Raw genomic sequence first — 53,790 nt, forward strand, 5'->3', positions numbered from 1 at the left:
CTGTTCGAGCGCATCGGATTCCTGGGGCTGATCCTGGGGATCGTCCTCGGGGCGGTGCTGCACTTTTTCGTGCTGGCGCTCACCCTGATCGGCCACATCATCCAGCCGCTGCGTCTGCACATGGTCGAGTTCCTCAACCCGACCGGCTTCAACGCGGAGACGAGCCCGGCCTACAACCCCCTTCGCCGCCTCAGCCCACCCAGCTCTTCCTTGGGCGGGCAGGCCAAATAACTTCAGTTTCGGGAGCCAAACCATGACCAAATACAACAAGATCGTCCTCGCGTCCCTCGTCCTCGCCCTCGCCACGAGCGGTTTCGCCCAGGAGACGGGCGGCGCCAGCGCGTCCACCGACGAGCTGTACCGTGGCCTGCGCGCCCTCGGCGCGGGTCTGGCGCTCGGCCTCGGCGCGCTCGGCACGGGTGTGGCGCAGGCGCGCATCGGCTCCAGCCTCGTGGGCGCGGTGGCTGAGGACGCCAGCAAGGCGGGCAGCCTGCTGCTGTACTTCCTGATTCCCGAAACGCTCGTGATCTTCGGCTTCCTCGCGCTGTTCATCCTCAACTGAGATGGCGCTCGACAAGCTCTTAGAGAACGAAGCGCAGTCGGAAATCGAGCGCGTCCGCGCCGAGGCCCGTGAGCGTTCCGCCCGCATCCTGGCGGACGCCCGGGAGCGCGCGCAGGGCCTGCTCGACAGCCGCACCCGCGCCCTGGAAACCCAGCGTCAGGCGGGCCTCGTGCGCGCCCGCTCCGCCGCCGACCTCGAACTCAGCGCCTCGCGCCTGAATGCGGGAGAGCAGGGCTTGGGCCAGGTGTACGGGATGGTCGAGCAGTATCTCCAGGGCATCACGCAGGCCCCCGAGTACCGCGAGATTCTGGGTCGCCTGATCACGGAAGCCCGCCAGGCCATCCCCGACGCGGAGGCCGTCGAGGTGAATCCCGCCGAGGCTGCGCTCGCGCGCGAACTCGTGACCGACCTGCCCGTGCGGGAGAACCCGGCCATCAACGGTGGCGTGCGGGTCGTGGCGCGCGGCGGCAAGAGCGGGATCACCAACACGCTGGGGGGCCGCCTCGACCGGGTGAAGGGCGACCTCGCCCCGCAGATCAGCCGCCTGCTCGCCGGGGAATAGGACACCTGATGCCCGACGACTACGCTTACATCAACACGCGCGTCCGCGTGATGCGGACCAAACTGCTCGACGGGCGCGCCCTTGACTCGGCGCTCGCCTCGGGCAGCTACCAGGAATTTCTGCGCGTGCTCACCGAGACCGACCTCGCGCCCCAGCTTCGCGAGACGACCGCCGAGGGCGCGGGGTTGCCCGAACTCGACCGGGCCCTCTCGCAAAACCTCTTCGCCACCTCCCGCAAGGTCCTGAATTTTGCCGACGGGCAGGCGCGGCGGGAGATCGAGGTCCTGCTGATGCGCTGGGACCTCGTGAACCTCAAGACCGTGGCGCGCGGCATCGTCAACGGGCGGGGCTCCGACGCGATTCTGGAGAGCCTGATCCCGGGCGGCACGATCAAGCCCGCCGCCCTCCAGACCGCCGCCCAGAGCACCGACCTGGCGAGTGCCGCGACCGCCATCGCCGTCAGCGGGCACCCGCTCGCCCGGTCGATGCGCGACGGGGCCGCCGCCTACGGGGCGAGCAACCGCCTGCTCGACCTCGAGGTCGCCCTCGACCAGGGGTACTACCGCCACGCCCTCGCGGTGTCGCGCAACACCAGCCTGCGCCGTTACCTGGGCCGGGAGATCGACGTGCGCAACGCCCTGATCGCCCGGGGCACGCGCGGCCAGGCGCTCGACCCCAACCTCTTCGTGCCGGGCGGGCATCTCGACGCGGGCGGGTACACCCGGCTCGCGGGCGGGGACGCGAGCGGGATTCCCGACGCGGCGGCCATCCTGGAGGCTTCCACCCTGGAGGACGCCGAGGTCGCGGCCCGCGCAGCGCTCGACACCGCCGCCCGCAACACGTCGATGAGCGACCCCGAGGGCGTGGGCGTCATCCTCGACTTCCTGCGCCGCAAGGAGATCGAGATCGCCAAGCTGCGCCTGATCGGGCGCGGCAAGTTCTACAACCTCGCCACCGACCAGATTCGCCGGGAGGTGCAGGCATGACCGCCAAAGCTGGAGCAGGCAGCCAGACCCAGCGGGTCGCCGTCCTCGCCGACGCCGAGACCGCCACGGGCTACCGCCTCGCGGGCGCGGAGGTCGTCGAGGCGACCCCCGAAAACGCCGTGCGCGAACTCGAACGGGTGATCGTGGAGGGGCGCTACGGCCTCGTCGCGGTCGATACCGGGCTGATCCCCGACCCGGCGACCGCCACCGCCCGGGTGATGCGCGGGCGTGACCTCCCCATCCTGCTGCCCATTCCCAGCCTGAAGGACGCCTTCTCAACCGAGACAGTGGACGCCAAGGCGTACATGGGCAAGCTCGTGCGGGAGACCATCGGATTTGACATCAAGCTCTGAAGTCGGGGGGTCAAGTCGTCGGGGGTCTAGGAAAAAGGCACAAACGCCGTCCTGATCACCTTCTAGACTGAGGACCCCTCGACCTCTCGACCTCTCTCAAGGAGACCAGATGACGCAGACGCAGAACAAGCAGGGCGTCGTGCAGAACATCGCCGGACCCGCCGTGATCGCCAACGGCATGTACGGCGCGAAGATGTACGACATCGTGCGCGTGGGCCAAGAGCGCCTCGTGGGCGAGATTATCCGCCTCGACGGCGACACCGCCTTCGTGCAGGTGTACGAGGACACCTCGGGCCTGACCGTGGGCGAGCCCGTGGTCACCACCAACCTCCCGCTGTCCGTGGAACTCGGGCCGGGGATGCTCAACGGCATCTACGACGGCATCCAGCGCCCCCTCGACAAGATCCGGGAGGCGTCGGGCGACTTCATCGCGCGCGGCATCGAGGTTTCTAGCCTCGACCGCACGAAGAAGTGGCAGTTCACCCCCTCCGTGCAGGTGGGCGACACGGTGAGCGGCTCCTCGATCCTGGGCACGGTGCCGGAGTTCTCCTTCACCCACAAGATTCTCACGCCCCCCGAGGTGCAGGGCCGTCTGCGGATGGTCGTGCCCGAGGGCGAGTACACCATCGACGACACCATCGCGGAGCTCGAAGACGGCACGCGGCTGCGGATGGCGCACTACTGGCCCGTCCGCGCGCCGCGCCCGGTCGCCCGCAAACTTGACCCCAGCCTGCCGTTCCTCACGGGGATGCGGATTCTCGACGTGCTGTTCCCCCTGGTGATGGGCGGCGCGGCGGCGATCCCGGGGCCGTTCGGCTCGGGCAAGACGGTGACCCAGCAGTCGGTCGCCAAGTACGGCAACGCCGACATCGTGGTGTACGTGGGCTGCGGCGAGCGCGGCAACGAGATGACGGACGTGCTGGTCGAGTTCCCGGAACTGGAAGACCCCAAGACCGGCAACCCGCTGATGCAGCGCACCATCCTGATCGCCAACACCTCCAACATGCCGGTGGCCGCGCGTGAGGCGTCGGTGTACACGGGCATCACCCTCGCCGAGTACTTCCGCGACCAGGGCTACTCGGTGTCGCTGATGGCCGACTCCACGAGCCGCTGGGCCGAGGCGCTGCGCGAGATTTCCTCCCGCTTGGAGGAGATGCCCGCGGAAGAGGGTTACCCGCCCTACCTGGGCGCGAAGCTGGCCGCCTTCTACGAGCGTTCCGGCGCGGTGAAGACCCTCGCGGGTGAGGACGGCGCGGTGTCCGTGATCGGCGCCGTGAGCCCGGCGGGCGGCGACATGTCCGAGCCCGTGACCCAGGCGACCCTGCGCATCACGGGTGCCTTCTGGCGTCTGGACGCGGGCCTGGCCCGTCGCCGTCACTTCCCGGCGATCAACTGGAACGGGTCGTACTCGCTGTTCACCCCCATCCTCGACTCGTGGTACCGCGAGAACGTGGGTCAGGACTTTCCCGAACTGCGCCAGCGCATCAGCAACATCCTCCAGCAGGAGGCCAGCCTTCAGGAGGTCGTGCAGCTCGTCGGCCCCGACGCGCTTCAGGACCAGGAGCGGCTGGTGATCGAGGCAGGCCGCATGCTGCGTCAGGACTTCCTCCAGCAGAACGGCTTCGACCCGGTGGACGCCAGCGCCTCCATGCCGAAGAACTACGGCCTGATGAAGATGATGCTGAAGTTCTACGACGAGGCGGAGGCCGCGCTGCGCGGTGGCGCCACCATCGACGAGATCATCCAGAACCCGGTGATCGAGAAGCTGTCGCGCGCCCGCTACGTGCCCGAGGCGGAGTTCATCAACTACGGCGAGGGCGTGATGGACGAACTCGACCGGACCTTCAAGCGCACCGCCCAAGGAGTGAGAGCGTGACCACCCTCCTGAAGAAGGAATACAACGACGTCGCGTACATCTCGGGCCCGCTGCTCTTCGTGAACGCGGCCTCCGACCTCGCCTACGGCGCCATCGTGGACATCAAGGACGGCACGGGCCGCACGCGCGGCGGGCAGGTCATCTCGGTGTCCGACGAAAACGCCGTCATCCAGGTGTTCGAGGAGACGCGCGGCCTCGACCTCGCCACCGCATCGGTGAGCCTGGTGGAGGACGTGGCCCGGCTGGGCGTGTCCAAGGAGATGATCGGTCGCCGCTTCGACGGCCTGGGCCGCCCCATCGACGGGCTGCCCGCCGTGGTGGCCGAGCAGCGCCTCTCGATCAACGGGCAGCCCATGAACCCGGCGGCCCGCGCCAAGCCCGAGGAGTTCATCCAGACGGGCATCTCCACCATCGACGTGAACACGTCGCTGATTCGCGGCCAGAAGCTCCCGATCTTCTCGGGCTCGGGTCTGCCGCACAACGAACTCGCGGCGCAGATCGCCCGCCAGGCGAAGGTGCCCGGCCACGAGGGCGACTTCGCGGTGGTGTTCGCGGCGATGGGCCTGACCCAGCGTGAGGTCTCGTTCTTCACCCAGGAGTTCGAGCGCACCGGGGCGCTGGCTAGAAGCGTCCTCTTCCTCAACCGCGCGGACGACCCCGCCGTCGAGCGTCTGCTGACCCCCCGCATGGCGCTGACGACCGCCGAGTACCTGGCGTTCGAGCACGGTTACCACGTCCTGGTGATTCTGACCGACCTGACGAACTACTGCGAGGCGCTGCGCGAGATCGGCGGCGCGCGCGAGGAGATTCCCGGTCGGCGCGGCTTCCCCGGCTACATGTACACCGACCTCGCCTCGCTGTACGAGCGCGCGGGCGTGGTGCAGGGCAAGCCCGGGTCGGTCACCCAGATTCCGATCCTCTCGATGCCCGACGACGACATCACCCACCCCATCCCCGACCTGACCGGGTACATCACGGAAGGGCAGATCGTGGTGGACCGTGGCCTGAACGCCAAGGGCGTGTTCCCGCCGATCAACCCCCTGCCCTCGCTCTCGCGCCTTCAGGGCAACGGCATCGGCAAGGGCAAGACGCGGGCGGACCACAAGAACGTCTCCGACCAGCTCTTCGCCGCCTACGCGAACGGCCTCGACCTGCGCAAGCTCGTGGCGATCACGGGTGAGGACGCGCTGACCGAGACCGACAAGCTGTACCTGCGCTTCGCCGACGACTTCGAGAACTACTTCATCGGCCAGGGCGACCAGGACCGCTCCATCGACGACTCCCTGACGGTGGCCTGGGCCATCCTCTCCAAGCTGCCCCAGAGCCAGCTCACCCGTCTCTCGCGCGACTCCATCGACAAGTTCTACGGAACGAGGCTGGACGAGATGTGGCGGGGGAACCGGATTTAACGGTCGGTGGTGAGTGGTAAGTTGTCAGTGGGAAGGGCCTTTTCCACTCACCACTTCCCACTCACCCCACCGACGAAGGAGGTGGACCTATGGCAGGACAGATCAGCCCCACCCGCTCCGCCCTGCTGGCGAGCAAGGCCAGCCTCAAGACCGCGACGGGCGGCGCCGACCTCCTCAAGCGCAAGCGGGACGCCCTGATCGGGGAGTTCTTCGCCTTGGTGAAGGACGCGCTCGCCGCACGGGAGCAGCTCGGCGGCGTGAGCAAGGGCGCCTACACTAGCCTGTTCGGCGCGAAGGCGTGGGACAGCCCGGAGGCGGTGGAGAGCCTGAGCCTCGCGGGCAGCGGGGACTACGCCGTGGACATGCAGATCGAGAGCATCTACGGCGTGAAGGTGCCCCGCATCAACGTGCCCGAGCGCGGGCGGCAGGTCAACTTCAGCCCGATCAACGTCGGCGCCCGGACGATCCAGGCCGCGACCGACTTCGGCGGGGTGATGGAGGCCATCGTCAAGGTCGCCGCGACCGAGACGAAGCTGCGACGCATCGGCGAGGAGATCAAGAAGACCTCGCGCCGCGTGAACGCGCTGGAGCAGGTCGTGATCCCAGGAATTCAGGGCGACATCCGCTTCATCCGCGGTGTGCTCGACCAGCGCGAGCGTGAGGAAAGTTTCCGCCTGAAGAAGATCAAGGCGAAGCTGGAGCGCGACAAGGAAGAGAAGAACGTCCAGGCCGGTCAGCACGGCACCGCCGCCGACTGAGCGCCGAGCAGACGCGAGAAGCCGCCCTCAAGTGGGGCGGTTTTTCTCTTGCAAGAGTTCGAGCGCGTGGGTGAGGTTCGTTCGCGCTTGAGCCTCCAGCCCGGCAAACTCGGGCGTGGAGAAGATGTGTTCGCGGTCGAGGAAGCTCTGGAGGACGCGTGCCCGCCCGGCCCGGTATGCCTCCTCGGTGACGAAGCTGTACTCCTGCCGGATGGCAGCGTCGTAGGCGGCAAAGATCTGGGGATCAGCACCCAAGATGCTGAGGTCGGCGTCCACCAGCAGCGCCCCTTCCCGAGTGGCCGGAGGTGTCGTGTGACGGGTGGCGAGGATCAGCGCGCGCACTTCCGCCTCCAACTCTGGGGAGATGCCCTGTCCCCGCAGCCACTCCCCGAACACTTCCGCACTCCGTTCCTCGTTGCCCTCAGCCCGTGGGTCGTACACGAGGTCGTGACCCCAGACCGCGAGCGTGAGCGTCGGGGTCAGAAGGCCGCGCGAGGCGAGGGTGTGCAGCACGGCCCGCACATGATCGGCGTTGTCATAGGCGCGGTGGGGCTCGGCGTAGAAGGGCAGGGCGACCGCCTCGGCGGCGGCCAGGAGATGTTCTCCTTCTTGCACGTCGGTTCCCGAATTACACCTCGGCGGAGGCGGTGAGGTCCGGCGTTTTGCGCTTGAGGGGCGTCTTGCGGGTGGGCATGGTGGCGGGCCGGTGCTCGGGGTCGAGGCCGCACAGGATGTTGTAGGTGCGGCGGATGTCGGCGGCGCGGGCCTCCACGTAGCCCTGCCCGACCTTCCCCTCGTAGGTGTTGGGCTCGGTCAGGTGGTAAGCGAGTTGCAGGGCCTTGGCTTCGAACGTCTTCATACTCACACTCTTATAACGGCCAAAGATCGGGTGAAGGTCAAAGTTGCCCAGCCCTCTCCCGCTACCCCTCCAGCTCTGGCTTGGCGTCCCGCTCCATCAGGTGCGCGAGCCCCCGGGCGGGCGTCCACTCCCCACCCGTGACCTGAGCCACCGCGCGGACGATAGGAAGGTCGTGGCCGTGCGCGGTGGCCCAGGCGTCGAGGAGGCCCGCCGTGCGCAGACCCTCGACCACCTTGCCGCCTTGGGCAGGGCTTTCGCCGCGCGCGATGGCCTCCCCGGCGGCGCGGTTGCGGCTGTGGCGGCTCGTCGCGGTCGCCACGAGGTCGCCCAGCCCGCTCAGGCCGTACACGGTGTCCTCGTGGGCGCCGAGGGCCTGGAGGTAACGTCCCATCTCGCGCAGACCGCGGGTGATCAGGGTGGCTTTCGCGTTGTCCCCGAGCCGCAGCCCGTCCCCCATCCCGGCGGCGAGGGCGATGACGTTTTTGAGCACGCCGCCGAGTTCCACCCCCAGCTCGTCCGTGCTCGTGTACACCCGCAGGGCGGGGGAGACGAGGGCCGCCTGCACCGCCTGAGCGAGGGCAGCGTCCGCGCTCGCCACGACCGTCGCGGCGGGCAGACCGCGCCCCACCTCCTCGGCGTGGTTGGGGCCGCTCAGGACGGCGACCCGGGTGAAGCCCAGCTCCCGCGCGAGGTCAGTCAGCCTTCCCCCGTCCGGCGCGAGGCCCTTGGCGCACAGGACCAACCCGAGGTCACGGGGCAGGCTGGTGAGCAATTCTGGAACGCCCACACTCGGCACGACGACCAGCGCGAAGTCGGCCCCGGCCACGGCAGCCTCCAGGTCGGAGGTGACCGTCACCCCGTCCGGCAGCGTGACGCCCGGCAGATACTCCCGGTTTTCCCGCACCTCGGCGAGGCGGGCGGCGAAGTCGGGGCGCCGGGCCCACAAGGCCGCCCCCCGCCCCGCCCGCGTCGCCGCGACCGCCAGGGCCGTTCCCCAGCCACCTGCCCCCAGCACCGGAACCGGACGGGTCATGCCTCCCCCGCCCAGGCGAAGACCCACACGCGAGGCGTCTCCGCGGACGGCGGTGCGTAATCCGGGTACTCCACGACCTCCCAGCGCGCGAATCCTGCGGCTCCCAGGAGGGGTTCGAGGTCGGCGGGGTCGTACCCGCGTTCGCGGTGCACCTCCAGGAATTCCTCCCAGGTGCCCTGCGCGTCCTGCACCCGGCAAAAGGCCTGGACCACGCCGAGGTCCGCCTCCGGGTCGTGGTGGTGCGACCAGTGGTAGTGGACCTCCCGCCCGTCCGGGGTGTGGGCCAGCCCTTCGACCGCTCCTCCCTCCCAGAGGTCCCGCACGCCCAGCCGGGTGTTCAGGTCGCAGGCGAGCAGACCGCCGGGGCACAGGTGGGCCCGCGCCCGCCCGAGGGCCGCCCCCAGCTCGGCGGGCGTGAGGAGGTTGTTCAGGCTGTCGAAGACGCAGGTCACGAGGTCGAAGGTCTCCCCGAGGTCGAAGGTCCGCAGGTCGCCGACCGAGAGCGTGACCCCCGCGCCCAGCCGTTCGCGCGCCACCCGCAGCATCTCGGCGCTGCCGTCCAGCCCGTGCACCACGAGTCCCGCCGCCGTGAGTTCGCGCGTCAAGCCCCCGGTGCCGCAGGCGAGGTCGAGGGCCGACCGTGGCTCCAGTCCCCCGTCCCGCGCGTAGGTCAGCACGAAGTCGGCCCAGTGGTCGTACTCCACGTCCGCCATGATCGCGTCATACACGGCGGCGAGTGCGGTGAAAGGAGGCTGACTCTGCATGGGGGGTACTCTACCGCCCCCCATCTGTTCAACGCCGCGTCAGGTACCCGGGGCGTTTTGCCGCCAGCATGAATGGGCCGTGAGCTCAGCGGGAAGGCTTCGCCTGTAGCCCTTCTCCCAATCGGGCCGCTACGGTAGGGGCGTTCGATTTCGACATCCCAGGAGGTTTTCCCATGAAGAACATGCTTGCCGTCGCCGTCCTCGGTACCGTCGCCCTCAGCTCCTGCACCCTGGCCGGGAACCCCGTTCGCAAGGACGTGACCGGGCAACTGCGCGGCTTCTCCGCCAACCAGAACCTCGGCCTCGCTCTCGTGGGCTTCAACAACGGCCAGTACACCGCCGACGGCACCCAATCGCAGGTGATCGACAAGTTCCTGACGGGCGGCTTCGCCCTCGACCTGCCCACTAACGTGCCCTACGGCACCTACCGCGTGATCGTCTTCCGCGACGCCAACGGCGACAACCGCTTCAACACCGGGGACACCGTGCTCAGCCGTGACAACGGCAAGCTCCTCGTGTACGCCCAGCGCGACAACCAGTTCTTCGGTGGCACCCGCCGCGGCTGGAACCTCTACACCAGCGCGAGCGGCAGCGTCCAAACCACGCTGCTCAACAACTACGATCTCGACGCCGTTACCGCGCAGTAAGACGGAAAGCGAGGAGGGGAGGGCTCACGGGCCTTCCTCTCCTCACCTGTGAATGACTTGCGCTCAGGGCTCAGCTCCAGACCCCCCGGTGAGCCGCCCCTCCAATATCGCCCGCTGCCTCCCCAACTCTGCCTCACCGAGCACGGGGGAGGCGGCCTGGTGTTGCACGTCGCCCAGCGGCACCCAGCTCACGCAGCCCAGCATCTCGGGGGTCTCGGGGAGGCGCAGCGGCGCGGCGAGCGGACGCACCCGCAGCAGCAGCGCGTGGACCCAGGGCCGGTTGCGGTAGAGAAAGCGTCGCTCAATGGCCCCCGCCGTCAGCGCCTGAAGGGGTTCCAGGGCGAGCGCCTGTTCCAGCGACTCCACCCGGTGGACGGCCACCACCTCGGCGAGGGCGGGCAGCACGATGGTGCCCGGCTCGGGGTCGTCTCGTAGCAGGCCCGTGAACTCGGGGCGCAACTCGGCGGGGTTCTGGTGCAGGAAGGTGGGATAGAGGAGGAAGGCGCGGTGCTCGACCTCGAAGCCCTCGTGCGTCTCCATGATGCCGCCCTTGCGGATCAGGAGGGCCGACCGACCGGAGGTGAGCGCCTGACACTGGGTGTCCCATTCCTTGAGGGCGAAGGTGGTCATGGGGAGAGTGTAGGGGTGGGGGGATGCCGAAATGGCGGAACCGGACTTTCCTTGAGAGCGGTCCCGAAGCAACACCTACGCCACGTCTGAATATCGGAATTCGACAGAGACGACACCAACAGGGGTTGAGCGTGGGCTGACGAGTGGTTACCTGGGTGGTCGCCGAGGCAACAGACTGCTCACGTCCGAAGACCAGATCGGCGACGGCTATAAGCGGCGAGTGCAACACCCATCATGAACCAGGCGATGGGCGCGAACCGGATGATCTCGGGCCAGGTCAGGAGATAGGCGGCGTAGGCGAGAAGACCGCCAGAGACGCCTGGCAGCAGGGTCCGGCTCGACCAGATGGCGGCAGCCAGCAGTGCAATGAACATGACGGCGGCAGGGAGGCCATAGGTCAGGGCATAGTCCAGGTACTCGTTGTGGACCTTGCCTATCGACAGGACCACCGACTCACGCTTACCGTCCGCATGGGTCACCACGAAGCGGGGGGCTTCTCTGGGCGTGGAGTTCAGGCGTCGGACCCCGGCCAGATCGTGCTTGCCGAAGTCTGCCAGCACTTCCTTCTCTGAGCGCTCGTTCATGGCCTGCCACAGCGCAGGCGTTCCCCAACCCAAGAGGGGCCGTTGCCGAATTCCGAAGAGGGCAGAACCCCACAGCACGGCTCGACCGCTGCTGTCCGCGATGGCTTGACCACCCCCGGTCGCGTCGTTGGACAGATTGAAGGCCCGTCCCTCCCCCCGCAGGGTGGTGGTGAAGACACACAGCGCGACTCCAAGGAGGACGGCAGACCAAGACCGAAGGGAAGGGCGGGGACGTGCCCAGATCACCAGCCACAGGAGTCCCACGGCGCCCGCCAGCCAAGCCCCACGTGTAAACGAACCCGCCCACGCCCAAGAAATTAGGATAACGGCCAACCAACCCCACCTGTTCCGTGAGGATGCCAAAGAGGCGAGAGCGACGGGCAGCAGCAGGGTGAGCGCGCCTCCCATATACCCGCGGTTGCCGAGCGTTCCGCCAAAGAGCGTGGCTGACACGCCTGTGATCGCGCCGTCGCCCGGCACGCCCATCAGTCCCACCTGTTGCAGCACATTGGTCAGGGCGAGCAGAGAGCCGCCGAACAGGACAGCCTGTTCCAATCGGTGTAGAGCCTCCGCCTCCGAGCGCACCCAGACGAAGCCCCCTAGCAGCAATGCGAGATAGATCAGGTGCATCAGCACGCCGTCGGCGCGTTCAGGAGCCCCCCACCATCCGGGCCAGCCCACGCCGTTGAGGAGCGTGGAAAGTATCAGCCAGCCGACCCAGACCGTCAGAAGGGCGAGCGGACCTCGGGCGTTTTGAAGCGCCTCCCGGTAGCGCCAGAGCACGAGCAGAGTGGAGGGAAGAACAATGGTGTAAATCCAGAGGACTTTCGGGGCGAGGTACACCTCGTCGAAGGACATGGCGAGGACGGGGTTGATCAGAAGGGGAAGCACCCAGAGAGCAAGAAGCAGCAATCCGGGCGCCGTGCTGGTCGAAGCTTTTGACCCCTGGGCGTGTGTCTGAGTCATCCTCGTGCACCTTAGTTTCCGGCAATCACTGTTCTTCCGTTGTGATAAAAAGTCTTCTCGGTCACGCTGTTGACTGTAACTGTATAATCGTCTTTGTCTGGGTTGATCTCGATTACGGTAGTGATGACAGAGCTGGGGCGCGAGAGACGTGCCTCACCTAACTGAGGATCTTCGCAACTGGTCACGTTGGGGAGTTTTTGGGTGACGGAATCACGTGCAGATTCTATGGATGTCACACAGTGGCGCAGGTAGGCGATCGCCGCGCCGTTGTTGGAATGACGGCGGGCAGACAGGAGATTGGGAACAAGGACGCTGGCGAGCAGGCTGAGAATGGCTATCGTGATCAGGAGTTCCACCAGGGTGAAGCCGCGATCTTTTTGGTGTGATCGTCTCAGATTCATAGTCTTGACACCCTATAGAAACAACCCCCACCCGATCAGGTGAGGGTTGGCGCTTCATGCTCAGCCTTAGCTGCCTTCGACGACTTCCTTGCCGTTGTAGCTGAAGATCTTGTTGGTCTTGCTGACAGCCCTGATGGTGTAGCTGTCGGTAGCAGGGGTGTAGGTGATGGCGCAGCTCGTCAAGCCAGCGGGAGCCGCAACGCCCTGGAGCGTGGCGCAGTTCGTCTCGGTCGGCAGCGCCTGAGTCACGGAGTTGCGGTTGGCCTCGACGGCGGTGACGGTGTTGCGGACGAAGCTCTGGACGGCGCTATCGTTGGCGCGGTTACGGGCGCTGAGCAGGTTGGGGATCAGCACCGCCGCCAGGATGCCGATGATGGCGATCACGATGAGCAGCTCGATGAGGGTAAAGCCCTGGGTACGCGTCTGGTTCTTCATTTTCTTCTCCTGGTTGACCGTCGGGATAAGGAATCGGGAGATGGTCCGTCGGGTCGGGGATGGCGTTGCAGGTGCGGGTGTCTCCCGTCCTTGCTGAGAAGAGGTTAGGAAAGGAGTCCTAACAGGCCTCTTACTGCTCCTTGCCTAAGGGCGGGGGCCCCGGCGGGGGGAGGCGGTGCGGCCCGGGCCGGGGTGGTATGATGCGCGGCAGTTCAGCCTGGTCGTGATCAGGCGAATGGGTCGAGCCTCGGCCCCACCAATTCCATTCCCGGCATGTGCCGCGCGTCGCCTTTCATGGGCGCCGTGCCCGGCGTGACGTGCCTGAAAGAGGTCCCCCCTTGGAACTCACGCCGCGCGTTCCCCCGCACAGCAACGACGCCGAGATCAGCGTGCTGGGGAGCATCCTGCTCGACAACGACACCCTCGCGCAACTGGGCGACACGGTGAGCCCCGAGATGTTTTACCGGGAGGGTCACCGCAAGATTTTCGCGGCGATGCGCACATTGCAGGAGCGGGGCGAGCCGGTCGATCTGGTCACCCTCAGCGAGGACCTGCGGGTGCGAGGGCAGCTCGACGAGGTGGGGGGCCTCACCTACCTGATCGGGCTGGCGGATCAGGTGCCGACCGCCGCCTACGCCGAGCACTACGCGCGGATCGTGCAGGAAAAGCACACGCTGCGGCAGCTCATCAGCGCGTCGGGCAAGGCGATGCAGCTCGCCTACGAGGCGCAGCTTCCCTTAGAAGACCTCCTCGACCGGGCCGAGAAACTGATCTTCGAGGTTGCCGAGCAGAAGAAGGCCGAGGGCTTTCAGGAGATGAGCGAGGTCGTCCACGACACCTTCGAGTACATCACCCTGCTGCACGCCAACAAGGGCATCCCCGACGGGGTGAGCAGCGGCTTTCGCGACCTCGACGAGCAGATCAGCGGGTTGCAGAAGGGCAGCCTGAACGTGCTGGCGGCGCGGCCCTCGATGGGCAAGTGCGTGACGGCGGACACTCCCATCGACGTGCCGGGCACCGGGGAGAGGATCACGGTCGCGGACTTCGTGCGGCGGGGGCTGCCCACGGTGCTGAGCGTGACGCCGGACGGCAGACTGCGCGAGTCGCGGGTGGGTGACTGGATCGACAGCGGCGTGAAGTCCGTGCGCCGGGTGACGACGCGTACGGGCCGGGTGGTCGAGACCACACCCCATCACCCCTTCCTGGGTGTGGACGGCTGGACTCCCCTGTACGACCTGCGGGTGGGCGACCGCATCGCCGTGCCGCGCGCCGTGCCCGTGTTCGGGAAGCGGGACGCTCTCAGCCCGGAGCGGGTGCGCCTCCTCGCCTACCTGCTGGCCGAAGGCGGCCTGACCCAGAGCCGCCCCCGTTTCACCAACGCCGACCCCGCACTCGCCCTGGACTTCCGCCGCTGCCTCGCCGCCGAGTTCCCCGGGGTGGAGATGCAGGTGGACTCACGTACGGGTATCGACTACCGGCTCAGCCGGAAGTGGCAGGCGGGGGAGCGCAAGGACCGCCCCAATCCTCTCACCGACTGGCTGCGGGAACTGGGCGTATGGGGTAGGCACGCCGAGGCCAAGCGGTTCCCGGCGGTCGTCTGGACCCTGACCCGAGACGCCCTCGCCTCCTTCTTGCGGGTTCTGATGAGCTGCGACGGCACGATCTACGCGCTGGCCGGGAAAGCCCGGATCGAGTTCACGGTGGCGAGCGAGGCGCTGGCCGAGGGCGTGCATCACGCGCTCGTGCGCTTTGGCATCGTGAGCAAGCTCTGGCGCAAGACGGAACGCTCCTGGCGGGTAGAGATCACCGAATCGCGCAGCGTGGCCGATTATCATACGAAGATCGGCTGGCTGGGCGAGAAGGCGGGGCGGGCCGTTCCGGTCAGTGCCGGAACGCGTTCCAACGTGGGGCACCCCCCCACCGGGGCCTGGGCGCACGTGCGCCGGGCGGCGACGGAGCGCGGTCTCAGCCTGTCTGCCCTCGCCCGCGCGGCGGGGGAGAAAACGCAATCCGGCTTCAACGCGCACACCGGGCGCAGCCTCCCCCAAACCCGCGCCGCCCGTTACGCCGCCGTCCTCGCCGACCCGCACCTCTCGCTGCTGGGGAGCGACGAGCTGTACTGGGACGACATCGCCTCCATCGAGGATGTGGGCGAGCGGCAGGTGTACGACCTGACGGTGCCGGGCGACGCCAACTTCATCGCCGCCGACCTCTGCCTGCACAACACGGCCTTCGCCCTCTCCATCGCCCAGAACGTCGCCCTGCGCGGCGAGAAGACGGTGGCGGTCTTCAGCCTGGAGATGCCCAGCGTGCAGCTCGCCCTGCGGATGCTGTGCAGCGAGGCGCGGGTGGACATGAACCGCATCCGCAGCGGGCAGCTCAACGAGCGCGACTTCGAGAGGTTGGCCCACGCGGCGGGCCGCCTCGCCGAGGCCCCGATGGTGATCGACGACGAGCCGGACCTCACGCTCAACGGTCTGCGCAGCAAGCTCCGCCGCATCGCCGCGCAGCACGGGCAACTCGGGCTCGTCGTGATCGATTACCTGCAACTCATGTCGGGCGGCAAGAACAACGGCGGGAGCGACAACAGGCAACAGGAGATCAGCACGATCTCACGTGGGTTGAAGGGACTGGCGCGTGAGCTGGAAGTGCCGATCATGGTTCTCAGTCAACTGAGCCGCGCGGTGGAGCAGAGACCGAATCACAGGCCGATGCTGTCTGACCTACGTGAGTCGGGCGCGATTGAACAGGACGCAGATATCGTCATGTTTATCTACAGAGACGAGTATTACAACAAAGAAACCGATCAACAGGGCATCGCGGAAATCATCATCGGCAAGCAGCGCAACGGGCCCGTCGGCACGGTGAAGTTGCAGTTTCACTCGGCCCACGTCCGGTTCAACGACCTCGCGCCGGAGGGCGTCTGATGACGGACGACGTGAAGGCCCTCCCGAATGGCGCCGGGGGGCAGCGGCGGCGCAGGCGCAGGCGCAACACGCGGCCAGGGGCGGTGCCGGGCCCCGGGCAGGTGTCCTCCGCCACGACCGTGCCCGTGCCCGCCGCGCCGCAAAAGCGCGGGCAGAAGCGGTCCCTCGCCGAGCCGCGCATCGGGGTGGGCTGCATCGTGCTGCGCGGCGAAGAGATTTTGCTCGTGCGCGAGCGCGGGCGCTGGTCGCTGCCCAAGGGCGGGCTGGAGGCGGGCGAACTCGTGCAGGAGGGGGCGCGGCGCGAGACCTACGAGGAGACCGGGCTCGTGGTCGAGCTGCGCGACCTCGCCTTCATCGTCGAGTTCCAGGCGCAGACGTGGGGCCACCACCTCCAGTTCTTCTACACCGGGCGGGAAGTCGGCGGCACCCTGGCTCCCCGCGACCCCGACCGCGACGTGCAGGAGGCCCGCTTCGTGCCCATCCGGCAGTTGCGCGAGTTCATCCGCTTCCGCCCCCGCCTCGTCGCGCTGGAGACGTGGCTGCGCGAGCGGCGGCCCCGGCACTTCGTCTTCAACCTCGACAAGGAGCCCGCCATGCTCCGCAAACGCCGCCGGGTCGGCGTGAGCCCCGCCCTGCCCGAGGTGCCCGACGACGGGAGCGAGGAACCCGACCTGTAGACCGGAAACGGGGGCGACTCACCCCCTGCCACCCCTCCCGAGACAACGCCGGCCCCCGAAATTGTCGGCCTGGAGGGGATCTCGCCGTTTCACAATTCCCCTTTCTGCTATGATCAGAATATGAAACGTCCGTTACGTCTCCAAGAGGATCTTCAGCCTGCCAGCGGACGCGGCTACATGCACGTCTGCCCGTTGTGCGGCCAGCCCCTTTCCCTTCACGACACCCGCGACGGGGACCAGGCGTACTGGTGTGTGCCCTGCGGCAAGGGGCACCGGGCGGGAGAGCTGCCGCTGGGTGCGCTGCGCCCCCTGCCGCACGCGGGCTGACCGATCTGCCCGGCGGGGTTGGGGCGCTATGCTGGGCGAGATGACTGCTCCCCCTCTTCCCCCTGGTGCCGGGCACGTGCTGGACGGACAGGTGATCGCCGTGACGAGTGCCGACCAGGGCTACGGGCGGGCGATCAGCGCGGCGCTGGCGCGGGCGGGGGCGAGCGTGGTGCTCGTCGGGGGCAACAGCGAGACGCTCGCTGCCGCCGCGAGCACCCTGGAACTCGCGGGCGGGACCGCCGTGCCCATCAAGGCGGACGTGGGCGTGCCCCTCGACTGGCTGAGCGCGCAGACCCGCATCCTGGAGATTTTCGGGGCGCTGCACGGCATCGTGCACCTCGCCGACAAGCGGGCGCACACCAACTTCACGCTGCTCAGCGAGGCCGAGTGGATGGAACTTTTCAACTGCAACGTGAAGAGCAGCGTCGGCATCGCGCAGATCGTCCGCCGCCGCCTCAGCGGCACGTGGCTGACCATCGTCGGCCCGCACCTCGACGAGCGCGGATTGCAGGTCTACCCCCAGCGCGGCGCGATCCGGGGCCTGGTCGAGCACGCCCACGACGAGGAATTGCGGATCAACCTCGTGCTGCCGGGGCGGGCGAGCACGGGGGAGGAGGCGCTCGACAGGCCGCTGGCCGACGCCGTGCTCGCCCTCGCCACCCCGGCCCTGCTGCACCTGCGCGGCACCGTTCTGGAGGTGCCTCTCCCTCCGGCGCCGAGGGTGCGCCCCCCCGACCCCGCCCTGCTGCTGTGAGGTGGGTGCAGTGAGGTGCCCCTACTGCTCGGCGCCCGACTCCAAGGTGGTCAACTCGCGCCCCAGCGACGACGGGGCGAGCATCCGCCGCCGCCGCGAGTGCCTGCGCTGCGCCCGGAGATTCACCACCTACGAGCGGGCCCAGCTCGAACCCCTGATGGTCGTCAAGCGCGGCGGCCAGCGCGAAGCCTTCAACCCCGACAAGCTGCTGCGCGGCCTGACCCTCGCCACCGAGAAGCGCCCGGTGCCCGCCGAGTTGCTGCGCGCCTTTGCCTACGGTTTCGAGGACGAGGTGCAGGTTCCCGAGATTGAGAGCGGCGAGATCGGCAAGCGCGCGATGAGCTTCCTGCGTCCCCTCGACGACGTGGCCTACATCCGCTTCGCCAGCGTGTACCGCGACTTCGACAGCCTGGAGCGGTTCATCGAGGAGATTCGCGGGCTCAAGGACGGGGACGGGAAGTAGGGGAGCTTTCAGCCACCAGCCCGCGCCAGAAGAGCAGCACGACGAGCACGATGCCCAGCCCCGTCACGATGCCCACCGGCAGGTTCGCCGTCGTCAGCACGTCGCGCAGGAACAGCACGAGACCCGCGCCGGTGCGTCACACTGCCGTGACCGTCCGGGAGGACTCGGGCCGCTCACACCCTCCCGACCCCCAGTTCCGTCACCAGGAAGCCGACTCGCAGGTCGTGCCCCTCGGCGGGCAGGTCGGGAACGATGAGGGCCTCCGGGATGACGCCGACCGTCAACCCGGCGAAACCTGGGAGCAGCCGGTCGTAAAAGCCGCCCCCGTAGCCCAGCCGCACGCCGGAGCGGTCGAATGCCAGGCCGGGGAGGAGGACCGCCTCCACCGCCGTGAGGGGCACGCGCGGCGCCCCTGCTGGGGGTTGAAGGGCGCCGAAGCGGCTCGGCTCGGTTGCCGTCTCCCAGGGGTGGAGCGTCAGGTGCGGCCCGGGCCGGAAGCGGGCGCGGGTGGTGAGCAACTCGAACTCCCGCGCGAGGGCGTCCACGTCCGGCTCACCCGGGAGGGCGCGGTAGGCCAGCACACATCGCACCTTCCGGGAGTGAAGGAAAGCGGCGAGGTGGGCCGTGATCTGGGCCGAATGGTCCGGCAACCCCGCCCGCACCCCGCGCGCCCAGATCCGCCACTCGGCCTTGGGAGCCTCCGGCGCGGGACGTGTGAGCATCAATTCTCCCCGCCTACCCGACCTCCTTCGGTCCCTTCAATCCGCTGCGCCCCTCCCGCCCCTGCAACACGGCGCCCACGTCGGCGGGACTCACCCCGACCTCCGCCATCACGAAGAGGGTGTGGAAGAGCAGGTCGGCGACCTCGGTGGCGAGTTCGGCCCGGTCCCCGTTCTTCGCCGCGAGCAGCACCTCGCCCGACTCCTCGGCGACCTTTTTCAGCACACGGTCAAGGCCCCCCGCGTGCAGCCGCGCGACGTAGCTGTTCTCGGGCAGGGTGGCGAGGCGCCCGGTGATCGTCGCGTAGACCCGCTCCAGGGTGCCGTCGAGCCCCGTCGTCGCCCCTTCCTCCCCCAGCAACGTCCGGTGGAAGCAGGAATACTCCCCGGTGTGGCAGGCGGGGCCGGTCTGCTCGACCCGGTAGAGCACGCTGTCCCCGTCGCAGTCGAGGGCGACCGAGACGACCCGCTGGGTGTGGCCGCTCGTCGCTCCCTTGACCCACTGCTCGCCGCGCGAACGGCTGTGGTAGGTCGCCTCGCGCGTCTGGAGCGTCCGCTCCACCGCCGCCCGGTCGGCGTACGCCTGCATCAGCACCGCGCCCGTCCGCGCGTCCTGGGTGACGACCGGGATCAGGCCGTCCGCGCCGAACCGCAGGTCGCCCAGACTCGGGGCCGTCACCGCTCCCTCCAGTCGGGGCGCACGGGCAGCCCCTCCCGCCCCAGGAAGGTCTTCACCTCGGGCACCGTCAGCTCCCCGAAGTGGAAGACGCTCGCCGCCAGCGCCGCGTCCGCGTGGCCGCCCGACTCGCCGCCGAGAAGCACGTCCCGGAAGTCCTCCAACTTCCCGGCGCCGCCCGAGGCGATCACGGGGAGGTCCACCGCCAGGGCGACCGCGCGGGTCGCCTCCAGGTCGAAGCCCGCCCGGGTGCCGTCGGCGTCCATCACGTTCAGGCAGATTTCGCCCGCGCCCAACGCCTGCCCCCGCTCGGCCCACTCCAGAAGGTCGAGGCCGGTGTCCACCCGCCCGCCGCCGACGTGGACCGTCCAGCCCTCCCCGCCCGGTCGCCGCTTGGCGTCGATGCTGAGCACGACGCACTGGGCGCCGAAGTGGTCCGAAGCCTCGCGGATCACCTCGGGGCGCCGCACCGCGCCGCTGTTCACGCTGATCTTGTCGGCCCCGGCGAGGAGGAGCTGGCGGAAGTCGGAGACGGCATTCACCCCGCCGCCCACCGTCAGCGGCATCATGACCTGCTCGGCGACGCGGGCGGCCACGTCCAGCATCAGGGAGCGGCCCTCATGGGTGGCGGTGATGTCGTAGAAGACCAGCTCGTCGGCCTGCTGCGCCTCGTAGGCCCGGGCGAGCGCGAGGGGGTCCCCGGCGTCGCGGTGGTTCTCGAAAAACCGGACGTTCTTGACCACCCGCCCGTTTTGCACGTCCAGGCAGGGGATGATGCGCTTCGTGAGCATAGGGGTCAGTCTACGCGCGCGGCCCGCACGGTTCCCGGCCTGGCCCTCAGCCGTGTAGACGAATGGGGCCTGGTCCGTCTTGTCTCCCCCGGTCACCTTGATAGAATCTTCATGCTTGGACCCTTTAAGCTGAGATCGCAAGGGGGAGTGACCCGTGGAACGCCGACGCATCCTGCTCGTAGACGACAACCCGCATGACGTGGAACTCGCCCTGAATGCCTTTCAGGAGGGCGGCGACGAGCATGAGGTTCATGTGGCGGGCAGTGGTCCGGAGGCGCTCGCCGCGCTGCGCTGCACGAAGCGGCTGCCCGATCTGATCCTGCTCGACCTGAAGATGCCCCAGATGGACGGCCTGGCGGTGCTCGACGCCATCCGCGGAGAGGCGGCGACCCGCGACATTCCCGTGGTCATGCTCACCACCAGCGGCGAGGACCGCGACATCCAGGCGAGCTACGCCCACGGCGCGAGTGCGTACGTGGTCAAGCCGCTCGACTTCGGGCAGTTTCAGGAAGCGGTGCAGACGATCACCGACTTCTGGGCGCGGCTCAACCGCCACCCCCGCTTCGGCTGAGCAGGCCCCGGCTGGGCTTGAGGGCCCGTTCATCCCCGCGCCCCTCGCGCCGCATTAGGCTGCCCCCATGCGCGTATGGATCGGCTGCGGCGGCTACAGCAACGACGAGTGGGCGGCTCCCGGCCTGATCTACGAGGGCGTCAAGAAAGACGCCTACCTGGAGACCTACGCCCGGCACTTCGACGCGGTGGAACTCAATTCCTCGTTCTACGCGATTCCCGGCCTCAAGGCCTTCGAGGGTATGGCCCGCAAGAGCGCCGGGCGCACCCGCTTCACCGTCAAGGTCAACAAGGTCTTCACCCACGACCGCGCCCCCACCGACGCCGACTTCGACCGGATGCTCCAGAGCCCTGAGCCGCTGCGGGAGGCCGGTTTGAAAGGCCCCTACCTCGCCCAGTTCCCGTACTCCTTCCACCGCACGGGCGACAACCGCAAATACCTTCTGGGCCTCGCCGAGCGCTTCGCCGGGCACGAACTCGCCGTCGAACTGAGGCACGCCAGTTGGGACAAACCCGAGGTGCGGGAGGGCATGGCCGAGTACGGCCTGATCTGGGTCAGCCCCGACTACCCGGTGGTGGGCGGGATGCCCGAGCCCCAGGTCCACGTCACGACCGACGTGGGGTATCTCCGGCTCCACGGGCGCAACAAGGGCAGTTGGTGGGAGGGCGGAAGCGCCGCCGAGCGGCACGACTACCTTTACAACCGCGCCGAGATGGACGAGTGGGCGGAGAAGATCGCGCTCGTGGCCGACGACCTCAGCGAGCTGTACATCTTCTTCCAGAACACGACGAAGGGCCACGCGCTGAAGAACATCCCCATGCTGCGGGACGCCCTGAACGCCCGCGGCGTTCCGGTGAAGACACCCGACCCGGCGGACGACGGTCGGCTGGTGTGAGGGGAGTTGTGCTTGGACCGTAAGGGCCAACGTCCATGCTCGTAAACCGACAGCACACCCTTGCTCGTCTCGCGCATCTGGTGGACGCGCCTCCCGATTCCGCGCAGGTAAAGCGGTTTTACAACGAGTGGAACGCCCTGTGGTCTGCTGTGCATCAGCTCGCAGAGTTGCAGGATGGTGACCTCCTGCCTCTCCTGCGGCGTGCCCTCCGGCACCCTGACCCGTTCATCCGTGAGGGTGCGTTGGAGCTGGCAGGATTTCACTACGACTTGACGGACGATGCCGAACTGCTCGGGCACCTTCGCCTCATGCTGCATTCGGATGCCAGCGAGGATGTCAGGCTGGCCGCCGCCAGCGTCCTTGGGGTGCAGGCCAATGCCTGGGATGAGGCTCTTGTTTGGGCGCTGACGAACGATCCCGACGAGGATGTTCGCCGGGCTGCCTTCGCGGGACTCCTGCGGCTGCTGAGGTTAGGACCCGGCCCGGAGGAGCGTTGGCTGAGGGAAGTCGAGGCCGGACGACTTGGGCTTACTCTTGACGCTCTCCGGGCCATAGCCGCTCGGTACGACCTCTGATCATCCTGCGCAGGCCCCGTCCAACCCCCGCCCCTCATGCTTCCGGTGGACGACGGGTGATTGATCTGACCGTCAACAGTCACTCCCGATGGTCAAGGCGGTAAAACGCGTGGGGAACGCCCCGCCACTCCCGCTCCTCCGTCGGCGTGAAGCCCACCTTCTCCAGCACCCGGCGGCTGGCCCCGTTCTCCACATGGGCGAAGGCGATCAGGTCGCGGCTCAGCGAAGGGTCGGGGTGGGCGAAGTGCCACTCCACCAGGGCGCGGGCGAGTTCGGTCGCCAGCCCCTGCCCCCAGCACTCCGGCGCGAGGAGGTACCCCAGTTCGCGGTGGGTGCCCCCATCGGCGAGGCCGAAGCCGCCGCGTCCGACCGTCTGGCCGTCGCGGCCTTGCACGCGCCACTTGGTCCAGCCCCGCTCGTCCTGCTCCCGCAGGAAGTCGCCCAGCCGCTCCCGTGCCTGCTCGCGCGTGTACGGCCCGCTGATGAAGTAGCGCATGGTGAGCGGGTCGGCGTGCAGGCGGTGGAACTCGTCGAGGTCGGCCTCTTCCCAGAGGGTGACGGTGAGGCGCGGGGTGGTCAGGATGGTGGAACGCACGGCCCCAGGGTAGAGGCTCGTTGCCCTGGCCCCATGTTAACCCCCGTCCAACCCCCGCGCCTCATTCTTCCGGCGGATGACGTGCCCTCCCACCCCGCCTACCCTGGGCCGTGAGATGTCTGCTCCCGCCCGCCTCCCTTCCACCGTGACCCGTGCTCCCGGCGGTCACATGAAAGGCCGGTAGAGTAGACCCTATGCGGTTTTTCACTGGCCTCGGCGTCCTGCTCCTGCTCGGAACGGCGGGCGCGGGCGGCCTGTGGTGGATGTGGGGGCGCGACCTCCCGAGCGTGGGCGACCTCGACGTGCTGGAGTTCAGCGGCCAGACCCGCGTGTACGACCGCACGGGTAAGCTCGTCGGGACGCTGACGCCGACGCTCGGCAGCGGCGAGAGCGTGAACCGCCACCTGCTGCAACTCGGCGAGATCAGCCCTCCGCTTCAGAAAGCCATCGTGACGAGCGAGGACCGCCGCTTCTTCGAGCACCACGGAGTCGATTACATCGGCATCGCGCGCGGGCTGCTCAAGGGCCTGCTCAAGAACGACCTGGAGGGCGGCTCCTCCATTACCCAGCAGGTCATCAAGAACACGCTGCTCGCCGACCTGAAGAGTGCGCGCACGCCCGAGCGCAAGTTCAAGGAAGCCGTCCTGGCCTACCAACTGGAGCGCAGCTTCACGAAGGGGCAGATTCTCAATGCGTACCTCAACGTCATCTACTGGGGCGACGGGGGCCGCAGCGACATCGTGGGGGCCGAGACCGCCGCGCGGGCGTATTTCCGGAAGAGTGCCGCCGAGCTCAACCTCGCCGAGAGTGTCTACCTCACGACCCTGGTGCCCGCGCCCAACAAGCGGTACAAGGACTTCAAGGCGTACCGGCCCCTGATGCGCGACCTCCTCGACCGGATGGTGGAGGACGGGCGGGTGACCCGGGGGCAGGCCAACGTCGCGTGGCGCACGCCGATCTACCCGGCGGGCTGGCGCATCGGCTGGAACAGCGACGGTACCGTGCGCTCCGCCGTGCTGGAGCGGCCCGGGAGGTTGCAGGAGAACATGCCCCGGCCCCCCGTGCAGTCGGCCTTCCACTACCTCCAGGCCGTCGAGCGCGAACTCATCCCCCTGATCGGGCGCAAGGCGCTGTACGGCGGCGGCAAGGTCTTCACCGGGATGGACCTCCAGGCCCAGCAAAGCGCCGAGCGGGCCAGCCTGAACGCGCGGCTGCCGGAAGGGGCGACCCTGGGCATCGCGCTCGTGAACCCTTTGAGCGGGGAGGCGCTGGCTCTCGTCGGGCAAAAGCTCACGGGCGGGCGCCCGGGCGACTGGAACAACGCCACCCAGGCGCGGCGGCAGGTCGGCTCCTCGATCAAGCCGCTGCTCTACACCCTCGCGCTGGAAAAGGGCTGGAAGCAGAGCGACGTGGTGCTCGATTCTCCCATCGCGGGCGACTACCAGCCGCAGAACTACGACGGGCGCTGGACGGGCCGCTACGTGACGATGCGCTACGCCCTCGACCACAGCCTCAACCTCCCCACCGTCCGCATCGCGCAGGAGATCGGGCTGAACACCTTCGAGGCCAAGTTGCGCGACCTGGGCCTCACTCCTCCCGCGAACGCCGGATTGCCCCTGAGCATCGGGACGCTGGAGGCGAGCCCCCTTCAGATGGCCGCCGCGTACGCCTCTTTTGCCAACGGGGGCCTGTACTACGCGCCCTCCCTGGTGCGGCGGGTGGAGGACGGGCGCGGCCAATTGCTCTACACCCGCCCTGCCCCCCAGGCCAAGCGGGTGTGGGACGCGCGGACGGCGTGGCTGGGGCTCGACATGATCCGCGGCGTGGTGAACGACCTCACCGAGGATCAGGGCGGGCTCGCCACCCGCGCGCAGATTCCCGGCTGGGACGTGGGCGGCAAGACGGGCACCACGAACGACGTGAAGGACCTGTGGTTCGCGGGGGTCACGCCCCTGGTCTCGGGTGCCGTCTGGGTCGGCAAGCAAGCGGGCGGGCCGCTCCCGAACTGGGCCTACAGCGGCGAGATTCCCACGCCCGTGTGGCAGCAGGCGGTCTCGGGCGCGCTCGCCGGGCGGTCCCGGCAGGCTTTCCGCGAGCCCGGCGGCGTCACCTCCCGGGTGGTGCGTCAGGTCGAGATGGCCTTCCGCGAGGAGGAGGCTGATGCCGAACAGGTCGCCCACGACGGCAGCCGTCAGGAGAGCGGGGGAGGCTTTTTCGGCAGGCGCAACCGTGCCCCCGCCCCGGTCCCTCAGCCCGAGCCCCAGCCCGAGATTGTGACCGAGCCGCCCGTGGTCGAGGCGCCCGTCGAACCCGTTCCACAGGAGGAGGTGCCTGTCAGCGAGCCTCCCGCCGACGAGAGCTTCACCGGGGACCCGGGCAGTTTCGACAGCGGTCCCCCGGCGGACGTGCCCTTCCCCGAGGAACCCGAGAACCCGCGCGTCGAGCAGAGGCTTCCCGAGTCTGATTTCACCGAGGCTCCCGAAGCCCTGCCCACCGAGCCCGAGCCCGAGCCGCTGCCTGAGGGCCTTCCCGGCGAGGAAGGCATCACCGAAGACTCCTCCCCGCCGCCCGACAGTTTCTTCCAGAACGGCGAGGACGGAAGCGGCGGCCAGGACGCCCCACCCGCGTACTGACCCCCGGCCCCCGGCTAGCCGAAGACCCGCGCCGGGTTGCCCACCGTCATCTGCTCGATCTGTGCCCGCGTGACGCCCCGGCGCTCCAGCTCGGGCAGGATGTCGTCGAAGAGGTGCAGCGGGTGCCAGTCCTTGATCGCGGGCAGTAGCGCTTCCGGCATGGGCAGGGGGCGGCCCAGCCACTGCCAGATGCTGTCGTGCGAGAGCAGAATCCGGTCGGCGTGCCCGTCGCCGAGCAGGGCTTCGAGTACCCTCAGCCGGTCGCTGTCGAGCGGCATCCCCACGATGCCCTGGAGGCCGATGCGGTCGAAGGCGATGCTGACCCCGTGCCGCAGCGTCTCGCGGTGGTAGCTGGGGTCGGTGTTGCCGTCCATGTGGCCGATCATGATGCGGCTGGGGTCGGCGCCCTCGCCCACGAGCAGTTCCGCCTGCTGCGGCCCCTGCGTGCCCTCCTGCGTGTGGGTGATGATGGGCACGCCCGTCTCGCGCTGCACGCGGGCCGCCGCCTGGAAGAAGACCCGCTCGTAGGGCGTGATCTCGTCCCGGCTGCTCGCCAGCTTGAGGACGCCCGCCCGGATGCCCGTGCCGCCGATGCCCTCGGTGACCTCCCGGAGCATCATGTCGTAGACCTCCTCCACCCCCGCGCCCAGCGAGAAGCGGAACTTGAAGTAGGTCGTGCCGCCCTCGCCCTCGTAGTAGTAGCCGCTGGAGCAGAGGATGTTCAGGCCGGACCTCTCGCTCACCTCGCGCAGGAACAGGGGGTCGCGCCCGCACTCGTTCGGGGTGGCGTCCACGACGGTTTTCACGCCCCGCGCCTTGACCGCCTCGGCCATCTGGAGGCACTGGGTCAGCACGGCCTCCCGGTCGAAGCCCCCGAGGGTCACGTCTCCCTGATAGCCGGGGTAGCCGAAGATCACGTGTTCGTGGGGCAGGGTCAGGCCGAGTTGATCGGCCTCGACGGGTCCGGTGACGGTCTGTGCGCTCATGGGGACTCCTGGGAGAAAGGGGAGAGGGCTGGACGGTCGTTCGCCGCCCGGGTCTGGCTTGTGGAGTGGGGCTCATCTTAACGGCTCGTCCGGGGTCGTCAAGCCGCACGGTTGAGCCGCTCCCAGGTGGGTGTTAGGCTGCCCGGGCTTTTCAAGGACGATCTGGCCGGGAACTTTCCTCGGCCTGGAGGTGACGCATGACCGTGACCGAGCACGAGACGATCTTCACCATCGAGGCCACCCCCGTGAAATTCGGGGCGGGCGCCGCGCACGACGCCGGGTGGGAACTCGCGCGCCTGGGCGTGCGCCGCGCCTTTGTGGTCGTGGACCCGGGGGTGCGGGAGGTGGCCGCACCCATCCTGGAGAGCCTGCGTGCGTCCGGTGCCGATCTCATCGAGTGGGACGACGTGGAGACCGAGCCGAGCCTGGACGCGTTGAATCGGGCGGTGACGGCAGCACGGGAGGCCAACCCGGACGGGTTCGTCGCCATCGGTGGGGGAAGCGCCATCGACACGGCGAAGGTCGCCAACCTCCTGACCACGCACGGCGGCGAGATCATGGATTACGTGAACCCGCCCGTGGGTGGGGGAAAGAAGCCGCCCTCGCCCCTGCGGCCCCTCCTCGCCATCCCGACGACCGCGGGCTCGGGGTCCGAGGCGACGACGGTGGCGATCCTCGACCTGCCGGAATTAGGAATCAAGACGGGCATCAGCCACCGCACCCTGCGCCCCACCCAGGCCATCGTGGACCCGGAGCTGACCCGCTCGGCGCCGGGGGCCGTGATCGCCTCGGCGGGGCTGGACGTGGTGTGCCACGCCGCCGAGAGCTTCCTGGGCCGCCCGTACACCAGCCGCCCCCGGCCCGCGACGCCCGACGACCGACCGCCCTACCAGGGGAGCAACCCGGTCGCCGACCTCTGGTCCGCGCAGGCGATCCGCTACGGGGGCGAGTATTTACGCCGTGCCGTCCACGACGGAGACGACGTGGAGGCGCGCGGCTTCATGATGCTCAGCGCGACGATGGCGGGGGTGGGCTTCGGCTCGGCGGGCGTCCACATCCCGCACGCCTGCGCCTATCCCCTGGCGGGCCTCAAACACGTCTACCGTCACCCCGGCTACCCCGGCGGGAAGGTCTTCGTGCCCCACGGCTTCTCCGTGATCGTGACCGCCCCCGCCGCCTTCCGCTTCACCTTCGACGCCGACCCGGAAAAGCATGTGCGGGCCGCGAGTCTCCTGACGGGCGAGGCGTACAGCCCGGACGACCGCGAGGCGTTGCCGGGCGCCCTGACTGCCCTGATGCGCGACGTGGGGGCGCCGAGCGGCGTGCGCGAACTCGGGTACGACGAGGCGGACATCCCCGCGCTCGTGGACGGGGCCCTCAAGCAACAACGCCTCCTCGCCGTCGCGCCGAAGCAGCCGACCGGGGACGATCTGGCGCAGATTTTCCGCGACTCGATGGCGAACTGGTAGACCCGGCTACGCGCCGTCCAGCGGGATCAGCGTGACCGTCCCCGTCCCCGCCGCGCCGTCGATGGTCAGCACCTCCAGGCGGCAGGGGAGGTCGTCGCGGCCATGCTCGCGGGTGAGGTAGGTCAGGGCGGCGCGGTGCATCAGGGCGAGCTTGCGCGGCGTGACACTCTCGGCGGCGCCCCCGAAGCGGGCGTTCTTCCGCTGCCGAACCTCGGTGAAGATGAGCGTCCCGCCCTCGCGGGTGATCAGGTCGATCTCGCCCCCCGGGAGGCGGTAGTTGCGCGCCACCACCTCACGCCCCAGGGCTTGCAGGTGGGCGGCGGCCCGGTCCTCGGCCTCCGCCCCCTTCAAGCCAGCCACTCGCGCCAGCGGGTGAAGTCGGGGACGGTCAGGACCGCACCCGCCGCGAGCAGGGAGGCGGGAGGTGCGGTCGTCGTCAGCGCCACGACCGTGCACCCCGCACCCGCCGCACTCTTCACCCCGTTCACCGCGTCCTCGTGGGCGAGGCAGGCGCCGGGGTCGAGGCCGAGGAGCGCGGCGCCCCGCTCGAAAGGCTCGGGGTGGGGCTTGCCGCGCGTGACGTGTTCGCCCAGCACGCGCGGCCCGAAGCGGTGCCCGAGCCCCAGCGCCTCCATGCCGAACTCGACGTTCACGGCGTCCGCGCTCGTGACCAGGGCGAAGGGGACGCCGCGCTCCTCCAGCGCGTCCAGGTACTCGCTCAGGCCCGCGACCTCGCGCAGGTGTCCACGCGCCAGATCGCGGTACCGGGTCTCCTTGGCGACGTGGAAGCGCCTCGCCAGGTCCTCGTCGGGTATCTTCCCGGTCAGGCGCTCGATGATCTCGGGGTTGCGCCCACCGTCCACCTTGGTGTCGAGGTCGTGGGCGGTGAGTGTGAGGCCGAGCAGCTCGGCGGCGACCTCCTGCCACGCCTGACGGTGCCAGGGGTTGTTGCTCGTGAGCACGCCGTCCATGTCGAAGAGGACACCTGCCGGGCGGGTGGGGAGGGGCAGGCTCACCCCTCTCCCGGCCCGTGCCCGAGGTCGGCGAGCAGGTCGCGGTAGAGCCGGGCGGCCTCGCGGCGCACATCGTCGAGGCCCGCGCCCTCGCCCGCGAGTTCGAGGGCCACCTCCAGCGCCTCGGCGAGGACGGGGGCGTAGATCGGCCACGCGCCGCCCGGTTCGGCACTCTCCCTCCCGGCGTCGAGGGCCGCGAGGGCCGCTTCCGCCGCCGCGCGTTCGGCGTCGCGTTTGGAGCGGCCCTCGCCCTCGCCGAGCACCCGCCCGGAGACGCTCACGGTCGCGTGGAAGGTGCGCTCGTGCGCCGGGCCCTCGGCGGTCGCGTCGAAGGTCGGTGTGCCCAGGCCGAGTGATACCAGCCGCGCGATCAGGTCTCCCTTGGGATTGATGGCCGTCATGCTCGCCAGCGTAGCGTGCGCCGGGCCTCCCTGCGCCCCGGGCCTCACGTCCAGCCCACCCGGTTCTTTCCCGAATCGGCAGGGGGTATGCTCGCCCACCGGAGGCCCCATGACCCAGACCGCCGACCCCGCCCCGCCCTCCGGTCCCCTCCGTCCTGAGCGCCGCCTCGTGCTGGGCCTCCAGCATTCCATCGCCATGTTCGGCGCCACCGTCCTCGTGCCCATCCTCGTCGGCCTCTCGCCCAGCGTGGCCCTCTTCGGCGCGGGGGTCGCCACCCTGCTCTTCCACCTCCTCACGGGCGGGCGGGTGCCCATCTTCCTGGGGTCGAGCTTCGCCTTTATCGCGCCCACCACCCTCGTCGTCAAGGAACTCGGGCCGGGTCCGGCGGCGGGCGGATTGATCGCCGCCGGGGCGATGTACCTGCTCTTCAGCGGGCTGGTGCGGGTGTTCGGCACCGACCGCCTCCTGCGCGTGTTTCCGCCTGTCGTCACCGGGCCCGTCATCATCGTGATCGGGCTGGGGCTGTCGAACGTGGCGGTGAGTCAGGCGAAGACGAACTGGTGGCTGGCCCTCGCCACCCTGCTCGCCGCCGTGGTCGCCAGCGTGTTCGGGCGCGGTCTTTTCCGCATGATCCCCATTCTGATCGGGGTGGTCGTCGGCTACGTCGTCGCGCTGCTGACGGGGGCGGTGGACGCCAGAGCCTTGCAGGCCGTCGCCGCCGCGCCCCTGCTGGGGCTGCCGGACTTCCACGCGCCGACCCTCGACTGGCGGGCGGTCGCCATCATCGCGCCCGTCGCCGTCGTGACCTTCATCGAGCATGTGGGCGACGTGATCGTGAACGGGCGGGTGGTCGGGCAAAACTTCCTGCGAAACCCGGGGCTGAGCCGCACCCTCTTCGCGGACGGCATCGCCAACATGAGCAGCGCGGCCCTCGGCGGCCCGGCGGCGACCACCTACGCCGAGAACACGGGCGTGCTGGCCCTCACCCGGGTGTACGACCCCGCCGTCTTGCGGATCGGGGCCGTCTTCGCCGTCCTCTTCGGCTGCTCTCCCAAGCTGGCCGCCGTGCTGCGCAGTCTCCCGCCGGGGGTGCTGGGCGGCGTGTCCATCCTCCTCTTCGGGATGATCGCCTCGGTGGGCATCCGCACGCTGGCCGAGGCGAAGATCGACTTCGCCCACTCGCGCAACCTGATCGTGGTCAGCCTCATCCTGGTGCTGGGGCTGGGCGGGGCGGCCTTTCCGGTCGCCGTGGGCGGAACGACGCTCACCCTCTCGGGCATGGCGCTCGCCGCCGTCGTCGGGATCGTCGCCAACCTCGTGCTCCCGGCGCAGCGGCGCGAGGTGGACGGGGCGGAGGAGGGGGAGCGGGTCTTGCACTGAGGTGGGGGAGAGGTGGGCGAAGACGGCTCCCTGGGCGCTCACGCACCTCGAAAGGCTTGGTCAAACCCGCCTCCTGTCCGCACTCGCGCAGCGGCGCGGCGACCTGGAGCGGACGACGAACGGGCGTCGGGGAGGGACGTGACTCCCCAGGCGAGGCGGGGCACCCCGGCGTCAGTCTCCTCCGGTGCCGCGCCCACCCGGCCCTCCGCGGCCTCTGTTGCGGAGATTGTCACAGCCCCATCACGGGCGCCCGGTTAAAGTCGTCCAGGCTCAGAAACAAGTGCAAGGCTCCACGCTCATCGCGTGGGAGAGGGGACGTGTCATGTCAAAACGTTGGATGCTGGTGGGTCTGGCCGCCGTGCTGGCGGCGTGTGGTGCCCAGAACGGTGGACCCGTGACCGGAGAGAGTGCGCCCGCGAGCCTCACCGCCCAGTCGGTGCTGAGCTGGCAGGCCCTGCGGCAGGGGGACTCGGGCCGCGACGTGGTGACCCTGCAATACCTGCTGCGGCACGCGGGGCAGAGCCTGAGCGTGGACGGGAGCTTCGGCCCCGGCACGGATACCGCCGTTCGCAACTTCCAGCGGGCCAGCGGGCTAGCCATAGACGGGATCGTGGGCGGCAACACCTGGGAACGGTTGATCGTCACGGTGCGGCAGGGCGACAGCAACAACGCCGTGCGGGCCGTGCAGGACCAGCTTCGCAGCGGCTACGGGTACGGTGGCGTCACGGTGGACGGCGTGTTCGGCAGCGGCACGACGACCGCCGTGCGTGACTTCCAGAGTAAGCGCGGCCTCAGCGCGGACGGGGTGGTGGGCCTGAACACCTGGCACGCCCTCGTGACGGGCAGCAGCACGGGCGGGAACACGACGGCTGCCGGGCTCGCCTCGCAGATTCTGGGGAATGGCCGGATCACGCTGGGCACGAGCAGCAGCACGACCGGGGGCAGCCCCCGGCAGAACATGGTGGACACCGCGAACGGCCTCCCAGCCAAGCGGGGTTGCGCGAGCAACGCGAACTGTGGCCTGACCGTGTACCTCAAGCGCTCGATGCTCCAGGGGATGCTGAACCTGGCGAACGCCGGGAACTCGTTCTACATCACGTCGGTCGCGGGCGGCGTCCACTCGACGTACTCCGACCACTACGCGGGGCTGGCCCTCGACATCGGCATCTGGAACGGCGTGAGCCTCTCCTCGCCGAACAGCGCCCACACCGCCGCGCGCAACGCCTGCATCGCGGCGGGGTCCGACCCCTCCCAGACCTTCAACGCGTACAACGACCCGACCGGCGGCCACAACAACCACGTCCACTGCGCCTGGAACTAGGGAAAGGCGGGCGGGGCCGGGCAGAAGGCTCCGCCCGTTTTCTTCGGGGAGACGAGATGAACACACCCACGAACCGCCGCGAGGTGCTGCGGTGGGGCGCGGCCCTGGCGGGCGGTCTGCTCCTCGCCGGGTGCGGCCTGAACAAGGGCGCCCTGCTCGACCCGCCGCCCCCCGCCAACACCCTGGACACGCTCGCCGTCGCCGCCCCGCCCGTGGCGAGCACGGCCACCTGGAAGGCGCAGCCCCCGAGGGAGGCGATCACCCTGCTGGGCACCCGCCCCACCCGCGTGATCGTGCACCACACGGCGAGCGCCAACGTGACCGACACCTCCCAGGAACACGCCTACGCCCTGGCGCGTTCCATCCAGCAGAGCCACTTCGACCGGGGCTGGATCGACTCGGGTCAGCACTTCACGATCAGCCGGGGCGGGTCCGTCGTGGAGGGCCGTCACCGCAGCCTGGAGGCGGCCCAGGGCGGCACCGGGCACGTGCGCGGCGCCCACTGCGAGGGCTTCAACGACGTGTCGGTGGGTATCGAGAACGAGGGCACCTACACGAGCGCCACGCCTCCGGCGGCCCAGTACGACGCCCTGGTGCGGCTGTGCGCGTGGCTGTGCGGGCAGTACGGCATCCCGGCCACCGAGCTGTACGGCCACCGCGACTTCGTGAACACCACCTGCCCGGGCGACGCGCTCTACGCGAAACTTCCGGGGCTGCGCCGGGACGTGGCCGCGCGGCTCGGCGTCACGGTCCGGGTCTGGCCCACCACCCGGGGCGGGCAGAGCGGCGAGCGGGTCAGGAGCGTGCAGTCCCTGCTGCGTGCCCGTGGGCAGAACGTGACGGCGGACGGCGCCTACGGGAGCGCCACCGGGACGGCGGTGAGCGCCTTCCAGTCCTCGGCGGGCCTCACACCCGACGGCGTGGTGGGGTCGGCCACCTGGGAGCGGCTGATCCTCACCGTCCGGCGCGGGGACAGTGGTGAGGCGGTCCGGGCCGTGCAGGGCCAGCTCGCGGCGCGGGGCTACGGGGTGACGGTGGACGGCCTCTTCGGCGCCGGGACGGAGAGTGCCGTGAAAGCCTTCCAGTCGAGCCGTGGGCTGACGGCGGACGGGGTGGTCGGCCCGAATACCTGGCTCGCCCTGGTCGAGTGAGGCCGGGGGCGTAGGGGAGCTGACGCCCCTGCCCTCGGCTTTTTCCCCTGGTTCGCCGGAAGGCTCCGGTCTGCCCACACCGTCGCCTTTCCGATCCGTCGGGGCGAGACGGCCCCTCACTGGAGGAAGGCGTTCTTCAGCCCGATGCTTTCCGGTTCCGCGCAAGGTGTTCCAGCAGCACCCGAACGTCCGGCCAGAGGTACACCGTCTCCCGCACCACCCAACCGTCTATGTCCTGCTCCAGCGTGGCGACCTCCTGCCCGCCCAGCGCCGTGTACCACGCGCGGACGGGGTTCCCCTCCAACGTGGAAAGCCCAACGCTGCGCGCTCCCCGCTCCCACAACGCCTCCACGGCGGAGCGAAGCAGGGCCGCGCCGTAGCCCTGCCCCCGTTCCTCGGGCAGGACGTGCAGCGCCAGCACCGCCCCCTCTGCCCCGTGGTAGGGGTGCCGCCGGGCGAGGACGTACCCCACCACGTCCCCCTGCGCCCTGGCGACGAGCAGCGCGTCCTCCGGGTGCCGGTTCGGCCACTCCAGCCAGTCCCCCGTCTGCTCCTCCTCGGTCACGCCGTCCCAGAAGCCGGGGGGGAAGTGGTGGGCGTAGGCAGTGCGGTAATTCGTCACCTGGACGTGGGCGAGCGTGGGGGCGTCGGCGGGCGTGGCCGGGCGGATGGAGGGGGTGGGCATGTGCCGCCAGTGTGAGGAGTCCGGCGCTCCCGCCGCATCTGCCGGGTGGCGGACCCGCCCTACCGCCGTCCCTTCCGCCTGACCTTCTGCCCCGGCACCGTCGCCTGCTTGAACTCCTTGCCCTGGAGCCGCGCCTCGATGGCGCGAATCTGGTCACGTAAGCTCGCCGCCCGCTCGAAGTCGAGGTCCTCGGACGCCTGCCACATGTCGAGTTCGAGGTCGGTGAGCTGCGCGGTCAGGGCGCCCACGTCGTCGCCGACGCTTTCGGAACTGATCTCGTCGGGTGTCTCCTCACCGCGAATGACGTTGCGGACTCCCTTGACGACCGTGGTGGGCGTGATGCCGTGCTCCTCGTTGTACGCGATCTGCTTCTCGCGGCGGCGGGCCGTCTCGTCCATCGCGCTCCGCATCGCGGGCGTGATCTCGTCGGCGTACAGGATGACCTCGCCGTTCAGGTTGCGGGCGGCGCGTCCGATGGTCTGGATGAGCGCACGCTCGCTTCTCAGGAACCCCGGCTTGTCCGCATCGAGGATGGCGACGAGCGACACCTCCGGCAGGTCCAGCCCCTCGCGCAGGAGGTTGATGCCCACCAGCACGTCGTAGTGCCCGAGTCGAAGGTCGCGGATGATGACCTGCCGCTCCACCGAGTCGATGTCCGAATGCATGTAGCGGGTCCGGACTCCCTTTTCGAGCATGTACTCGGTGAGGTCCTCGGCCATCCGCTTGGTCAGGGTGGTGACGAGGGTGCGCTCGCCCTTTGCCGCCCTCGCGCGCACCCGGCCCAGCAGGTCCTCGATCTGGCCCTTGATCGGGCTGACGGTGACGGGCGGGTCCACCAGCCCGGTCGGGCGGATGATCTGGTCGGCCACGCCGTCGCTGACCTCACGCTCGAAGGGGCCGGGGGTGGCGGAGACGAAGACGGTCTGCCCGGTCTTCTCCAGGAACTCCTGGAAGTTCAGCGGACGGTTGTCCATCGCCGACGGCAGGCGGAAGCCGTAGTCCACGAGCGTCTGTTTGCGGGCCCGGTCGCCGTTCGCCATCCCGCCGATCTGCGGCACGGTGACGTGCGACTCGTCGATGAAGGTCACGAAGTCGTCCGGGAAGTAGTCGAGCATGGTGTACGGCGTCGCGCCCGGTACCCGTCCGTCGATGTGCCGCGAGTAGTTCTCAATGCCCGAGCAGTAGCCCAGCACCTTGAGCATCTCCAGGTCGTAAAGGGTGCGCTCCTTGATGCGCTGGGCTTCGAGCAGCTTGCCCACCGACTTGAAGTAGTCGAGCCGCTCGTCGAGTTCCTGCTGGATGGTCACGATAGCCCGCTCGATGTTGCCCGCGCTGGAGACGTAGTGCTTGGCCGGGTAGACGATGGTGGCGTCGAGGTCGCCGAGCTTGTCGCCCGTCACCGGGTGGACGACCTGGATGCGGTCCACGTCGTCGCCCCACAGCTCGATCCTCAGCGGCTGCTCGTCGTAGCTCGGCCAGACCTCCACGGTGTCGCCCTTGGCGCGGAAGCGGCCCGGCGCCATCTCCAGGTCGTTGCGCTCGTACTGCATGGTGACGAGGCGGCCCAGGATCTCGTCGCGGCTGACTTTCTCGCCCACCTTCAGGATCAGGTTCAGCGCCCGGTACTCGGCGGGGTCACCCAGGCCGTAGATGCATGACACCGACGCGACGACGATGGTGTCCCGCCGGGTGAGGAGGCTGCGGGTCGTCGAGTGCCTGAGCCGCTCGATCTCCTGGTTGATGGAGGCGTCCTTCTCGATGAAGAGGTCCTTGCCGGGGACGTACGCCTCGGGCTGGTAGTAGTCGTAGTAGGAGATGAAGAACTCGACCGCCGCGTCGGGGAAGAACTCACGGAACTCGGCGGCGAGCTGGGCGGTCAGGATTTTGTTGGGCGCCATGATCAGCGCGGGGCGGCCCGTCTCCTCGATGACCTTCGCCATCGAGTAGGTCTTGCCCGTGCCCGTGGCACCCAGCAGGGTCTGGAAACGCAGGCCCGACTCCAGGCCGTCCACCAGACTGCGAATGGCGGTCGGCTGGTCTCCCGAGGGTGTAAAGTCGGACTTTACCCGTAGCATCCTTCTATTTTACGCTGAAAACGTAGTTGAAGGGAAGGGCGAGGAGGCGTTTCGGCGGGGTGAAGGAGGGGCGGAGGGGAGGCCGGATAACGGAGATCAGCCCAGTCGCCGCAACACGGCTCGGACTTCGGCATCGCTGTGCAGCACGTTCACCCTCAGTCCCGGCACCGTCCGCAGTTGCGTAAGCTGCCAGTCGGCCTGGGGTTGAAACTGCCAGATGTCCAGCAGGAGGGCGCGGGAGGGCCACTTCGCGGGGTGGTCGCCGTGTGGGTGCCGTCCCAGCGCCTCTCGCCAGAAGGCCCGCCACAGACACACCCGGCGGGGTGGCCTCAGGAAGAACACGGTATCTGCCCGGTAAGCGCGCTCCAGCAGGGTGCTCGAAAAGTTGCCGTCGAGAATCCACGCCTCTCCCCCGAGGACCTCTGCCAAACGCCTGTGCCACATGGACGGCTCTACCCGCTTCCAGCCTGGATGCCAGTACAGTTCATCCAGATGCGTGAGCGGGAGGCCCATTCGCGCGGCCAGCCTTCGGGCGAAGGTGCTTTTGCCCGCGCCGGGGCAGCCGATGACGGGCACACGCCGCATAGGCCGCAAGGTAGGGGTCTGGGGCCACACCGCCTATAGGCCGGAAGGACTACGCCCCTCATCCCTTCCTCCCCCCTTCTCCAGCGCCTCCCGCGCCACGGTTAGGAAGGCCCTCAAGGTCGGGTCCCTCCCCGCCTCCCTTCTCCACACCGCGACGATCTCCACCACGGGCGCGTCCTCCAGCGGGCGGTAGACCACGCCGGGCAGGGCGAGGCGGCTGAAGAATTCGATGGGCAGGAAGACGCCGATCCCCGCTGCGACCAAGGAGAGCAGGGTGGGAATCTCGATGGCCTCCTGCACCACGTTGGGCGTGAAGCCCGAGGCGGCGCACCAGCGCATGACCTGATCGAAGTAGGTGGCGCGCAGGTGGCGGGGGAAGAAGACGAAGCGTTCCCCGGCGAGGTCCGCGATCTTGAGGCGGCGCTTGCGGGCCAGCGGGTGTCCAGCAGGCAGCGCGGCGACGAGGGGCTGACGCCAGAGGGGGCGCGAGTCCAGCCCAGGGTCGCGCACGGGCAGCAGCATCAGGCCGAGTTCGATCTGGCCGCCGCGCAGGGCCGCCTCCTGCTCCTGGGCGGTCAGCTCTCGGAGCTCCACGCTGACGTTCGGGTACAGCTCGCGGAAGGAACGCACGATCTCCGGCAGGCCCCCGAACGCCAGCCCGCTCACGAAGCCGACCGTCAGGTGCCCCACCTCGCCGCGCGCCGCCCGCCGCGCCCGCTCGACCGTCTGGGCCGCCTGCGCCAGCGTCTCCCGCGCGCCGATCAGGAATTCGCGCCCCGCTGGCGTCAGTTGCACCCGCCGGGTGGTCCGCAGCACCAGCGGCACGCCCACCTCGTCCTCCAGGTTGCGGATGGAGTTGGAGAGGGCCTGCTGCACCACGAAGACGCGCTCGGCGGCCCGGCCAAAATGTTCTTCCTCGGCGAGGGCGACGAAATGGCGGAGATGGCGGAGTTCCATGCGGGGTCCCTTCGGGGGCGGGTGACTGGTCGCGGGAGGATGGGCTCTCTTCCTCCACAAGCCTATCCCAAGTCGCCCGACCCACCAGCCGGAGTGGTGAATGATTGGGTTTTGCCTTGTTGGAAGGGGTGAATGCTGGGGCCTACACTACCCGCATGACAAAATTGCCGCCGCGCGCCGGCCTGTCGCCGCAGGAACGCGAACAGCTCAACACCGTGGAGACGCAGGAGTGGCTCGACTCGCTCGCGTACGTCTTCGCCCACGCGGGCGACGACCGGGCGGCGCAGCTCCTCGAAGACCTCGACCACTACGCCTACTTCCACGGGGCGCCCATACAGTTCAAGCAGAACACGCCCTACATCAACACCATCGACGCCGACGTGCAGCCCGACTACCCGGGCGACCTCGAACTCGAACGCCGCATCCGCAACGCGATCCGCTGGAACGCCGTGGCGATGGTCGTCAAGGCGAACAAGAAGTCGGATGGGATCGGCGGCCACCTCTCCACCTACGCGTCCTCCGCGGAGCTGCTGGAAGTCGGCTTCAACCACTTCTTCCGCGGGCACGGGGCGGGGGTCAGCCGCGACCTGATCTTCTTCCAGGGGCACGCCAGCCCGGGCATCTACGCGCGCTCGTTCCTGGAGGGCCGCTTCACGGAAGCGCAGCTCAACAATTTCCGCCGCGAGCTGAGCCCGAACGGCCCCGGTCTGTCGAGCTATCCCCACACCTGGCTGATGCCGCACTACTGGGAGTTCCCGACCGTCAGCATGGGGCTGGGTCCCATCCAGGCGATCTACCAGGCGCGCTTCATCAAGTACCTGGAGAACCGGGGCCTGCGCGAGAAGGGCGACGCCAAGGTCTGGGCCTTCCTGGGCGACGGCGAGATGGACGAGCCGCAGTCGGTGGGGGCGTTGCGCTTCGCCGCCTACGAGAACCTCGACAACATCGTCTTCGTCCTCAACGCCAACCTCCAGCGCCTCGACGGGCCGGTGCGGGCCAACTCGAAGGTGATTCAGGAATTCGAGGCGCTCTTCCGGGGGGCGGGCTGGAACGTCATCAAGGTCGTGTGGGATTCCAAGTGGGACGAGCTGCTCGCCAAGGATTACAACGGCGCCATCGTCAAGCGCTTCGAGGCCCTGGTGGACGGCGAATCGCAGCGGTATGCGGCCTTCGGCGGCAGGGAGTTGCGCGAGAAGTTCTTCAACACGCCCGAACTCCAGGCGCTGATCGAAGGCTGGACGGACGCGGACCTGGAGCTGCTGAACCGCGGCGGGCACGATGTCAAGAAGATTTACGCGGCGTACAAGCAGGCGACCGAGCACCGGGGCAGTCCGACCGTCATCATCGCGCGCACGGTGAAGGGCTACGGCCTCGGCGAGACGGCGCAGGCGCGCAACGTCGCCCACCAGGTCAAGAAGCTGGAGTTCGACGCCCTCAAGACCCTGCGCACCCTGCTGGAACTGCCCCTCACCGACGAGCAGGTGGAGCACCTCGACTTCTACAACCCCGGGCCCGACGCGCCCGAGGTAAAGTACATGCTCGAACGGCGGGCGGCGCTGGGCGGCTTCGTGCCCGAGCGGATCGTGGACTACCCGCATCCCACCGTGCCGACGGGTGAGTTCTACGAGGAGTTCGCCGCCGGGAGCAAGGGCCGCGCGGTGAGCACCACGATGGCCGCCGTGCAGGTGATCTCCAAGCTGCTGCGCGACAAGGGCATCGGCAAGTACATCGTGCCCATCGTGCCGGACGAGGCGCGGACCTTCGGCATGGACGCCCTCGTGCCGCGCATCGGCATCTACTCGCCGCGCGGGCAGACGTACCAGCCGGTCGATGCCGGGTCGCTGATGGCCTACAAGGAGAGCGTGGACGGGCAGATGCTCGAGGAAGGCATCACCGAGGACGGCGCGATGGCCTCGTGGATCGCCGCCGCGACGAGCTACGCGAACCACGGCATCCCGACCATCCCCTTCTACGTCTTCTACTCGATGTTCGGAATGCAGCGCATCGGCGACCTCGTGTGGGCCGCCGCCGACCAGCGGGCGCGCGGCTTCCTCTTCGGGGCGACGGCGGGCCGCACCACCCTGGCGGGTGAGGGCCTCCAGCACCAGGACGGCAACAGCCTCCTTCAGGCGTACGTGGTGCCCAACCTCAAGGTGTACGACCCCGCCTTCGCCTACGAACTCGCGGTGATCGTCGAGCGCGGCATCCAGCGGATGTACGTGGACGGGATCGACGAGTTCTACTACGTCACCATCGACAACGAGAACGAGGTCCAGCCCGCCATGCCGGAGGACGGGCGCAGCCACGAGGAGATTCGTGACGGGATCGTCCGGGGCATGTACCGCTTCCAGACGAGCGGGAACAAGAAGGCCAAGCTCAGGGCCCAGATTCTCGCCAGCGGCCCGGCGATGGGTGCGGCGCTGGAGGCCGTGCAGAAGCTCGAGGCCTACGGGGTCGCCGCCGACGTGTGGTCGGTGACGAGCTACAAGGAACTCCACCAGGAGGCCCTGGCCGTGCAGCGCCACAACATGCTGCACCCGACCGAGAAGCCGGGGGTCAGCTACGTCGCCTCGCAACTGAGCAAGGAGAACGCGCCCGGCGTCCTGATCTCGGTGAGCGACTACGTGAAGCTGGGCGCCGACGGCCTGAACGGGCACCTCGACCGCAAGCTGTGGACGCTGGGCACCGACGGCTTCGGTCGCTCGGAAGCCCGCGAGGAGTTGCGCGACTTTTTCGAGGTGGACGCGCGGCACGTCGTCCTCGCCACCCTGTACGCCCTTCAGCAGGGCGGGCAGGTGAAAGGCGAGGTCGTTCAGAAGGCGATCACCGAGCTGGGCATCGACCCCGAGCGGATGAACCCGGCGGTGCGTTAAGGGTTGGGAAACCACCCGGGCCCCGGAGCTGTGGACAAGATGGGGGCCGAGCGGCCTCCACAGGCTCCCGGCCCGGGGCTCTTTCCCCGTTCGCCTTCTCAATTTTCAAGGAGCGTCCAGCATGGCGACCGAAGTCAAACTCCCCGACGTGGGAGACAACATCGAGCAGGGCACCGTCGTCACCGTGCTCGTCAACCCCGGCGACACGGTTCAGGAAGGCCAGGCCATCATCGAGATCGAGACCGACAAGGCCGTCGTTGAGGTTCCGGCGAGCCAGGGCGGCACGGTCGAGAGGGTCGGCGTGAAGGTCGGCGACACCGTGCCGGTCGGCGGCACGATCCTCACGCTGGCCGGGGGTGACGCCGCTCCCGCCGCGAGCGCCCCGTCGGCCCCCGCCGCCGAGCCCGAGGCTCCCACGGTGGCCTCCGACCCCGGCACCGCGAACCGCGTCGCGCAGGCCCAGGTGGACGCGCAAAAGGAGCAGGCCGGGCAGCCGACCGGGAGCACGGGCGGTGGAGGGGGCGGTGCCCAGGTCACCCTCCCCGACGTGGGAGACAACATCGAGCAGGGCACGGTCGTCACGGTCCTCGTCAAGGTGGGCGACACGATCCGAGAAGGCCAGGCCGTCATCGAGATCGAGACGGACAAGGCGGTCGTCGAGGTGCCCGCCAGCGCCGCCGGGACGGTGGAGGACGTGCGGGTGAAGGTGGGAGACAGCCTGAGCGTCGGCGGAGTCATCCTGACGCTGGCGGGGGGAGGCACACCCGCTGCCTCCCCCCGGCCAGCGCCCTCTCAACCCGCCCCCTCTCAACCCGCCCCCGGGGGGGACAGCACCGCCCAGATGAGCGACTCGCCCGGCGTGGTCGGCCCCTCCGCCGAGCCCGAGAGCTCCGCCGTGGCCGCCGACCCGAACACCGCGAACCGGGTCGCGCAGGCGCAGGTGGAGGCGCAAAAGGAGCAGGCCGCCACCCCCGGCCCGACCGTCGCCACCACCTCGCCCACCCCGCCCACCTTCGACGGGCGCCCGGTGCTGCCCGCCTCGCCGAGCGTGCGGCGCCTGGCCCGTGAACTCGGGGTGGACCTGCGCGGCGTCCAGGGCACTGGAACCGCCGGACGCATCAGTGAGGAGGACGTGCGGCAGAGTGCCGAGACGGCCCGTGCTCCCGCGCCGACATCTGCCCCCCAGCCCGCCCCGGCCCAGCCTGCCCCCGCTCCGGCCCAGGCTCCCGCCGCTCCCGCTGCCGCCCCCCTCCCCAACTTCGAGCGGTGGGGCACGGTACGCCGCGAGGACATGAGCGGCATCCGCAAGGCGACGATCCGCTCCATGACCGCCTCGTGGACGACCATTCCGATGGTCACGCACTTCGACAAGGCGGACGTGACCCGGATGGAGGAGACCCGCCGTCAGTTCGGGGCGCGGGTCGAGAAGGCGGGCGGCAAGCTCACGATGACCCACATCCTGATGAAGGTCGTGGCGAACGTGCTGCGCAGGCACCCCAAGTTCAACGCCTCGCTCGACCTCGCCGCCCAGCAGGTCGTGTACAAGGACTACGTCAACATCGGCGTGGCGGTGGACACCCCCCAGGGCCTGCTCGTCCCCGTCGTCAAGGACGCCGACCGCAAGAGCATCACCGAGATCGTGCTGGAGCTGAGCGACCTCGCCGCCAAGGCCCGCGACCGCAAGCTGAGCCCGGGCGAGATGCAGGGGGCGACCTTCACCATCTCCAACCTCGGCGGGATCGGCGGCCACGCCTTCACGCCCATCGTGAACGCGCCGGAGGTCGCCATCCTCGGCGTGTCGCGCGGCGGCTTCGAGCCGGTGTGGAACAAGGAGACGGGCACCTTCGAGCCACGCAACATGCTCCCGCTCTCGCTGACGTACGACCACCGCCTCATCGACGGGGCCGACGCCGCGCGCTTCGTGCGGGCGATCTGCGAGACGCTGGAAGACCCGTTCCTGATCAGCCTGTAGCGGAAAGCGGTCGACGAAAAGCCCCCGTCCGATGTGGCGGGGGTTTGGGTTGAGACTGAGCCCTACGAGTTCTTCGGGTCGCCGTCGCCCTGCACCGCCTCCTGAACCTCGGGGCGGACGCCGGGGGGGAGGTCGGCGGGGGTGGAGCCGAGGTGGGGGGGGACCTCCTGGGCGGGGGGCGTGTAGCCGGGGTTGGGGTCGACGGCCTCCCCCCTGCGCTCGGAGACGGTGAGGAGGCTGGCGTTCACACCGAGGCCCGCGGGAACCGTGGCGTCGAGGACGGCGCTGTCGAGGCCGGTGCCCACCGTCTGCGCGCCCGCGAACTCGGGGGCCTGAAGGCGGTGTTCCATCGCGCTGGGATCGCGGGTGGCGAGGTGGTCGAACTGTCCGGTCACCTCCTTGGGATCGGGCATCTCCACGGGCTCGTACTTGCTCTCGTTGGAACTGCTCACCCGGTCCTCGGCGGGCGTGCTCGTGTAGAAGGGCTGGGAGGTGTCCTTGGGGTCGGGAGCCTGGTAGCCCGTGTGGTCGTCCGGTCGCCCCGTCAGCTCGTTGACCGGCTCCCCGGTGGGAGGGCCGGGGGGGGCGTCGATCCGCCGTCCGTCGCCGTTGTTCGTCATGGGTCCAGTGTCCCGCGTGGCAGTGAGCGTCACATTCCGGCTTTCTTCAGGGTCGTGCCCGGCCCCGCTCAGAATCGCCAGGACCCCCGCGTGCCCCTCCTCCTGGGCGAGGTCCGCCGCGCCCTGCCCGCCCTCCGTCCGCGCCCCCGGGTCCGCCCCCACCGCGAGGAGCGCCTCCACCAGCACGGCACTCCCGTTCTGCGCCGCACCGAGCAGGGGCGTGAAGCCGCCGTGCTGGGGGGCGTTCACGTCCGCTCCCGCCGCGATCAGGCGAAGGGCGAGGGCCGTGTGATCCCCCGCGACGGCGGAGTGCAGGGGCCGGGCGCCCATCGCGTTCGTGCTCGCCCGGTTCACGTCCGCGCCCCGCGCCAGCAGTTCGGCGGCGACCTCCTCCCGCCCGAAGAAGGCGGCGAGACCCAGGGGCGTGAAGCCGTCGGGGCTGCTGGCGTCCGCGAGGTCGGGCTGGGCGTCAAGGTGCTCACGCAGGGCGGAGAGTTCCCCCGTCGCGGCGGCCTCGAAGACGGTGAGGGGCACGCCCGCCTCCCGCATCCGCTCGATCAGCAGCCGGGCCAGGTCGTGCTTCCCGTAGTACGTGGCGAAGAGGACGGGGGAGACGCCCAGCGGGCTCACGGCACGCAGGAGGGTAGGGTCACGGTCCAGCAGTGCGCGGACACTTCCCTCGTCGTTCGTCTGGAGGGCGGCGAAGAGGGCCTGCTCGGAGGAGGGGGGGGTCATGGGTTCATGCTAGGGGGAGAGGACCCGGCCCCTCACCTCACCCGCACCACCATCGCGATGCCCATTCCGCCCCCGATGCACAGGCTGGCGACGCCCGTCTCCTTGCCCTCCCGCCGCAGGGTGTGGATCAGGGTGGTCAGCACCCGCGCCCCCGACGCGCCGATGGGGTGGCCCAGCGCAATCGCCCCGCCCGTCAGGTTCACCCGCTCCGGGTCCACCCCCAGGTCCCGGATCACGGCGAGACTCTGCGACGCGAAGGCCTCGTTGAGTTCGAGGAGGTCCACGTCCGAGAGCGTCATCCCCGCCTTCTCCAGGGCGATGGGAACGGCTCGGGCCGGGCCGATCCCCATGATCGCCGGATCAACGCCGATGGCCGCGTAGCTGACGATCTTGGCCAGCACCGGCAGCCCGTTCGCCCCCGCGTACTCGTCGGTCGTCACGGTCAGCATCGCCGCTCCGTCGTTCAGGCCGCTCGCGTTCCCGGCGGTCACCGTGCCGTCCTTCTTGAAGGCGGACCTGAGCCCCGCGAGGGCCTCCAGGGTGGTGGCGCGCGGGTACTCGTCGGTGTCGAAGAGGGTGGGTCCCTTCTTGCCCGGCACCTCCACCGGCACGGTCTCTGCCCGGAAATGGCCCTGCTCGATGGCGTGGGCGGCGCGGTGCTGGGTGTCCAGCGCGAAGGCGTCCTGCTCCTCGCGGGTGAGGTTCCACCTCTGGGCGATGTTCTCGGCGGTGACGCCCATGTGCACGTCGTGGAAGGCGTCGGTCAGGCCTTCGGAGAGCATGGAATCGACGAGCTGAGCGTGCCCCAGCCGGTGGCCCTGCCGGGACCGGGGGAGGAGGTGGGGAGAGCGGCTCATGCTCTCGGTGCCGCCCGCGAGATAGAGCTTTCCGTCGCCCGAGCGGAGACCCTGCACGGCGCTGATCACTGCTTGGAGACCGGAGCCGCAGACGCGGTTCACCGTCAGCCCGGGGACGTGCTCGGGCAAGCCCGCCTTCACGGCGACCTGCCGGGCCACGTTCATGCCCTGCCCGGCCTGCAACACGTTGCCGACGATCACGTCCGCCACGTCGTCGCTGTTGACACCCTCCAGCACCGCCCTCGCCACCGTCACGCCGAGGTCGGCGGCGGGAACGTCGGCGAGAGAGCCCAGAAAGCTTCCTATCGGCGTGCGTCTGGCCGCCGTGATCACGATGTTGGTCATGCGCGCAGTCTAGCGAGTGGGCGTCACGGCGCCCGACCGGCCCGTAACGCCATGGTAATGGGGCGGCGGGAGCATCGTTGCGGGAGGACTTCGCCCCGACAAGGAGAACGCCATGACCACGACATCGATCCGAACCGTCCATGAACCCTGGCTCTCCCGCCTGCTCTTCGCCGACACGCGCCTCGCCCCCCTCTGGGCCGCCCTGCGCATCTACGTGGGGTGGCAGTGGCTGGAGGCGGGCTGGCACAAGGTCACCGACCCCGCCTGGGTGGGGTCCGGGGCCGGGACCGCCGTCGGCGGCTTCCTGCGCGGCGCCCTGGAGCGGGCGGGCGGGGAGCGGCCCTCGGTCTCGGGGTGGTACGCGTGGTTCATCGAGAACGTCGCGCTGCCGAACGCCACGCTCTTCTCGTACCTCGTGGCGTTCGGGGAAGTCGCGGTCGGCATCGCCCTGGTCCTGGGCCTGCTCACGGGCATCGCCGCCTTCTTCGGCGGGCTGATGAACGCGAACTTCCTGCTCGCGGGCACCCTCTCGAGTAACCCCCTCCTGTTCATCCTGGCGACGTGGCTGGTCCTCGGGTGGCGGGTGGCGGGGTGGTGGGGCCTCGACCGCTGGGTGCTGCCGCGCCTGGGGGTGGTCAGCTCGCCCGCCCCGGCGACCCGTCCCGCCGGGGGGAAGGCGGCGGGCCCCTCCTGACCGGCGGCGCTAGGCTCGGCCTATGGCCCGGCCCACCCCCGAGACGCGCGCCGCGTACCCCCACCCCCACCCCACCCCCACCCGCTGGGCGGACAACGACGTGTACGGCCACGTCAACAACGTCACCTACTACGCCTACTTCGACACCGCCGTGAACACCTACCTCGCCTCCCGTGGAGCGCTCGACCTTCGTGAGGGTGAGGTGATCGGCCTCGTCGTCGAGACGGGCTGCGCCTTCTTCGCCCCCGCCGCCTTTCCCGAGACGCTGAGCGTGGGCGTGCGGGTGGCGCACCTGGGCCGCAGCAGCGTCCGCTACGAACTCGCCGTCTTCCGGGAGGGGGAGGACGCCGCCTGCGCCCAGGGCCACTTCGTCCACGTCTACGTGAGCCGGGAGACCCGCCGCCCGACCGAGCTTCCCGACGTCTTCCGCGCCGCGCTGGAGGACCTGCGGGTGGGGTAGGACGGCCTCCCCGCCCGCCAGACCAGCCACATCAGCAGCGGTTGGAGGGGCAGCCGGGCCCACAGCGCCCACTCGGGCAGAGGCCGGAAACGTTCCGCGTTCCACGCCATCCCCACGTTTGCCGGAAAAACGGCGACGAGGAGCGCGAGCAGGCCGAGGCGGGCGCCGGGCCGGGTGGCCGGGTGCAGCAATCCCAGCCCGCCCGCGATCTCCGCCGCGCCGCTGACGAGGGTGGCCGTGCGGGCGGGCATCGGCACCCACGGCGGCACGATCCGGTCGAAGGGTTTGGGCCTCAGAAAGTGCAGCACCCCCGCGCCCACGAACAGGGCAGCGAGGGCGAGGAGGCCGGGGGTGGGGGAACGCCCCGCCTCCGGTCTGGGGTCCATGACAGGAGGCCGGACCCCTGGCCCGGCCCCCGAACGTCCCTTCACCTCAGCCCTGTTTGCTCGCGGGAACGCTGCGGGCCTCCTCCACGTCCTTTTTCTCCTTGCGCCCGTCGTGCTCGGTGTTGCGGGCGCCTCCCGCCTCGCGGTCGTTGGCCCCCTTGAAGGAGGGCTTGCCGCCCTTCTCGCGCTCGTGGACCTCCTGCTCATTGCGGCTGTACTCGCCGGGCTGGCTGGTGTGACCGCTGTTCTTGTCGTCCTTGTCTGGCATGGGGGTAGCCTGCCACGGCCATAGCCTCAGCCGGACGAGAGCCAGCCCAGGGGACGTTAAGGGACGGGGCGGCTCACAGGCGCGGCAGGGTCACGCCGGTCTGCTTCTGGTACTTGCCGCCCCGGTCCCCGTACGTGACCTCGGGCCGCTCGCCCTCGAAGAACAGGAGCTGCACGCAGCCCTCGAAGGCGTACATCTTGGCGGGCAGGGGCGTCGTGTTGGAGAACTCCAGCGTGACGTGGCCCTCCCAGCCGGGCTCGAGCGGGGTCACGTTGGCGACGATGCCTACACGCGCGTACGTGCTCTTGCCCAGCGCCACCACCATGACGTTTTCGGGGATCCGCATGTACTCCACGCTGCGGGCCAGGATGAAGCTATTGGGCGGGATGATGATCTGCGGGGCCTGGATGTCGATAAAAGCCCGCTCGTCAAACGCCTTGGGGTCCACGATGGTGTTGCCGTGCGCGTTTGTGAACACCTTCCACTCGTCGGCGCAGCGCAGGTCGTAGCCGAAGCTGCTCAGGCCGTAGCTGATGACGTGCCCGTTTTCCGCCGTGCGCACCAGACGGTCCTCGAAGGGCTCGATCATGCCCGCGCGGGCGAGGTCGCGGATGCGCCAGTCGGGGAGGATGCTCATGGGCCGCATGGTAGCGGGCGCGGAGGCGCTAGCCTGCACGCGTGAGGGTGGCAGTCATCGGCGACGTGCACGGCAACGCCTTCGCGCTGGGGGCCGTGCTCCGCGAGGTGGGGGAAGCGGCTCCCGATCTCGTCGTCAACCTCGGCGATCAGGTCGAGGGCTCGGCGGACCCCGCGCGGGCGGCGCTCATGCAGGCCGACCTCGCCGCGGCGGGGGCGCTGGAGGTGCGCGGCAACAACGAGGAGAAGCTGTGGCCGGGCGGGCGCCGCTCCCCGCTGAGCCGGCTGTACGGGGAGTGGCTGGAGGCGCACGTGGACGCGGTGGCGCTCGCCCGGCTGGCCGCCCTGCCCCTGAGCGCACGGGCCCTGGACGGCGCCCTCTTCGCCTGCCACGGCACGCCGCAGAGCCCCTGGGACAGCCTGCTGTGGGTGTGGCAGCCGCAGGAGGCGGGCGGGGGCTTCTACCGCGCCCGCGACCCCCGCGAGTTGCGCGCCCTCGTGGAGCCGCTGGGAGCCGAGGTCGTGCTGTGCGGGCACACCCACCGCCCCGGGGCGACCCGGGTGGGCGACACCCTCGTCGTGAATGCGGGCGCCGTGAGCGATCAGGTGGACGGGGACCCCCGCGCCCGCTGGACGCTGCTCGACCTCCGCCGGAGCGGGTGGACGGTCGAGTTCCGGGCCACCCCGTACGACGTGGAGGCCGCCGTCCGCTGGTCTTGTGCCCACACACCGTTCGGGGACGGTCAGGCGGCGCTCCTGCGTTCGGGAACGTTCGACGTGCGGGAGGGGTGACGGGGCCAGACCCAGGGTACGCTGCTCCCATGCGCGGGATGGCGGGAGTGGTCGTGGGGCTGGCGCTCGGCTCGTCCGCCCTGGCCCAGGGGGCGGGGAGCGCGTGTCGGGAGCAGCCGGGCGTCCCGGCGTGGGCGGGCCCCGGCGTCTTCCGGGGAACCCTCGGCGGCCAGCCCGTCGCCCTGAGGCTCGGTCCAGGGGGCGACGGGCGGGAGGCGCGGTACTTCTACGAACGCCGGGGTGTGAACATCGCCCTGGTGCCGACCCGGTGGCGGGAGACCCTGCTCCTGCGGGAGGAGGTCTGGACGCTCTCGGGCACGAAGGTCACCGGCTGCCTGCGTCTGGAGCGGGACGGAAAGGGGCTGCGGGGCGACTGGACCGGCCCGGACGGGGTGAGGACCCTGCCCGTCGCCCTCGCCCCCCTCGACGTGACGCGCCTGCCCCTCAACCTCCCCGCTTCCCCTGGCCTGCGAAAGGTGCGAGGTTCCGACCCGCTCGCCTTTCTCAAGCTCAACCGGGCGTGGGTGGGGGAGGCGGGGGGCTCACGCGTCCGGGAGCCGTTGAGCGGGCTGCGCTATCCGCGTGTGGTGGGCGGACCTGCCGCGCTCAACGCCGCCCTTCAGGACCGCCAGCTCGAACACGCCGCGAACGCCCTCGACTGCCGGGCGGGGCTGGCCGGGGCGGGGGAGGACGCCTACGAGCTGAGCGCGCGGGTCACCTTCCGCAGCCCCCACCTTCTGAGCGTGTTCGAGAGTGCCGGTTCCTTCTGCGGCGGCGCGCACCCCGACCATTTCGACGTGGGCCTGATCCTCGACCGCGCCACGGGCCGCCCCGTGCCCGTCACGGCGATCTGGCCGGGCCTGACGCCCGCACGCCTCGCCGCTCTGTACCTCGCACGCAGCGGTGCGGACGCCGAGTGCCGGGAGGTGCTGACGGGCCCCGACCTCACCCTCGCCGCCCACCTCACCCCGGGGGGACTGGCGCTGACGCCCACCAGCCTGCCGCACGTCGTGACGGCGTGCGCCGAGACAGTCACGGTTCCCTCCCCGGCGCTGCGTGCCGAGGCAGACCCGCGAGGCCTGTACTTCCGGGACCTCTACCCCCGCTGAGCCCAAAAAAGCGCCCCAGGTCCCCCCGGAGCGCCTGCCTGGACCCTCGCTTCAACCCTTGAGCTTGCGGGTGATCTCGACCTGGCGGCGGGCCTGGTGGCGGATGGAGGCCTTGTCCTCCTCGCTCAGCGGCTGGCCGCCCGCCGTGACGCTCGCGCCGTAGGGGTTGCCGCCCGAGGCGAAGATGGCGGGGTCGGTGTAGCCGGGGGGCACGATGATCGCGCCCCAGTGCGCCGCCATCACGTAGAGGGTCTGGAGGGTGGTCTCCTGCCCGCCGTTGGGGTTTTGCGCGCTCGTCATGCAACTGAAGGTCTTGTCGGCGAGCGCCCCCGACGCCCACAGCCCGCCCAGCGTGTCGATGAACACCCGGAGCTGGCTCGCCGAGCCGCCCCAGCGGGTGGGCGTGCTGATCATGATGGCGTCCGTGTTCTCCATGTCGGCGGGGGTCGCCTCCGGCACGTGCGCCGTGCGCTCCTGCTGGGCCTTCCAGGCGTCCTGGGAGTTGACGACCTCCTGCGGGGCCGTCTCGCGCGCCTTGACCACGCGCACCTCCGCCCCGGCCTCGCGGGCGGCCTCGGCGGCCACCTCCGCCATCTGGTGGTTTGTCCCGTAGGTCGAGTAGTAGAGGATCGTCATGCGGACCGGAGTCGGGTTCGTCATGGTCCCACCCTAACTCCCAGCCCCAGCCTATTCAACGTTAAATGATCGGTGAATCTCCCAAGGTCGAGCTTCGAGGCGGCGAGCATGACTCCCTCAGACCCGGATGGTCACGCGCGCGCCGTCGTCTTCAAGGTGCACGGAGTCGATGAAGCGCACGACGCGCGAGGCGTAGCCCATGACGAGGGTGTGGGTCCTGGCCCCACCGCCGAAGCGCCTCACCCCGCTCAGGAGTTCGCCGTAGGTGATGCCGGTCGCGCTGAAGACGATCTGCGAGCCGGGGGCGAGGTCGTTCGTCTTGTAGACGCGCTCCTCGTCCACGCCCATCGACCGGAAACGCTCCCGCATCGCGTCGTCCTCGGCGATGAAGCGGCCCTGGATCTCCGCGCCCAGGCACTTCATCGCCGCCGCGCTGAGCACCCCCTCCGGCGCTCCCCCCGAGCCCATCAGCGCGTGGACGCCCGTGCCGCGCACGCCCACCGCGAGGCTCGCCACCACGTCGCCGTCCCCAATCAGCTTCACCCGCGCCCCTGCCGCCCGCACCCTCTGGATCAGGTCGGTGTGCCGCTCGCGGTCGAGGATGGTGACCAGCAGGTCCTCCACGTCGCGGTCGAGGCTCTGGGCGAGGACGCTGAGGTTGGCCTCGACCGGCCAGTCGAGGTTCACCCGGCCCGCGGCGGGGGGCGGCACGACGAGCTTGTCCATGTAGCAGTCGGGCGCGTGCATCAGCCCGCCGCGCTCGGACAGGGCGATGACCGCCAGGCCGTTCGGCAGCCCCTTGGCGGTGACGACCGTGCCCTCCACCGGGTCCACGGCGATGTCCACCTCGTGCTGCCCGGTGCCAAGCTGCTCGCCGATGTAGAGCATGGGCGCCTCGTCCATCTCGCCCTCGCCGATCACCACGGTGCCGCGGATGTCGAGCGAGTTGAGCAGTTCGCGCATGGCCTCGGTGCCCGCGCCGTCCACCGCGTTCTTGTCGCCCATCCCGACCCAGCGGCTCGCGGCGAGCGCGGCCCCCTCGGTCACGCGCGCGGTCTCCAGGACCAGCGCGTGTTCGAAACTCTCCGTCCTCGGTGTCGCGCCCGCCCTCTTGGTGTTCCCCGTCATGCCCGGACCGTATCACGCACCGGAAATGGACGGCGCTGGGAACGGTTCCAGCCTGTCACCCGCCGCGGGGCACCGCTCAGCGCAGCACGCCCGCCCACACCAGCACGAGCCACAGGATCACCGGAATCGCCAGCGAGCCGATGATCAACTTGAGCAGGCGCCACCAGTCGTTCAGGAATTCCCGCATGGCGTCAGGGTAACAGGGGAGGGCCGGGCCCTTCCGCGTCCGTATTCACGCTGTCTTGCCCGAAGAGGGCCCGCCCGCGCCCCGCTGCTTAAACTGCCCCCATGACCCTCAGCGACCTCGCCGGCAAGAGAGCCCCGCAAAGCCTCCTGACGAATATTCCCCGCCTGGTCGCCCGCTACTACGAGACGCGGCCCGACCCCGGAAACGCGGCGCAGCGGGTCTCCTTCGGCACGAGCGGGCACCGGGGCACCTCGTTGAACGGCACCTTCAACGAGGCGCATATCCTCGCGGTCGCCCAGGCGGTCGCCGAGCACCGGGCCTCGGCGGGGATCACCGGGCCGCTGTTCATGGGGCTGGACACCCACGCCCTCAGCGAGCCCGCGTGGATGACGGCGCTGGAGGTTCTCGTGGCGAACGGGGTGCGGGTGCGCGCCCAGCCGGGCTTCTTCACGCCGACGCCTCTGGTCAGCCACGCGATCCTCCGTCACAATCGGGATGGGCACAACCGGGCGGGGCCGGGGGGCACGGCGGACGGCATCGTGATCACCCCCAGCCACAACCCCCCGCAGGACGGCGGCTTCAAGTACAACCCCCCCAGCGGCGGCCCCGCCGACACCGACGTCACAAAGGCCGTGCAGAACCGGGCGAACGCGATCCTGGAGGGCGGGCTGAGAGAGGTCAAACGGGTGAGCCTCGACGACGCGCTGGCGGGCCTCGATCCCTTCGACTTCATCGCGCCCTACGTCTCCGAGCTCGATCAGGTCGTGGACCTCGCCATGATCCGCGAGAGCGGCGTGCGCCTCGGCGTCGATCCGCTCGGCGGGAGCAGCCTGCCCGTGTGGGAGGCGATCAAGGCCGAGCACGGGCTCAACCTCACCGTCGTGAACGAGCAGGTCGATCCCCGCTTCGCCTTCATGACCGTGGACCGCGACGGCAAGATCCGGATGGACTGCTCCAGCCCCTGGGCGATGGCGAGCCTGCTGGCGCTCAAGGACGACTACGACGTGGCCGTAGGCAACGACCCCGACGCCGACCGCCACGGCATCGTGACGCAAGGCGGGCTGATGAACCCCAACCACTACCTCGCCGTCATGATCGACTACCTCTTCCAGAACCGTCCCGGCTGGAGCCCGGACGCGGGGGTCGGCAAGACGCTCGTCTCCAGCGCCCTGATCGACCGGGTGGCGGCGGGGGTCGGGCGACGGCTGGTCGAGGTGCCCGTCGGCTTCAAATACTTCGTGGAGGGCCTCCTCACCGGCTCCCTGGGCTTCGGCGGCGAGGAGTCGGCGGGCGCGAGCTTCCTGCGCCTGAACGGCGGCGCGTGGAGCACCGACAAGGACGGCCTCATCCCCGGCCTCCTCGCCGCCGAGATCACCGCGAGGACGGGCCAGACGCCCTCTCAGCGGTTCGCCACTCTGAAGGAGAAGTACGGCTCCACCGCCTACGACCGTCAGGATGCTCCCGCCAACTCCGAGCAGAAGAGGGTGCTCGCCAACCTCCGCCCCGAGCAGGTGACGGCCTCCACCCTGGCGGGCGACCCCATCACCGCCAAACTCACCCGCGCCCCCGGCAACGGTGAGCCCATCGGCGGCCTGAAGGTGACGACCGAGCACGCCTGGTTCGCCGCTCGCCCCAGCGGCACCGAGGACGTGTACAAGATTTACGCGGAGAGCTTCAAGGGCGAAGGCCACCTGAGGCAGGTCATGGCGGAGGCGCGCGAGGTCGTCGCGGCGGCCTTCGCGGTGGGAGGAACGGCATGAGTCTCACGGAAGGTCACACGGTCATCACCCGCGAGGAGATCGCGGGGGTCGAGTTCGACTGGTTCGCCACCGACGGGCAGGGGCGCGTCGCGCAGTTCATGGCGGCGGGCGATCCCCACGTCCCGGAGGCGGTGCTCGCGTCGGAAGAACTCCTGGAGGCGGTCCACGTCTGGATCGACACCCGCCCCGAGCGCGAGGAGCCCAACGCCCCGTCGGGCGGCTTCGACGACCACCTGACGCCGCCCCAGCGCCGCGGAGCCTACGTCTACGACCATGTGCCCGGCGAGCCGCGCCTCTACCGCCTCGTCGCCGTGCCCCGCACGCCTCTCCACCTCTCCGAGATGCCCGAGCGGATGCAGGCGTATCTGGGAACGCTCACCCTCGCCCTCCCCCTCGGAACGCCCCGCCTGCGGGTCCACGAGGACGGAAGGGTGGAGGAGGGCTGACCGGCGGGTCGCCCCTCTCCGGGGGGAGCCAGAGGTCAGACGCCCTCTGACACAATCGCCGTTCTTGCGCTGCCCATGCGCGGCGGGGTATACTCCTCAGGTTGAAAACTGACCGGGACAGGGTTGCACCGGGAGGTTTTTCGGCACGCGCGCCGCTTCCCATCCCTGATGATGGCCGATGCTGACGGCCAAGGCACGGCGCGTCGATCACCTCGGGCCCCAGGTTCCACCAGACCCAGGCCCTCCAACCCGTGCCTGCCCCCAGGAGTGGGCGGGACTTCGCACAAGACTTCTCTGTCAAGACTAGGAGTGATTGCCCTGCCTACCGTTCAACAACTGCTTCGCAAGGGGCGCGCGGTCCAGCCCAAGAAGAGCAAGGTTCCGGCCCTCAAGGGGAGCCCCTTCCGCCGCGGCGTGTGCACCGTCGTGAAGAC

Annotated in this window: 59 protein-coding genes (2 of these 59 running past the window's edge); 31 read left to right on the forward strand and 28 right to left on the reverse strand. The window is 69.6% G+C overall.

Features of this window, described 5'->3' with window-relative positions; all coding sequences use genetic code 11:
• The 8 genes from A7B18_RS09280 to A7B18_RS09315 all read left to right on the forward strand — a co-directional run.
• Nucleotides 1–231 carry the 3' end of a V-type ATP synthase subunit I gene (locus A7B18_RS09280; RefSeq protein ID WP_102126413.1) on the forward strand. 1,851 nt of this gene lie to the left of the window's left edge, so only the last 231 of its 2,082 coding nucleotides appear in the window; the start codon falls outside the window, past its left edge; its stop codon occupies nt 229–231.
• 22 nt (nt 232–253) lie between these two features.
• Nucleotides 254–562, forward strand: coding sequence for a V-type ATP synthase subunit K (locus tag A7B18_RS09285; protein WP_102126414.1), 309 nt, complete (start codon nt 254–256; stop codon nt 560–562).
• A gap of 1 nt (nt 563) precedes the next feature.
• Nucleotides 564–1,124, forward strand: a complete 561-nt coding sequence (locus A7B18_RS09290) for a V-type ATP synthase subunit E (protein WP_102126415.1) — start codon at nt 564–566, stop codon at nt 1,122–1,124.
• Nucleotides 1,125–1,132: 8 nt separating this feature from the next.
• Nucleotides 1,133–2,110, forward strand: coding sequence for a V0D/AC39 family V-type ATPase subunit (locus A7B18_RS09295; RefSeq protein WP_102126416.1), 978 nt, complete (start codon nt 1,133–1,135; stop codon nt 2,108–2,110).
• A complete protein-coding gene (locus tag A7B18_RS09300) occupies nt 2,107–2,463 on the forward strand; it encodes a V-type ATP synthase subunit F (RefSeq protein ID WP_102126417.1) in 357 nt (118 codons plus the stop codon). Before A7B18_RS09295 ends, A7B18_RS09300 begins: the two co-directional genes overlap by 4 nt.
• A 109-nt stretch (nt 2,464–2,572) precedes the next feature.
• On the forward strand, nt 2,573–4,339 hold the full coding sequence (locus tag A7B18_RS09305) for a V-type ATP synthase subunit A (RefSeq protein ID WP_102126418.1): 1,767 nt from the start codon (nt 2,573–2,575) through the stop codon (nt 4,337–4,339).
• Nucleotides 4,336–5,748, forward strand: a complete 1,413-nt coding sequence (locus tag A7B18_RS09310) for a V-type ATP synthase subunit B (RefSeq protein WP_102126419.1) — start codon at nt 4,336–4,338, stop codon at nt 5,746–5,748. The genes A7B18_RS09305 and A7B18_RS09310 overlap by 4 nt, the downstream gene beginning before the upstream one ends.
• Before the next feature lie 89 nt (nt 5,749–5,837).
• Nucleotides 5,838–6,506, forward strand: coding sequence for a V-type ATP synthase subunit D (locus A7B18_RS09315; protein WP_102126420.1), 669 nt, complete (start codon nt 5,838–5,840; stop codon nt 6,504–6,506).
• Between the two features lie 27 nt (nt 6,507–6,533).
• Here A7B18_RS09315 and A7B18_RS09320 read toward each other — a convergent pair whose 3' ends face one another.
• From A7B18_RS09320 to A7B18_RS09335, 4 genes are all read right to left on the reverse strand, one after another.
• The gene (locus A7B18_RS09320; protein ID WP_102126421.1) at nt 6,534–7,121 is read right to left on the reverse strand and encodes an HD domain-containing protein; all 588 of its coding nucleotides are present in this window, start codon (nt 7,119–7,121) and stop codon (nt 6,534–6,536) included.
• A gap of 13 nt (nt 7,122–7,134) precedes the next feature.
• Nucleotides 7,135–7,365, reverse strand: a complete 231-nt coding sequence (locus tag A7B18_RS09325; RefSeq protein ID WP_102126422.1) for a hypothetical protein — start codon at nt 7,363–7,365, stop codon at nt 7,135–7,137.
• A gap of 61 nt (nt 7,366–7,426) precedes the next feature.
• On the reverse strand, nt 7,427–8,398 hold the full coding sequence (locus A7B18_RS09330) for an NAD(P)H-dependent glycerol-3-phosphate dehydrogenase (protein ID WP_102126423.1): 972 nt from the start codon (nt 8,396–8,398) through the stop codon (nt 7,427–7,429).
• Nucleotides 8,395–9,162: a class I SAM-dependent DNA methyltransferase gene (locus A7B18_RS09335; RefSeq protein WP_102126424.1), complete on the reverse strand. Its 768-nt coding sequence runs from the start codon at nt 9,160–9,162 to the stop codon at nt 8,395–8,397. Before A7B18_RS09335 ends, A7B18_RS09330 begins: the two co-directional genes overlap by 4 nt.
• Before the next feature lie 173 nt (nt 9,163–9,335).
• On the opposite strand from A7B18_RS09335, the gene A7B18_RS09340 reads away from it, so the two are divergent.
• Nucleotides 9,336–9,809 carry a hypothetical protein gene (locus A7B18_RS09340; protein WP_102126425.1) on the forward strand — a complete coding sequence of 158 codons (474 nt, stop codon included), beginning with the start codon at nt 9,336–9,338 and terminating at the stop codon, nt 9,807–9,809.
• A gap of 63 nt (nt 9,810–9,872) precedes the next feature.
• On the opposite strand, the gene A7B18_RS09345 is transcribed toward A7B18_RS09340, so the two are convergent.
• The 4 genes from A7B18_RS09345 to A7B18_RS09360 all read right to left on the reverse strand — a co-directional run bounded on the left by A7B18_RS09345 (nt 9,873) and on the right by A7B18_RS09360 (nt 12,825).
• Nucleotides 9,873–10,439 (reverse strand): DUF1802 family protein, encoded by a 567-nt coding sequence (locus tag A7B18_RS09345; RefSeq protein ID WP_102126426.1) that lies wholly within the window; start codon nt 10,437–10,439, stop codon nt 9,873–9,875.
• A 179-nt stretch (nt 10,440–10,618) separates the two neighbouring features.
• Complete coding sequence (locus tag A7B18_RS09350) at nt 10,619–11,989, reverse strand: O-antigen ligase family protein (protein WP_102126427.1); 1,371 nt, start codon at nt 11,987–11,989, stop codon at nt 10,619–10,621.
• An 11-nt stretch (nt 11,990–12,000) separates the two neighbouring features.
• Entirely contained in the window at nt 12,001–12,390 is a 390-nt protein-coding gene (locus tag A7B18_RS09355; protein WP_102126428.1) for a prepilin-type N-terminal cleavage/methylation domain-containing protein, read from the reverse strand.
• Between the two features lie 66 nt (nt 12,391–12,456).
• The gene (locus A7B18_RS09360) at nt 12,457–12,825 is read right to left on the reverse strand and encodes a prepilin-type N-terminal cleavage/methylation domain-containing protein (protein ID WP_102126429.1); all 369 of its coding nucleotides are present in this window, start codon (nt 12,823–12,825) and stop codon (nt 12,457–12,459) included.
• A gap of 338 nt (nt 12,826–13,163) precedes the next feature.
• Between A7B18_RS09360 and dnaB the strand changes: the two genes are divergently transcribed.
• The 5 genes from dnaB to nrdR all read left to right on the forward strand — a co-directional run bounded on the left by dnaB (nt 13,164) and on the right by nrdR (nt 17,973).
• Nucleotides 13,164–15,752, forward strand: a complete 2,589-nt coding sequence (dnaB, locus tag A7B18_RS09365; RefSeq protein ID WP_102126430.1) for a replicative DNA helicase — start codon at nt 13,164–13,166, stop codon at nt 15,750–15,752.
• Nucleotides 15,752–16,429: an NUDIX hydrolase gene (locus tag A7B18_RS09370; RefSeq protein WP_102126431.1), complete on the forward strand. Its 678-nt coding sequence runs from the start codon at nt 15,752–15,754 to the stop codon at nt 16,427–16,429. The genes dnaB and A7B18_RS09370 overlap by 1 nt, the downstream gene beginning before the upstream one ends.
• 120 nt (nt 16,430–16,549) lie before the next feature.
• Entirely contained in the window at nt 16,550–16,756 is a 207-nt protein-coding gene (locus tag A7B18_RS09375; protein ID WP_102126432.1) for a hypothetical protein, read from the forward strand.
• A 40-nt stretch (nt 16,757–16,796) separates the two neighbouring features.
• On the forward strand, nt 16,797–17,510 hold the full coding sequence (locus A7B18_RS09380) for an SDR family NAD(P)-dependent oxidoreductase (RefSeq protein ID WP_102126472.1): 714 nt from the start codon (nt 16,797–16,799) through the stop codon (nt 17,508–17,510).
• Nucleotides 17,511–17,520: 10 nt separating this feature from the next.
• Nucleotides 17,521–17,973 (forward strand): transcriptional regulator NrdR, encoded by a 453-nt coding sequence (nrdR, locus tag A7B18_RS09385; RefSeq protein ID WP_102126433.1) that lies wholly within the window; start codon nt 17,521–17,523, stop codon nt 17,971–17,973.
• Here nrdR and A7B18_RS09390 read toward each other — a convergent pair.
• Genes A7B18_RS09390 through hisF form a run of 4 tightly spaced genes read right to left on the reverse strand, consistent with a single transcriptional unit; the run spans nt 17,951 to nt 20,159 of the window.
• On the reverse strand, nt 17,951–18,091 hold the full coding sequence (locus tag A7B18_RS09390) for a hypothetical protein (RefSeq protein WP_219722107.1): 141 nt from the start codon (nt 18,089–18,091) through the stop codon (nt 17,951–17,953). The genes nrdR and A7B18_RS09390 overlap by 23 nt on opposite strands.
• Nucleotides 18,092–18,146: 55 nt before the next feature.
• Nucleotides 18,147–18,695 carry a 5-formyltetrahydrofolate cyclo-ligase gene (locus A7B18_RS09395; RefSeq protein ID WP_102126434.1) on the reverse strand — a complete coding sequence of 183 codons (549 nt, stop codon included), beginning with the start codon at nt 18,693–18,695 and terminating at the stop codon, nt 18,147–18,149.
• A 13-nt stretch (nt 18,696–18,708) separates the two neighbouring features.
• Nucleotides 18,709–19,371, reverse strand: a complete 663-nt coding sequence (gene hisIE / locus A7B18_RS09400) for a bifunctional phosphoribosyl-AMP cyclohydrolase/phosphoribosyl-ATP diphosphatase HisIE (RefSeq protein WP_245872809.1) — start codon at nt 19,369–19,371, stop codon at nt 18,709–18,711.
• The gene (gene hisF / locus A7B18_RS09405; protein WP_102126435.1) at nt 19,368–20,159 is read right to left on the reverse strand and encodes an imidazole glycerol phosphate synthase subunit HisF; all 792 of its coding nucleotides are present in this window, start codon (nt 20,157–20,159) and stop codon (nt 19,368–19,370) included. The genes hisIE and hisF overlap by 4 nt, the downstream gene beginning before the upstream one ends.
• Before the next feature lie 154 nt (nt 20,160–20,313).
• Between hisF and A7B18_RS09410 the strand changes: the two genes are divergently transcribed.
• The 3 genes from A7B18_RS09410 (at nt 20,314) to A7B18_RS09420 (ending at nt 22,200) form a co-directional block, all read left to right on the forward strand.
• Nucleotides 20,314–20,730, forward strand: coding sequence for a response regulator (locus A7B18_RS09410; RefSeq protein WP_102126436.1), 417 nt, complete (start codon nt 20,314–20,316; stop codon nt 20,728–20,730).
• A 67-nt stretch (nt 20,731–20,797) separates the two neighbouring features.
• A complete protein-coding gene (locus A7B18_RS09415) occupies nt 20,798–21,625 on the forward strand; it encodes a DUF72 domain-containing protein (RefSeq protein WP_102126437.1) in 828 nt (275 codons plus the stop codon).
• 35 nt (nt 21,626–21,660) lie between these two features.
• Entirely contained in the window at nt 21,661–22,200 is a 540-nt protein-coding gene (locus A7B18_RS09420) for a HEAT repeat domain-containing protein (RefSeq protein WP_102126438.1), read from the forward strand.
• Between the two features lie 79 nt (nt 22,201–22,279).
• Here the strand turns inward: A7B18_RS09420 and A7B18_RS09425 are convergent, their stop codons facing one another.
• Nucleotides 22,280–22,795, reverse strand: coding sequence for a GNAT family N-acetyltransferase (locus A7B18_RS09425; protein ID WP_102126439.1), 516 nt, complete (start codon nt 22,793–22,795; stop codon nt 22,280–22,282).
• 194 nt (nt 22,796–22,989) lie between these two features.
• On the opposite strand from A7B18_RS09425, the gene A7B18_RS09430 reads away from it, so the two are divergent.
• Entirely contained in the window at nt 22,990–25,428 is a 2,439-nt protein-coding gene (locus A7B18_RS09430; RefSeq protein ID WP_102126440.1) for a transglycosylase domain-containing protein, read from the forward strand.
• Between the two features lie 14 nt (nt 25,429–25,442).
• Here the strand turns inward: A7B18_RS09430 and A7B18_RS09435 are convergent, their stop codons facing one another.
• Nucleotides 25,443–26,414 carry a phosphotriesterase family protein gene (locus tag A7B18_RS09435; RefSeq protein WP_102126441.1) on the reverse strand — a complete coding sequence of 324 codons (972 nt, stop codon included), beginning with the start codon at nt 26,412–26,414 and terminating at the stop codon, nt 25,443–25,445.
• 197 nt (nt 26,415–26,611) lie between these two features.
• Here A7B18_RS09435 and A7B18_RS09440 point away from each other — a divergent pair, with 197 nt between their 5' ends.
• The gene (locus A7B18_RS09440; protein ID WP_102126442.1) at nt 26,612–27,883 is read left to right on the forward strand and encodes a hydroxyacid-oxoacid transhydrogenase; all 1,272 of its coding nucleotides are present in this window, start codon (nt 26,612–26,614) and stop codon (nt 27,881–27,883) included.
• A gap of 6 nt (nt 27,884–27,889) precedes the next feature.
• On the opposite strand, the gene A7B18_RS09445 is transcribed toward A7B18_RS09440, so the two are convergent.
• From A7B18_RS09445 to A7B18_RS09455, 3 genes are read right to left on the reverse strand one after another with little or no spacing between them, the layout of a single operon-like run.
• Nucleotides 27,890–28,234 carry a YraN family protein gene (locus tag A7B18_RS09445; RefSeq protein ID WP_102126443.1) on the reverse strand — a complete coding sequence of 115 codons (345 nt, stop codon included), beginning with the start codon at nt 28,232–28,234 and terminating at the stop codon, nt 27,890–27,892.
• Nucleotides 28,231–28,899: an HAD family hydrolase gene (locus A7B18_RS09450; protein ID WP_102126444.1), complete on the reverse strand. Its 669-nt coding sequence runs from the start codon at nt 28,897–28,899 to the stop codon at nt 28,231–28,233. The genes A7B18_RS09445 and A7B18_RS09450 overlap by 4 nt, the downstream gene beginning before the upstream one ends.
• Nucleotides 28,896–29,297 carry a putative dsRNA-binding protein gene (locus A7B18_RS09455; protein ID WP_245872810.1) on the reverse strand — a complete coding sequence of 134 codons (402 nt, stop codon included), beginning with the start codon at nt 29,295–29,297 and terminating at the stop codon, nt 28,896–28,898. Before A7B18_RS09455 ends, A7B18_RS09450 begins: the two co-directional genes overlap by 4 nt.
• A gap of 109 nt (nt 29,298–29,406) precedes the next feature.
• Between A7B18_RS09455 and A7B18_RS09460 the strand changes: the two genes are divergently transcribed.
• The 3 genes from A7B18_RS09460 to A7B18_RS09475 all read left to right on the forward strand — a co-directional run bounded on the left by A7B18_RS09460 (nt 29,407) and on the right by A7B18_RS09475 (nt 33,150).
• Nucleotides 29,407–30,678, forward strand: coding sequence for a uracil-xanthine permease family protein (locus tag A7B18_RS09460; RefSeq protein ID WP_102126445.1), 1,272 nt, complete (start codon nt 29,407–29,409; stop codon nt 30,676–30,678).
• Between the two features lie 322 nt (nt 30,679–31,000).
• Nucleotides 31,001–31,999, forward strand: a complete 999-nt coding sequence (locus A7B18_RS09465) for a peptidoglycan-binding domain-containing protein (RefSeq protein WP_245872811.1) — start codon at nt 31,001–31,003, stop codon at nt 31,997–31,999.
• Nucleotides 32,000–32,055: 56 nt separating this feature from the next.
• Nucleotides 32,056–33,150, forward strand: coding sequence for a peptidoglycan recognition protein family protein (locus A7B18_RS09475; protein ID WP_180970084.1), 1,095 nt, complete (start codon nt 32,056–32,058; stop codon nt 33,148–33,150).
• Between the two features lie 136 nt (nt 33,151–33,286).
• Here the strand turns inward: A7B18_RS09475 and A7B18_RS09480 are convergent, their stop codons facing one another.
• From A7B18_RS09480 to A7B18_RS09495, 4 genes are all read right to left on the reverse strand, one after another.
• Complete coding sequence (locus tag A7B18_RS09480; RefSeq protein ID WP_102126448.1) at nt 33,287–33,835, reverse strand: GNAT family N-acetyltransferase; 549 nt, start codon at nt 33,833–33,835, stop codon at nt 33,287–33,289.
• 59 nt (nt 33,836–33,894) lie between these two features.
• Nucleotides 33,895–35,910, reverse strand: coding sequence for an excinuclease ABC subunit UvrB (gene uvrB / locus A7B18_RS09485; protein WP_102126449.1), 2,016 nt, complete (start codon nt 35,908–35,910; stop codon nt 33,895–33,897).
• A 96-nt stretch (nt 35,911–36,006) separates the two neighbouring features.
• The gene (locus tag A7B18_RS09490; RefSeq protein WP_102126450.1) at nt 36,007–36,495 is read right to left on the reverse strand and encodes a P-loop NTPase family protein; all 489 of its coding nucleotides are present in this window, start codon (nt 36,493–36,495) and stop codon (nt 36,007–36,009) included.
• 33 nt (nt 36,496–36,528) lie between these two features.
• Nucleotides 36,529–37,452 (reverse strand): LysR family transcriptional regulator, encoded by a 924-nt coding sequence (locus tag A7B18_RS09495; RefSeq protein ID WP_102126451.1) that lies wholly within the window; start codon nt 37,450–37,452, stop codon nt 36,529–36,531.
• Nucleotides 37,453–37,607: 155 nt separating this feature from the next.
• On the opposite strand from A7B18_RS09495, the gene aceE reads away from it, so the two are divergent.
• Nucleotides 37,608–40,325, forward strand: coding sequence for a pyruvate dehydrogenase (acetyl-transferring), homodimeric type (gene aceE / locus A7B18_RS09500; protein ID WP_180970085.1), 2,718 nt, complete (start codon nt 37,608–37,610; stop codon nt 40,323–40,325).
• 121 nt (nt 40,326–40,446) lie between these two features.
• Complete coding sequence (locus A7B18_RS09505) at nt 40,447–42,297, forward strand: 2-oxo acid dehydrogenase subunit E2 (RefSeq protein WP_102126453.1); 1,851 nt, start codon at nt 40,447–40,449, stop codon at nt 42,295–42,297.
• 62 nt (nt 42,298–42,359) lie between these two features.
• Here A7B18_RS09505 and A7B18_RS22540 read toward each other — a convergent pair whose 3' ends face one another.
• Nucleotides 42,360–43,652: an ankyrin repeat domain-containing protein gene (locus tag A7B18_RS22540; RefSeq protein WP_146009501.1), complete on the reverse strand. Its 1,293-nt coding sequence runs from the start codon at nt 43,650–43,652 to the stop codon at nt 42,360–42,362.
• A 32-nt stretch (nt 43,653–43,684) separates the two neighbouring features.
• Entirely contained in the window at nt 43,685–44,854 is a 1,170-nt protein-coding gene (locus A7B18_RS09520) for an acetyl-CoA C-acetyltransferase (RefSeq protein ID WP_102126454.1), read from the reverse strand.
• A 112-nt stretch (nt 44,855–44,966) separates the two neighbouring features.
• Here A7B18_RS09520 and A7B18_RS09525 point away from each other — a divergent pair, with 112 nt between their 5' ends.
• Together A7B18_RS09525 and A7B18_RS09530 are read left to right on the forward strand one after the other, a co-directional pair.
• Complete coding sequence (locus tag A7B18_RS09525) at nt 44,967–45,548, forward strand: DoxX family membrane protein (protein ID WP_102126455.1); 582 nt, start codon at nt 44,967–44,969, stop codon at nt 45,546–45,548.
• Nucleotides 45,549–45,570: 22 nt separating this feature from the next.
• Complete coding sequence (locus tag A7B18_RS09530; protein ID WP_102126456.1) at nt 45,571–46,008, forward strand: acyl-CoA thioesterase; 438 nt, start codon at nt 45,571–45,573, stop codon at nt 46,006–46,008.
• On the opposite strand, the gene A7B18_RS09535 is transcribed toward A7B18_RS09530, so the two are convergent.
• The 3 genes from A7B18_RS09535 to dcd form a co-directional block, all read right to left on the reverse strand.
• Complete coding sequence (locus A7B18_RS09535) at nt 45,927–46,394, reverse strand: DoxX family protein (RefSeq protein WP_180970086.1); 468 nt, start codon at nt 46,392–46,394, stop codon at nt 45,927–45,929. The genes A7B18_RS09530 and A7B18_RS09535 overlap by 82 nt on opposite strands.
• Nucleotides 46,395–46,440: 46 nt before the next feature.
• Nucleotides 46,441–46,662: a hypothetical protein gene (locus A7B18_RS09540; protein ID WP_102126457.1), complete on the reverse strand. Its 222-nt coding sequence runs from the start codon at nt 46,660–46,662 to the stop codon at nt 46,441–46,443.
• Between the two features lie 73 nt (nt 46,663–46,735).
• Nucleotides 46,736–47,299, reverse strand: coding sequence for a dCTP deaminase (gene dcd, locus A7B18_RS09545; RefSeq protein WP_102126458.1), 564 nt, complete (start codon nt 47,297–47,299; stop codon nt 46,736–46,738).
• A 41-nt stretch (nt 47,300–47,340) separates the two neighbouring features.
• Here dcd and A7B18_RS09550 point away from each other — a divergent pair, with 41 nt between their 5' ends.
• Nucleotides 47,341–48,090, forward strand: coding sequence for a metallophosphoesterase family protein (locus A7B18_RS09550; RefSeq protein WP_102126459.1), 750 nt, complete (start codon nt 47,341–47,343; stop codon nt 48,088–48,090).
• A 29-nt stretch (nt 48,091–48,119) separates the two neighbouring features.
• Nucleotides 48,120–49,199, forward strand: coding sequence for a hypothetical protein (locus A7B18_RS09555; RefSeq protein ID WP_245872812.1), 1,080 nt, complete (start codon nt 48,120–48,122; stop codon nt 49,197–49,199).
• Between the two features lie 51 nt (nt 49,200–49,250).
• Here the strand turns inward: A7B18_RS09555 and wrbA are convergent, their stop codons facing one another.
• Complete coding sequence (wrbA, locus tag A7B18_RS09560) at nt 49,251–49,859, reverse strand: NAD(P)H:quinone oxidoreductase (RefSeq protein ID WP_102126460.1); 609 nt, start codon at nt 49,857–49,859, stop codon at nt 49,251–49,253.
• Nucleotides 49,860–49,952: 93 nt separating this feature from the next.
• Complete coding sequence (glpX, locus tag A7B18_RS09565; protein WP_102126461.1) at nt 49,953–50,963, reverse strand: class II fructose-bisphosphatase; 1,011 nt, start codon at nt 50,961–50,963, stop codon at nt 49,953–49,955.
• Between the two features lie 288 nt (nt 50,964–51,251).
• Here glpX and pgm point away from each other — a divergent pair, with 288 nt between their 5' ends.
• From pgm to rpsL, 3 genes are all read left to right on the forward strand, one after another.
• Nucleotides 51,252–52,910 (forward strand): phosphoglucomutase (alpha-D-glucose-1,6-bisphosphate-dependent), encoded by a 1,659-nt coding sequence (pgm, locus tag A7B18_RS09570; protein WP_102126462.1) that lies wholly within the window; start codon nt 51,252–51,254, stop codon nt 52,908–52,910.
• Nucleotides 52,907–53,356 carry a hypothetical protein gene (locus A7B18_RS09575; RefSeq protein WP_102126463.1) on the forward strand — a complete coding sequence of 150 codons (450 nt, stop codon included), beginning with the start codon at nt 52,907–52,909 and terminating at the stop codon, nt 53,354–53,356. The genes pgm and A7B18_RS09575 overlap by 4 nt, the downstream gene beginning before the upstream one ends.
• A 318-nt stretch (nt 53,357–53,674) precedes the next feature.
• A protein-coding gene (rpsL, locus tag A7B18_RS09580) for a 30S ribosomal protein S12 (protein WP_102126478.1) crosses the window boundary here: on the forward strand, nt 53,675–53,790 show its 5' portion. Its footprint extends 289 nt past the window's final position; the window shows 116 of its 405 coding nt (coding positions 1–116); the start codon lies at nt 53,675–53,677; the stop codon falls past the right edge of the window.

Origin of the sequence: Deinococcus planocerae, assembly GCF_002869765.1 — a bacterium.
Lineage (GTDB): Bacteria > Deinococcota > Deinococci > Deinococcales > Deinococcaceae > Deinococcus > Deinococcus planocerae.

What these genes read in the sequence shown, in the direction of transcription:
- A7B18_RS09530 (WP_102126456.1), top strand. Translation starts at nt 45,571, where the DNA reads ATGGCCCGGCCCACCCCCGAGACGCGCGCCGCGTACCCCCACCCCCAC.
- A7B18_RS09480 (WP_102126448.1), bottom strand. Translation starts at nt 33,835, where the DNA reads ATGCCCACCCCCTCCATCCGCCCGGCCACGCCCGCCGACGCCCCCACG.
- pgm (WP_102126462.1), top strand. Translation starts at nt 51,252, where the DNA reads ATGACCCTCAGCGACCTCGCCGGCAAGAGAGCCCCGCAAAGCCTCCTG.
- A7B18_RS09575 (WP_102126463.1), top strand. Translation starts at nt 52,907, where the DNA reads ATGAGTCTCACGGAAGGTCACACGGTCATCACCCGCGAGGAGATCGCG.
- A7B18_RS09330 (WP_102126423.1), bottom strand. Translation starts at nt 8,398, where the DNA reads ATGACCCGTCCGGTTCCGGTGCTGGGGGCAGGTGGCTGGGGAACGGCC.
- A7B18_RS09420 (WP_102126438.1), top strand. Translation starts at nt 21,661, where the DNA reads ATGCTCGTAAACCGACAGCACACCCTTGCTCGTCTCGCGCATCTGGTG.
- A7B18_RS09335 (WP_102126424.1), bottom strand. Translation starts at nt 9,162, where the DNA reads ATGCAGAGTCAGCCTCCTTTCACCGCACTCGCCGCCGTGTATGACGCG.
- dcd (WP_102126458.1), bottom strand. Translation starts at nt 47,299, where the DNA reads ATGAGCATCCTCCCCGACTGGCGCATCCGCGACCTCGCCCGCGCGGGC.
- A7B18_RS09340 (WP_102126425.1), top strand. Translation starts at nt 9,336, where the DNA reads ATGAAGAACATGCTTGCCGTCGCCGTCCTCGGTACCGTCGCCCTCAGC.
- A7B18_RS09460 (WP_102126445.1), top strand. Translation starts at nt 29,407, where the DNA reads ATGACCCAGACCGCCGACCCCGCCCCGCCCTCCGGTCCCCTCCGTCCT.
- A7B18_RS09495 (WP_102126451.1), bottom strand. Translation starts at nt 37,452, where the DNA reads ATGGAACTCCGCCATCTCCGCCATTTCGTCGCCCTCGCCGAGGAAGAA.
- A7B18_RS09435 (WP_102126441.1), bottom strand. Translation starts at nt 26,414, where the DNA reads ATGAGCGCACAGACCGTCACCGGACCCGTCGAGGCCGATCAACTCGGC.
- hisF (WP_102126435.1), bottom strand. Translation starts at nt 20,159, where the DNA reads ATGCTCACGAAGCGCATCATCCCCTGCCTGGACGTGCAAAACGGGCGG.
- A7B18_RS09520 (WP_102126454.1), bottom strand. Translation starts at nt 44,854, where the DNA reads ATGACCAACATCGTGATCACGGCGGCCAGACGCACGCCGATAGGAAGC.
- A7B18_RS09415 (WP_102126437.1), top strand. Translation starts at nt 20,798, where the DNA reads ATGCGCGTATGGATCGGCTGCGGCGGCTACAGCAACGACGAGTGGGCG.
- A7B18_RS09345 (WP_102126426.1), bottom strand. Translation starts at nt 10,439, where the DNA reads ATGACCACCTTCGCCCTCAAGGAATGGGACACCCAGTGTCAGGCGCTC.
- A7B18_RS09430 (WP_102126440.1), top strand. Translation starts at nt 22,990, where the DNA reads ATGCGGTTTTTCACTGGCCTCGGCGTCCTGCTCCTGCTCGGAACGGCG.
- A7B18_RS09465 (WP_245872811.1), top strand. Translation starts at nt 31,001, where the DNA reads ATGTCAAAACGTTGGATGCTGGTGGGTCTGGCCGCCGTGCTGGCGGCG.
- A7B18_RS09535 (WP_180970086.1), bottom strand. Translation starts at nt 46,394, where the DNA reads ATGGACCCCAGACCGGAGGCGGGGCGTTCCCCCACCCCCGGCCTCCTC.
- glpX (WP_102126461.1), bottom strand. Translation starts at nt 50,963, where the DNA reads ATGACGGGGAACACCAAGAGGGCGGGCGCGACACCGAGGACGGAGAGT.
- A7B18_RS09305 (WP_102126418.1), top strand. Translation starts at nt 2,573, where the DNA reads ATGACGCAGACGCAGAACAAGCAGGGCGTCGTGCAGAACATCGCCGGA.
- A7B18_RS09290 (WP_102126415.1), top strand. Translation starts at nt 564, where the DNA reads ATGGCGCTCGACAAGCTCTTAGAGAACGAAGCGCAGTCGGAAATCGAG.
- A7B18_RS09370 (WP_102126431.1), top strand. Translation starts at nt 15,752, where the DNA reads ATGACGGACGACGTGAAGGCCCTCCCGAATGGCGCCGGGGGGCAGCGG.
- A7B18_RS09525 (WP_102126455.1), top strand. Translation starts at nt 44,967, where the DNA reads ATGACCACGACATCGATCCGAACCGTCCATGAACCCTGGCTCTCCCGC.
- A7B18_RS09300 (WP_102126417.1), top strand. Translation starts at nt 2,107, where the DNA reads ATGACCGCCAAAGCTGGAGCAGGCAGCCAGACCCAGCGGGTCGCCGTC.
- A7B18_RS22540 (WP_146009501.1), bottom strand. Translation starts at nt 43,652, where the DNA reads ATGACCCCCCCCTCCTCCGAGCAGGCCCTCTTCGCCGCCCTCCAGACG.
- A7B18_RS09505 (WP_102126453.1), top strand. Translation starts at nt 40,447, where the DNA reads ATGGCGACCGAAGTCAAACTCCCCGACGTGGGAGACAACATCGAGCAG.
- A7B18_RS09375 (WP_102126432.1), top strand. Translation starts at nt 16,550, where the DNA reads ATGAAACGTCCGTTACGTCTCCAAGAGGATCTTCAGCCTGCCAGCGGA.
- A7B18_RS09395 (WP_102126434.1), bottom strand. Translation starts at nt 18,695, where the DNA reads ATGCTCACACGTCCCGCGCCGGAGGCTCCCAAGGCCGAGTGGCGGATC.
- aceE (WP_180970085.1), top strand. Translation starts at nt 37,608, where the DNA reads ATGACAAAATTGCCGCCGCGCGCCGGCCTGTCGCCGCAGGAACGCGAA.
- uvrB (WP_102126449.1), bottom strand. Translation starts at nt 35,910, where the DNA reads ATGCTACGGGTAAAGTCCGACTTTACACCCTCGGGAGACCAGCCGACC.
- A7B18_RS09490 (WP_102126450.1), bottom strand. Translation starts at nt 36,495, where the DNA reads ATGCGGCGTGTGCCCGTCATCGGCTGCCCCGGCGCGGGCAAAAGCACC.
- A7B18_RS09315 (WP_102126420.1), top strand. Translation starts at nt 5,838, where the DNA reads ATGGCAGGACAGATCAGCCCCACCCGCTCCGCCCTGCTGGCGAGCAAG.
- A7B18_RS09295 (WP_102126416.1), top strand. Translation starts at nt 1,133, where the DNA reads ATGCCCGACGACTACGCTTACATCAACACGCGCGTCCGCGTGATGCGG.
- A7B18_RS09285 (WP_102126414.1), top strand. Translation starts at nt 254, where the DNA reads ATGACCAAATACAACAAGATCGTCCTCGCGTCCCTCGTCCTCGCCCTC.
- A7B18_RS09355 (WP_102126428.1), bottom strand. Translation starts at nt 12,390, where the DNA reads ATGAATCTGAGACGATCACACCAAAAAGATCGCGGCTTCACCCTGGTG.
- A7B18_RS09440 (WP_102126442.1), top strand. Translation starts at nt 26,612, where the DNA reads ATGACCGTGACCGAGCACGAGACGATCTTCACCATCGAGGCCACCCCC.
- A7B18_RS09540 (WP_102126457.1), bottom strand. Translation starts at nt 46,662, where the DNA reads ATGCCAGACAAGGACGACAAGAACAGCGGTCACACCAGCCAGCCCGGC.
- A7B18_RS09325 (WP_102126422.1), bottom strand. Translation starts at nt 7,365, where the DNA reads ATGAAGACGTTCGAAGCCAAGGCCCTGCAACTCGCTTACCACCTGACC.
- A7B18_RS09380 (WP_102126472.1), top strand. Translation starts at nt 16,797, where the DNA reads ATGACTGCTCCCCCTCTTCCCCCTGGTGCCGGGCACGTGCTGGACGGA.
- wrbA (WP_102126460.1), bottom strand. Translation starts at nt 49,859, where the DNA reads ATGACGAACCCGACTCCGGTCCGCATGACGATCCTCTACTACTCGACC.
- A7B18_RS09475 (WP_180970084.1), top strand. Translation starts at nt 32,056, where the DNA reads ATGAACACACCCACGAACCGCCGCGAGGTGCTGCGGTGGGGCGCGGCC.
- A7B18_RS09350 (WP_102126427.1), bottom strand. Translation starts at nt 11,989, where the DNA reads ATGACTCAGACACACGCCCAGGGGTCAAAAGCTTCGACCAGCACGGCG.
- A7B18_RS09360 (WP_102126429.1), bottom strand. Translation starts at nt 12,825, where the DNA reads ATGAAGAACCAGACGCGTACCCAGGGCTTTACCCTCATCGAGCTGCTC.
- A7B18_RS09455 (WP_245872810.1), bottom strand. Translation starts at nt 29,297, where the DNA reads ATGACGGCCATCAATCCCAAGGGAGACCTGATCGCGCGGCTGGTATCA.
- A7B18_RS09555 (WP_245872812.1), top strand. Translation starts at nt 48,120, where the DNA reads ATGCGCGGGATGGCGGGAGTGGTCGTGGGGCTGGCGCTCGGCTCGTCC.